This window comes from Marinimicrobium sp. LS-A18 (assembly GCF_000463525.1).
Classification (GTDB): domain Bacteria; phylum Pseudomonadota; class Gammaproteobacteria; order Pseudomonadales; family Cellvibrionaceae; genus Marinimicrobium; species Marinimicrobium koreense.
The window spans coordinates 458,541-516,211 of the sequence record NZ_AWEP01000005.1; the positions used below are offsets into that span (position 1 = coordinate 458,541).

Here is a 57,671-nt window from a genome sequence, read left to right on the forward strand (position 1 = left end):
GTCCTGAATCACCCGCATGCGGGCCAGCAACTCTTCGCGTTTCTCGCGCAGCTCCCGGATCTCGGCCACCGCCGCTTCCAGAGCCGAAATTTCGGTCTTGAGCAGTCGGTTGCGGGCTTCCTGATCAGAAATTGAGGACTGGATGCTCGATACCCACAAGTAGGCCACCAGGCCCGCGAGAATCAGCACACCCACCAGGATGCCGATAAACTCTTTTTTCTTCTCCTGGCGGTAGGCTTCCCGCCAGGGCAATAAGTTGATTCTTGCCATCAGTCGAAACTCCTCAGCGCCAGACCGGCCGCGATCATCATCGAGGGGGCGTCATTGGCCAACGCGACCGCATTCACTTTCGAGGACACCGACATATTGGCAAAGGGGTTGGCCACCAGGGTCTGGGTGCCGAGCTTCTCTTCAATCAGCCCGACCAGCCCCTCCATGGACGCTACACCACCGGCGAGCACGATGTAGTCCACATCGTTGTACTGGCTGGCGGAAAAGAAAAACTGCAACGAGCGGGTCACCTGCTGGACCACCGCCTCTTTGAAGGGGCCGAGCACTTCTGACTCGTAATCATCCGGCAGACCGCCCTGCTTCTTGGCCAGCCCGGCTTCTTCCATTGACAGTCCATAGCGCCGCTGGATTTCCTCGGTCAGTTGCTTGCCACCGAACAGTTGCTCTCGGGTATAAACCGTCCGGCCATCCACCAGAACGCTCAGCGTGGTCATGGTCGCCCCGATGTCGATTACCGCGACTACCTGGCCGTCCTGGTCTTCTAGCTGCTCTGCAACCAAGCCGTAGGACCGCTCCATTGAGTAGGCTTCCACATCGACCACTTCTTCCTGAAGATCGGCCAACTGCAGAACGTTGACCCGCAGATCGATATTCTCCCGCCGACAGGCCGCCAGCAGGACTTCCACCTGCTCGGGGTTACGGGGCGACTCGCCCTGCACCTCGAAATCGATGGCCACTTCTTCCAGAGGGAACGGAATGTATTGATCGGCCTCTATAGAGATCTGAGTCTCCATGGCGTCGTCGCTGAGCCCCGCCGGCATGTCGATCATTTTGGTGATCACGGCAGAGCCGGCAACCGCCACGGCCGCGTGTTTGAGCTTGGTTTTGGATTGCTTGACCACCGTTCGGACCACATCGGCGACCGCTTCGGGGTCGTTGATGTTTTTCTCGACCACCGCCCCAGGGGGCAGCGGGCGTACGGCATAGGTCTCCACCCGGTAGCGGTCACCGTGTCGGCTGAGCTCCAGAAGCTTGACCGACGTTGAACTGATGTCCAACCCCAAGACCGGCTTCGCCCTTTTTTCCAGGAAGCTTAGAATGCCCATTTTTCTATCTATATCCGTAACTTAGAGGAAGTTTATGTTATAGGACTTTAAGTTAAGCCTGCAACAAGACCGCGCATATGTAAACAGGCAAAAAGCCCGTATAATGCGGCGACTTGCCGCCATTTTCGCTAACTTATTAATTCTCATAGAAAAAATGCCTATCAAAAAGTCTTACCTGAACCTGCTTTTCTGGTTGTTTATCGCCGGAACTGGCGCCTCCCTCACCGTTTTGGCGGGGTTGTACCTCTATCTGAGCCCCAAACTGCCCCCCGTGGAGAGCCTCAGGCAAGTTCAATTACAGACCCCTCTGAGGGTTTATTCAAGCGACGGCAAGCTGATTGGCGAGTTTGGTGAACAGCGTCGCACACCGGTTTCGTTCGAAGAGCTGCCTGACCTTTACATTAAAGCGTTATTATCCGCCGAAGATGCGGAATTTTACGACCATCCGGGCGTATCTATTCGCGGACTTTTGCGAGCCGCGTCACAATTATTGAAAACAGGTGAGATTCAATCGGGGGGAAGCACTCTCACGATGCAGTTGGCCAGGGATTTTTTCCTCAGCCGGAAACAGGTTTTTTCCCGTAAATTCAATGAGATCCTGCTGGCTCTTCAGATTGAGAACGAGCTCACAAAACAGGAAATTCTTGAGCTGTTCAGCAACAAAATGTTCTTCGGCAATCGCGCCTACGGTATTCATGCGGCGGCCCAGATTTACTACGGCAAGGACATTGACGAGCTTAAGCTTCACCAATGGGCCATGATTGTGGGCGTTCTCAAAGCCCCCTCGGCCTACAACCCCCTGGCCAACCTCGAACGGGCCATGATCCGGCGCAACTGGATTCTAGGCCGCATGCTGGAACTGGGGCATATTGATCAGGCCACCTATGACGTCGCCGTGAACACGCCTGACGATGCCCGCTACCACGGCGCCACCCTGGAGCTCTATGCACCCTATGTTGCCGAGCTGGCCCGACGCGAGGCCGTTGACCGGTTTGGCGAGAACGCCTACAACGCCGGCTACAAAGTCTACACAACGATTCACAGCGACTATCAGGCAGCAGCCCAGCAGGCGGTAATTGACGGGTTGCTGACCTACGATTGGCGCCACGGCTATCGCGGTCCCGAACAACAGCTCGGTGAGCGCCCGGAAGACCTGTCCAGTTGGCGCGAACTGCTTTCGGACATCCCGGTTTACGGCGATCTGCTCCCCGGCCTGGTGCTATCACTGGAAAAGCGCTCAGCCGAGATTCTGCTGGCCAATGGTGACACCATTGAACTGGGATGGGATCAGAGCCTGTCCACCGCGCGCCGCTATCTCAACCAAAACGCTCGCGGCCCACTCCCCGAGAGTGCAAGCGATGTCCTGGCGGTCGGCGACCTGATACGCCTGCGCCAGATCGGCGGCGTATGGCACCTGCGCCAGCTCCCCCAGGCCCAGGCCGCGCTGGTCAGCCTCGACCCTCGTGACGGTGCCGTGCGCGCGCTGGTGGGAGGGTTTGACTTCCGCCAGAGCAATTTCAATCGGGCCCTGCAGGCGGCCCGCCAACCCGGCTCCAGCTTCAAGCCATTTGTGTACACCGCTGCGCTGGAGAATGGCTTCACCCCGGCGACCATCGTCAACGACTCCCCCATTGTCATCGAAGATGCCAGCCTGGAAGGCGCCTGGCGTCCGGAGAACGACGGCGGCACCTTTCTCGGGCCGACTCGTCTGAGGGAAGCATTGTATCGCTCCCGCAACCTGGTCTCGATCCGGGTGCTACGCAGCATCGGGCTACCGGCGCTCCTCGACACGCTTGATAAGTTTGGCTTTGACCGCGACGCCCTGCCGCGCAACCTGTCCCTGGCACTGGGGAGTCACGCCCTGACGCCCATGGATATGGCGCGCGGTTACGCCATCTTCGCCAACGGCGGCTTCCGCATTGCGCCCTATCTGGTTGAGCGCATTGAAGATGATCGCGGTGAGGCGGTGCATGTTGCCCGCCCCGCCACTGTCTGCGAAAACTGTGAGCACGAGCAGGAAGAAGAGGAAGAGCCGGTCAGCCTGCTCGCTGACATCTACGCCAGCGAGCCCGAACGCGCTGCCGAGACGGGCCCGGACGACCGCCTGGCACCGGAGCAACCCGCCCAACTGGCGCTGTTGGATGAAGACGAAGCGACCCTGGAGCCACTCCCCATTGCCCCGCGAGTGCTGGATGAACGCACTGCGTTCATCATCGACTCGATGCTGCGTGACGTTGTGGCCCGGGGTACCGGCCGTCGAGCCAGAGTGCTGGACCGGGCAGACCTCGCCGGTAAAACCGGTACCACCAACGGCCCACGCGATGCCTGGTTCGCCGGGTACAACCCCGACTTGGTCACCGTCGCCTGGCTGGGCTTCGACCAGAACACGCCACTGGGTCGAGGGGAGTATGGCGGCACGGCTGCACTGCCGATCTGGATTGATTACATGCGGAGCGCACTAGCCGGCAAGCCGGACCGTCCGGCACCGCAGCCCGAAGGCATCGTGACCGTGCGCATTGATCCAGAGAATGGCCAGCGGGCGCAGCCCGGGGACCCGGACGCGATCTTTGAGATTTTCCGTGCCGAAGAGGTGCCGCCGTACAACGATAACGGCAACGGCAATGGCAGCAGTGACAGCGAGCGACTGCCGGAAGAGCTGTTTTAGGGGCCGTTCGCGGCCCGTCGCTCGATGGCAAAGCCGGACGGTATGGACATGACCAGCGGCTTGAATCTGCGACGAACCGCTCGGCTTCCGGCGCGACTGGTCACCCAGCCCCGAACTTCGATTCTCTGACCGGGTGCCAGAACAGGGCCGGACGCCCACACGGAGTCGGGTACCTTCAGCACGAGGGGCCCGTCGAGCTCCAGCCAGACCGAGCCACCGCCTCGACTGACATCCGTGATCGTTCCACGGATTCGCTGGAAACCGGTGTCCTGCAAGGTCAGGCCGCTCGCCTCAAGGGCCGGCCACTGATTGCCGGCCCACACCCCACGGGACGCCGCCCGCGCCTCTCTTTCCGCCTCAGACAGGCAGGCGGCCAGGGTCATGTTCGGCGGTATCGCGATATGAAAACCCAGCCCCTGACGCAACAGGGCAGCTTCCAGGCTCTTCCCCTCCAGCGTGAACAGGTGCCCCAGGGTGCGGCCGTAGTGGTCGCGTCGCTCCCGATCCTGGACCAGCAGCACCTCACTCTGAGCGAGCTGTCTTTTTAATTCCTCTCGCGCCGCTTTTGCCAGCGGCTCTGCGGGTCGCCCGTCGCGTGCCAACTCCGGCGCGTTGATGCCAATCAGGCGCACCCGGCGCCCATCGGCCAGGCGTACGCTGTCGCCGTCATGAACCCCAGCCACCTGTACCGACTCGCGCTCAAGCCCCTCCGGCAAGGGGCAGGCAGCGCCGGGAAGCGCGCCCAGGGCCAGCAGGGCACCAAAAAAAACGCCGAGGGCTCTCGCCCCCGGCGCTTTCATGTCGCTTATCAGCAAGGGCCCAAGGGCCATGCCAATCGCCTTATTTGGCGGCGATGCGGCTGCCGAAACGCTTCTTGAAGCGATCGATACGGCCGCCAGTGTCTACCACTTTCTGCTTACCGGTGTAGAAGGGGTGACATTCTGAACAAACGTCAACCAGGAAATCTTGACCCAGAGTGGAGCGGGTCTTGATGATGTTGCCGCAGCTGCAGGTCGCAGTTACGTCTTCGTATTTGGGGTGCAAATCAGCTTTCATGGTGAATGCCTTTCATCTTTGTGCCGCCACTCAGTCGACCTGGGCCCACCTGGAACGCAGGATTTTGCCGAGCACCGCACAACGGTTAATGGATACGGCTGGTTTTGAGAGCTGGGCATACTACCAGAAACACCCGGCAACGCAAGGACTTTAGGGCATTTTTCGTACAGGCAAGGGCGCTGCCAAAGCGGCCGTCAATCGGTTATTCTGGGCGCCTTTTGGATGCAACCACGCGACGGGAGTACATGGCCGCCCCTACTGTTCTGGAAATCGCCCTGCCCACACCGCTGCGCCGCCGGTTCGACTACCTGCCGCCAGAGGGGGTAGACACCGCCCTACTGAAGCCGGGGCAGCGGGTACGGGTGCCCTTCGGCAACCAGCGTCTGATCGGGCTCATTCTCCGGGTAAAAAGTGAGTCATCACTCCCGCTGCAGAACCTGCGCCCGGCCGAGGCCCTGCTCGACACCGCGCCACTGTTGCCGGACGAGCTGTGGCGCCTGTGTCTCTGGGCGGCCGACTACTATCAGCACCCCATTGGCGACGCCCTGCACACGGCCCTACCAGTGCTGCTGCGCCAGGGCGAACCCGACCGGGAAAAAGGCGAGCCCTACTGGCAACTGACCACCGAGGGCAAAGGCCTGCCCGAGGGCGCCCTGAAGCGGGCCCCTCGCCAGGCGGAGCTGCTCGCCGCCCTGCAACAACGAGGGGCGCTGAATCGAGCAGACCTGGCGGCCTTGGGCGTCGCCCGCAGCCACGTCAAGACACTGGAGGACAAGGGGCTGGTTTACAGCCGTGAGCAAGTGCTCACACCCCCGCCGGAACCCAAAATTCTGAGAGATACCCCGCTAAGCCTGAGCGATGAGCAGGCCACTGCCCTGGCCCGGATTCCAGAGAACGGCTTCCACATCAGCCTGCTCGACGGCACCACCGGCAGCGGCAAAACCGAAATCTACCTACAGGCCATCGCCCGCACCCTGACACAGGGTCGGCAGGCCCTGGTACTTGTGCCGGAAATTGGCCTGACGCCCCAGACTCTGGCCCGCTTTCAGCGCCGCTTCGCCCAACCCGTGGTGGCCCTGCATTCGGGCATGAACGACCGGGAGCGGCTCGATGCCTGGCTGCAGGCCCGGGACGGTCGAGCCCGGATCGTGATCGGCACCCGGTCCGCCATTTTTACCCCCATGGCCAACCTGGGCATTCTCATTGTGGACGAAGAGCACGACAGCTCCTTCAAACAGCAGGACGGTTTTCGCTACTCGGCCCGTGACCTGGCCGCCCTGCGCGCCCATCGCCTGGGTATTCCTCTGATCCTCGGCAGTGCCACGCCGTCGCTGGAAAGCCTGCACAACGCCCGCACCGGTCGCTACGACTACCTGCGCCTGACCCAACGAGCAGGCAATGCACGGCCTCCGGAGTTGCTGACTCAGGACATTCGACGTCAAACGCTGGACGAAGGGTTCAGTCCGGAAACCCTGGAACGAATTCGCGCCACGCTGGAGTCGGGCAATCAGGTTCTGGTGTTTCTCAACCGACGCGGCTACGCACCCACACTGGAATGCCCGGACTGCGGCTGGCTGGCCGAGTGCCGCCACTGCGACACCCGCCTGACCCTGCACCAGACGCCGCGCCATCTGCACTGCCACCACTGCGACCATCAGCGCGCGGTGCCCCGGAGCTGCCCCTCCTGCAAGAGCACCCGCCTGCAGCCGCTCGGCCAGGGCACCGAACGCAGTGAAGAAGCCCTGCAGCGACACTTCCCCGACACCCGGGTGCTGCGGGTCGACCGGGACTCCACTCGCCAGAAAAACGCATTCCGCGATCTGGTTGAGGAAGTCCATCGGGGCGACCCCTGTATTCTGGTGGGCACCCAGATGCTGGCCAAGGGCCATCACTTTGCCGACGTGACGCTGGTGGTCATTCTCGACTCGGATGCCGGCCTGTTCAGTACCGACTTTCGCGGCCCCGAGCGCATGGGCCAGTTACTGCTCCAGGTCGCCGGGCGGGCCGGGCGCGCGGACAAACCGGGGCAGGTCATCATTCAGACCCACCACGCCGAGCACCCTCTGGTGCGCACCCTGCTCGAGCGGGGCTATCACGCCTTTGCCGAGCTGATTCTGAGTGAACGACGCCTGACAGGGCTGCCCCCGTTCCGGCACATGGCGCTGATCCGTGCCGAGTCCAAACGACCGGAAAATGCGGTCGCCTTTCTCAAACAGGTTCGAGCCCTGGCCGAACAGCGTCACCCACCCGGTCACGAGCTGGGCTATCTGGGGCCTTTGCCCGCCATGCTGGAAAAGCGCGGCGACCGGTTCCGCTACCAGCTGCAAGTCAATGCGGCAAACCGGGGAGCACTGCAGAAGCTGTTGAGCCAGTTGGCACCGGAAATGGAGCAACACGCCCTGGCCAAGCGCAATCGCTGGTCCATTGATGTCGACCCACAGGATATGGGCTAGTGTACCCACAGACCACTGGCCGGGCGGGTCGGCGATGGGTACAATTGCCGCGCTGTGACCACTGGAAACCAACGCGATCATGACCCGAGACTACGCCAAGAAAAATCGCCCCGCCCCCCGCCGCAACCGGCCCAAGAGCCAGGTGCCCGGCTGGGTGTGGCTGTTTACCGGGGCGGTGCTCGGGGGCTTTATCGTGTTCCTGATGCGCCTGACCGACGTCGAGGTCCCGGATACCGACACGGCGGACACCCCGACCCAAGAAACCCAGACCGCGCAGCCGGTGGAGCCCCAGGCCGAGCCCAGCAACCCCAAACCGCGCTTCGACTTCTACAAGCTGCTGCGTGAGAGCGAAGTGATCGTGCCGGCGACCGAGCCGAGCGAGAGCCAGGCAAATGCCGAGCAAAACGACACCGCCAACCGGGACGAATTCATCCTGCAGGTGGGTTCCTTCCGCAAGGCCACCGAAGCGGACAGCCTGCGTGCCCAGTTGCTGCTACTGAACCTGGACGCCTACACCGAGCAGGTCACCCTGAACAACAACGAGACCTGGCACCGGGTGCTGGTGGGGCCATTCAGCAACCAGTCCCGCCTGGCCAGCGCCCGCTCTACCCTGGTGTCCAACGACTACCACGCGCTGGTGCTCAAGCGGAAGAAACAATAACCGCCCGTCCGCCTCCCTTGCTTGAAATCCCGGGGCCCAGCCCCCACTTCTGCCATTCAGACTTCATACTTATTGCATTGATAAAGGATGGCTTGTGGAACAATACCGAGGAACCACGATTCTCTCCGTGCGCCGCAACGGCCAGGTCGCCATTGGCGGCGACGGGCAGGTGTCGCTGGGCAACACCATCATGAAAGGCAACGCCCGCAAGGTTCGCCGCCTGTACAAGGACCAGGTGATCGCGGGCTTCGCCGGCGGCACTGCCGATGCTTTCACCCTGTTCGAGCGCTTTGAAGCCAAGCTTGAAGCCCACAACGGCCAACTGACCCGGGCCGCCGTGGAGCTGGCCAAAGACTGGCGCACCGACCGGGCCCTGCGTCGCCTGGAAGCCCTGCTGGCAGTGGCCAACGCCGAAGCGTCCCTGATCATTACCGGCAACGGCGATGTCATTCAACCGGAAGATGACCTGATCGCCATTGGCTCCGGTGGCGCCTTCGCCCAGTCTGCCGCCCGCGCCCTGCTCGATAACACCGAACTGGATGCCCAGAGTATCGTCGAAAAAGGACTGACCATCGCCGGCGACATCTGCATCTACACCAATCACAACCAGACCATCGAGACCCTCGACTACTGAGCCTCGCTGGCCTGACGAACTGACGAGTCCGTTATGTCCAACATGACCCCCCGGGAAATTGTCCACGAACTGGACAAACACATCATCGGCCAGAACGAAGCCAAGCGCGCCGTGGCCATTGCCCTGCGCAACCGCTGGCGCCGGATGCAGGTGGATGAAAACCTGCGCGCCGAAATCACCCCCAAGAACATCCTGATGATTGGCCCCACCGGGGTCGGTAAAACCGAAATTGCCCGCCGCCTGGCCAAACTGGCCCACGCACCCTTCATCAAGGTGGAGGCGACCAAATTCACCGAGGTCGGCTACGTCGGTCGTGACGTGGAATCCATCATTCGCGACCTGGTGGACATCTCCATCAAGATGCACCGCGAACAGGCCATGAAAACCGTCCAGCACCGCGCCGCCGAAGCCGCCGAGGAGCGCATCCTGGACGTACTGCTGCCCCCGGCCCGTGGCGGCGACACCGAAAACACCGGCGAATCCGGTACCCGCCAGATCTTCCGCAAAAAACTGCGCGAGGGCGAGCTGGACGAGAAAGAAATCGAAATCGAGGTCGCCAGCCACCCCATGGGCGTGGAAATCATGACACCTCCGGGCATGGAGGACATGACCAGCCAGCTGCAGAACATGTTTTCTTCCCTGTCCAAGGACAAGAAAAAAACCACCAAAATGACCGTCAAACAGGCCTTCAAACAGCTTCAGGAAGAAGAAGCCGCACGCCTGATCAACGACGAAGAAGTCAAAGCCGACGCCATCAAAGCGGCCGAGCAGAACGGCATCGTCTTTATCGATGAAATCGACAAAGTCGCCAAAAAGGGTGAAACCAGCGGCGCCGACGTCTCCCGCGAAGGCGTCCAGCGCGACCTGCTGCCGCTGATCGAAGGCTGCACCGTGAGCACCAAACACGGAATGATCAAAACAGACCACATCCTGTTCATCTCCTCGGGCGCCTTCCACCTGAGCAAGCCTTCAGACCTGATTCCGGAGCTGCAGGGCCGACTGCCCATCCGCGTCGAACTGAACGCCCTGACCCCGGATGACTTCGAACGCATCCTCACCGAACCCAGCGCCTCCCTGACCGAACAACACCAAGCGTTGCTCAAAACCGAAGGCGTCGAAGTGGTCTTCAAACCCGACGGCATCCGCCGCATCGCCGAGACCGCCTTCGAAGTCAACGAAAGCACCGAAAACATTGGCGCCCGCCGCCTCCACACCCTGCTCGAACGCCTCCTCGAAGACGTCTCCTTCGACTCCGGCAACCAGCAGACCAACGTGGAAATCGACGCCGATTACGTGCAGAAGCAGTTGGGTGAACTGGCGAAGGATGAGGATTTGAGTCGGTATATTCTCTAAAGTGGAAGTTTGAACCCCGCTCGTGCCAAGGGGCGATTTGCGGGTCACTGTTCCGGGACCGTGGAGCGGGGGACCCGCGATGCGAGCCCCCAGGGATGGGTTCACGGCGTGTCCCGGAACAGTGACCCGCGAAGCGGCCCGACGCTAGAGGCACCTAAATCTGGAGCCCTCCGAAATGACGCCCAACAAAATCCTGCTCCACAAGAAATCCCGCCAATTGGAACTCACTTACGGCGATCAGAACTATCGCCTGGACGCCGAGTACCTGCGCGTCCACTCGCCAAGCGCCGAAGTGCGCGGCCATCACGGTCAGGGCGGACAACTCCCGTTCGGCAAAAAACAGGTCGCCATTACCCACATCGAAGCGGCCGGCAACTACGCCCTGCACATCGTTTTTGACGACGGCCACGATTCTGGCATCTACACTTGGGATTATCTGCACGATTTGTGTGTCAATAAAGAAACCCATTGGCAGAAATACCTAGACGATTTACACCAACAGGGTAAATCCCGGGATCCCGACACACAGGTGGTAAAATTGATGTAGTAGCGGTAGGTCGGATTAGCGAAGCGTAATCCGACACTTTACCGACGGCCTTGAAGACAAGTGACAAGGCAATCCTTCGTTCAACCTACGATACTAAAGGGTAGTCCGGCGTCTGCAGGGTCTATCGTTCAGAGACCCGCCGTGAATACATCCCTGTAGGCTTCTCGTCGACATCCATGTCTCCGAGAGTCTCTGAACGATAGACCCTGCAGCCACCTCAGTGCCATTAGCGCACGTAGATGGAAGAGTGTGAACCTACCCATGAGGCCACGGTGTCGGCCGGAGCTTCTACCAGCACGCAGCCAGAACAGGACTCAACAATGAATCGCTTGACTAGACTATCTTTCGTTTTCATCTTGCTGGCCGCCGTCACCGCCTGCGCCGGCCCCAAGGTCTCACAGGACTACAACGAAGACACCGAATTTGATCCCGGCTGGGGCCGCTATGAATGGCGCGGTGGCACGTCGCAGATCGACGGGGTGTCCCACAGTCGGCTGCAGCGCATCACCGAGCAGGCGATGGTGCAACGCGGCTACCGGCTTGATCCCGACAACCCCCAGTTTTATGTCAGCGTCAGCGGCACCACGCGGGCCGCGGTGGGTGGCGGCAAGTCGGTGGGCATTTCCATCGGGTTGCCCGTGGGCAATAGCGGCAGTATCGGGCTCGGGGGTAGCAAGAGCCTGGAAGACCGCAAGCAGGAGGGAGTGATTATTGTGGATATCACGGATGCCGAGAATAATGAACTGGTCTGGCGTGGTAGCGCGGAAGGGATTGCCTTGCGGGATTTTGAGTTGGCGCGAGAGCAGCAGTTACGAAAAGTCATTGATCGGTTATTGGCGCAGTTTCCGCCGGAATAACGTTGAGCCGTTCGGCTTCGGTACTTCGGAGTATACGGCTGCAGTAGAAGAGTACACCCTGGGGTTACGGCGGATGCGCGCTTTGCGCTCCGAGGCGTCGGACCGATCCGCCCGACGCGTACCACGGTAGTTCCCGTAGCCGACCAAACCCAATCCAGATACACCCGCCGCACCCCGTAGGGTGGATAAGGCCGAAGGCCGCATCCGCCGTTAAAGTTCGTCGCGGAACTGCATGGAGTGCAGGCGGGCGTACTGGCCGCCGGCGGCGAGGAGTTCGGTGTGGCTGCCGACTTCCAGAATTCGGCCCTCTCCCATGACCACAATCCGGTCCGCCCGCTCGATGGTGGACAAGCGGTGCGCTACCACGAACGTGGTGCGGTTTTTCATCACCTGCTCCAGCGCCGCCTGAATATGACGCTCTGACTCCGTATCCAGGGCCGAAGTGGCCTCATCCAGAATCAGGATGGGGGCGTCTTTGAGAATGGCGCGGGCGATGGCCAGACGCTGACGCTGGCCGCCGGACAGACGTGCGCCGCTCTCACCGATCAGGGTGTCGTAGCCCTGGGGTAACTGCTCGATAAACTCGTGCGCATGAGCCGCTTTGGCCGCTTCGCGCACTTTCTCCGGGTCCGTGGCCGCCAGCGCGCCGTAAGCGATGTTGCCCGATACCGAATCATTGAACAGCACCACGTTCTGATTGACCAACGCCACCTGCTCGCGCAGGTTATCCAACCGGTAGTCTTCCAACGGGTGGCCGTCCAGCAGAATGCGGCCTTCACCCGGATCGTAAAAACGGGTCAGCAGGCTCACCAGGGTGGATTTGCCGCTGCCGGAGCGGCCCACCAGGGCAATGACTTCACCCGGTTTCACATCCAGATCAATGTGTTGCAGAACCCAGTCGTCACTGCTGTCGTAACGGAAGCTGACATCCTCAAAACGCACCGCGCCCTGGGCTCGCTTGACTGTGCGATCACCGGTATCCTTTTCCGTCGGTTCATCCAACAACTGAAAAATACTGTCCGCCGCCGCGACGCCTTTCTGGATGGTGGGAACAACTTCACTCAGTTGGCGTAGCGGTTTCAACACCAGGCCCGCGGCCGTGAAATACGCAATAAAAGCACCCGGATCATTGATCTCCATCACCGTCAGGGCGACATAGAGCATCAGCCCCATTGAGAGCGCGACCAACATTTGCATGATGGGAGTGTTGAGAGAAGAGGTGAACACGATTTTCATGTTCTGCAGATAGTTGCGCCAGCTGGCTTGATTGAAGCGACGCTTTTCATACTCTTCACCGCCAAAGCTGCGCATGACCCGATAGCCATGAATCATCTCGGAAGACACCTGAGTAATGTCGCCCATACTGTGCTGCACCTTGGCGCTCAAGCGACGCAGGCGTTTACCGACATACCCGACAATGCCTGCGATCAGCGGCGCCACCAGAAGTAACAACAATGTCAACTTCCAGTCTTTGTAGAGCAGGAAGCTCATCAGCGCGAGTACGGTAGCGCCTTCGCGAATCAGTATTTTCAGGGCATCGGTTGCCGCCGTCGTCACCCCATTGACGTTATAGGTGATCACCGACATCAGGTGCCCGGAACTGTGCCGATCAAAGTACTGACCGGGAAGCAGGGCCATATGATCAAACAGACTGACCCGCAGTTTGTGCACGATGCGAAAGGCCAACTGCGAAATGAAATAATTCCCGAGGAAGGCCCCGACACTGCGAAAGAAAACAATGCCCACAATAATGAGCGAGGGCATATAGGCCGGACCGCGCCCATCGAGCGTGGTGGCAGAAGCGTCTGCTGAGGCCTGGCCACCTGCAAAGGGGTTCGCCAAGTAGGCAGGCTCACTGGTTTTCTCGGCGCCAATAAAGTCCAGCAGGTATTCCATGAACTGGGCCATGGCCGGCTGGGAGGCGGAGTAGATCACAAAACCAAAGACACTGATGGCAAATAACACCCAGTAGGGTTTGATATAGGCCAGTAAGCGAAGATATACCTTGAGGGAAGCGGTATCGGTCTGCCGCAGCGTGTCTCGGGAATGAAGGTCGTGAGAGAGCGGCGTGCCTTTATCGCTCATGATGCAGGGGGTCCTCCTGAAGCGCGCCCTCCGGAGAGGGCGCGTTTTGGATCAGCGGTTCAGCCAGCCACCGGTGCCAGCCATTCGGTGTGGCCGGACAACTTGCCCTTGACCGCATCGAAGTAGAGTGACTGCAGCTGGGTGGTGATCGGGCCGCGACGACCCTCGCCAATCACCCGACCGTCCAGCTCACGAATGGGCAGAACCTCGGCCGCGGTACCGGTAAAGAAGGCTTCATCGGCAATGTAGACTTCATCCCGGGTGATGCGCTTTTCCCGGACTTCGTAACCGCAATCCGCCGCCAACTGGAAAATGGTGTTGCGGGTAATGCCGTCCAGACAGGAGGTCAGCTCCGGCGTGTAAAGGACGCCATCACGCACCAGGAACACATTCTCGCCGCTGCCCTCGGCCACATAGCCTTCATTGTCCAGCAGCAGGGCCTCTTCACAGCCGCTGTCCAGCGCCTCGCGCAGGGCCAGCATCGAGTTGATGTAGTTGCCGTTGGCCTTGGCCTTGCACATGGTGATGTTCACATGGTGACGGGTATAGCTGGAGGTTCGCACTTTGATGCCCATGTCCCGCGCTTCCGGGGACATGTAGGACGGCCAGTGCCAGGCGGCGACCATCACGTGCACCTTCAGGTTATCGGCGCGCAGGCCCATGCCCTCGGAACCGAGAAACGCCATGGGACGCAGGTAGCTTTCATGCAGGCCGTTTTCCCGCACCACCAGTTTCTGAGCTTCGTTCAGCTCATCTTTGCTGTAGGGCAGGTCCATCCGCATGATATGGGCGGAACGGAACAGCCGGTCGGTGTGCTCCTTCAGGCGGAAAATACAGGTGCCCCGGTCGCTGCTTTCGTAGGCGCGCACGCCCTCGAACACGCCCATGCCGTAATGCAGGGTGTGGGTCAGTACGTGAACCCGGGCATCCCGCCAGGGCACCAGTTCGCCATCCAGCCAAATAACGCCGTCGCGATCGGCAAATGACATAACCAACTCCTAAATATGAAATTCGTGGGGCCGTGGTCGACGCTCGGCAGGACCGATCATTGATGGGATTCCAGCAGTTGCCGCCACAGGCCAGTTACTCGGCGCCGCTCCTCGGCAAAGGGCGCGCCATCCTCCAAGACTGCCTCCTGGCGCTGTAGCGCGAGGCGGTGGCCGGTGGACCGATAGGCCTTGTAGGCATCAATCAACTGGGCGACGGCTTCTGCGCCCAACCGGCCGGATTGTTCCAGCGCACCGAGTATGCGGATGTTGTCGGTATACTCGGTGAGCCCAGGCTCACTCTCGGCCCAAGCTAAAACCGCATATTGAACCATAAATTCAATATCGACGATACCTCCAGCGTCCTGCTTGAGATGAAAAGGCGTCTTTTCATCATCGCCCTGAGCGCCCGGCTTGGGGCGGGTTCCGAGGTGCTCGCGCATTTTCTGGCGCATCTTGATCACCTCCTCACGCAGCGCCGCCAGGTCCCGCGACTGACACAGCACCTGTTGCCGGACCTGCGCAAAGGCCTCGGCCAGCTCGGCATCGCCGGCCACCACGCGGGCCCGCACCAGCGCCTGATGCTCCCAGGTCCAGGCTTCCTGTTGCTGATACTTCTCAAACGCCGGTAAGGAAGTGACCAGCATGCCCGCATCGCCATTGGGGCGCAGGCGCATGTCCACCTCGTACAGGGTGCCCGAGGGCATCCGGGTATTCAGGATGTGGATGATCCGCTGACCCAGGCGGGTGTAGAACACGTTGTTGTCCACCGACTTTTCGCCATCGGTTTTGCCTTCCGGGTCGCTGTTGTGAATAAACACCAGGTCGAGATCCGAGCCATGGGCCAGCTCGATCCCGCCCAGCTTGCCATAGCCGACGATCACAAAGTTGGGGTGTTGCTCCGGTTCGCCCTGGGCATTGCTCGGGCGACCGTGGCGCGGAATCAACTGCTCCCAGGCCAGCTCCAGAACGTGCTCCAGAATCACTTCGGCCAGATCGGTCAGGTAGTCACTGACCTTCATCAGCGGCAGGGCCCCGGTCACCTCGCTGGCCGCCACCCGCAACGCATGAGCGGAACGGAAATAGCGCAGCGCTTCCATATGCCCCTCGAGGTCATCCCAGGCGGTGCGCAGCAGCTCACGGCGCAATTCATCGCGCAGCTCGTCTTTACCCGGCGGCGCGTAGAGGCTCTCCGGGGTGAGCAGCTCATCCAGCAACGCCGGGAACCGGGCCAGCTCATCGGCGATCCAGGGGCTTGCCGCACAGAGCCGGACCAGTTGCTCCAGCGCCACGGGGTTTTCCACCAGCAACACCAGATAGGCACTGCGGCGCACAATCGACACCACCAGCGGCTGAATCCGCGCCAGGGTATCGCCCACCGACTCGCCCTCGCCGAGCATGGCGAGCAAGCGGGGCATAAAAGCATCCAGGCGATCCCGGCTGCTGGCCTGCATGGCCACCACCTGCCGGTGCGAGCGGATGTCCGCCAACACCGACAAGACCCGCTCGGCCTGATCAAAACCCTGCCCGGCAAGCCAGTCCACGGCTTCGTCACCCTCCAGGCTGCCCTCCCAGAGTGACACCCAGTCCTGCAGATTCTCGGGCTCCTGCCCCTGATCGGCATCCGGGTCGGCGATCACCTCCTGGAACTCGCGATTGACCCGCGCGCGGTGTTCGGCAAGGGTGTCGGAAAAGGCATCCCAGTTCTCAAAGCCCAACACCCAAGCCATCCGGCACTGTCCATCGGGGTCGGACGGCAGAGCCTGGGTCTGCCGATCCTGATAGCCCTGGATCGCATGCTCGGTGTTGCGCAGAAACTCATAGGCATCCAGCAAAGCCTGACCACTGCCCTCGGGCAGATAGCCCTCCGCCTCCAGCAGGGGCAGCAGCTCACACACCTGTCGCTCACGAAGGCGCGGGTCCCGCCCACCGCGAATCAGTTGGAACACCTGGACCACAAACTCGATTTCCCGAATACCGCCCTCACCAAGCTTCACATCCTCGCTCATGCCCCGGCGTTGCACCTGGCGGCTGATCAGTCCTTTCATGGCCCGCAGGGATTCAATCACGCTGAAATCGATGTACTGGCGATAGGTGAACGGCCGCAGCAACTCCACCAACTCCTCCGCCGCCGGCTTGGCCCCCTCACCGCTGGCCGCCACCGGACGGGCCTTGATCATGGCATAGCGCTCCCAATCCCGGCCCTGACTCTGGTAGTACTCCTCCATGGCATCGAAATTCGACACCAGCGCCCCGCTCTGACCATAAGGGCGCAGGCGCATATCCACCCGGAACACAAAACCTTCAGCGGTGGGCGCATCCAGGCTTTTGATCAACCGCTGCCCCAGTCGGGTGAAAAACTCCTGATTGCCCAGCGAGCGCGACCCACCCTGGGTTTCCCCCGCCTCCGGGTAGGCGAAGATCAAGTCAATGTCCGAAGACACATTCAGCTCCCGGGCCCCCAACTTGCCCATGCCAAGCACAATCAACGGCTGCGGCTTGCCGCTGTGCTTACCGGTCGGCACCCCCCAACGGGGTTTGAGCTGCTCAAAATGGTAATCCAGCGTGCACTGAATCGCCGCCTCGGCGAAGCGGGACAACTCATCGGTAATCTCCCGCATGGAACCCAGACGATTCAGATCCCGCCAGATGATGCGCACCATGGCCCGGTGACGCTCCCGACGCAGCACCTTATCCAACGCCCCATCATCCTCACAGGCCGCCACGGCCTCGACCAGATCGGGAAAAGAGCCGTCCTCCAGCGGCGCAAACAACGCCCCGGAACGCACCAACTCCAACAACAGCTCCGGTCGGGTCGTAGCGGTTTTCGCGATGTATTCGCTGGCGGCGAACGCAGTGTTCATCTGTTCGCGGAACGCCGCTTCCGACACCCCTTTGGGCAAGAGTGACTCCGGACGATCCAGCTCCCTCTGCTCGATGACCTCGTAAAAGTCATCGAAGCGTTTGCGGGTGGCTTCGTGGAGTTCGGCGGGGACCTGGTTTGGGTCGAACATAAATTTGGGAGCTCCGTTGTTTGTTTTGTTGGGGCTTATAGTTGGGTTACGGCGGATGCGGGCTTCGCATTCCGGGGCGTCGGGCCGATCCGCCTTAGCCAAACGTTAACTTTGGGTTACGGCGGATGCGCTTTGCTTATCCGCCCTACGCGAACTTTGGCACTGAGGGCTGTTGAGGGGTATAGCCTTTGGAGACTCTCGGAGGCAGGGAGCCGACGAGAAGCCCCCAGGGAAGGGTTTACGGCGGGTCTCCAAAGGCTATACCCCTCAACAGACCGGACCCCCATAGAACCACCCACAATCATCAGCGTTCTTTTTCGGGAGGTGGAGCGACGCGCATGACTTCTTCTACGGTGGTCAGGCCGGCGGCGACCTTCTGGGCGCCGGATAAGCGAAGCGTGCGCATCCCCTCGCGCATCGCCTGCTTGCGCAACTCCCCCAGACTCGTCTCAGTCCCGATCCGATCCTTCACCGACTCCGACAACAGCAGAATCTCATACAACCCCTGACGCCCCAGATACCCCGTATTGCGACACTCAAGACAACCCACCGGCCGATAAATCCGCTGCGGCACCGACACCTTCCAGGGCGTCACCAACTGCTGCCAGTCCTCCGAACTGATCTCCCCCTCCTCCTTACAGTGCGGACACAACGTGCGTACCAGACGCTGCGCCATCACTCCCAAGAGAGTCGCATTGATCAGATAGGGCGGAATGCCCAGGTCCAGAAGACGCGCCACCGTCGCCGGCGCATCATTGGTATGCACCGTGGACAACACCAGATGTCCAGTCAAGGCCGCCTGCACGGCCATCTGCGCCGTCTCCAGGTCGCGGATCTCCCCCACCATGATGATATCCGGGTCCTGACGCATCAGAGTGCGAATGCCCGCCGCGAAATCCAGCCCGATCTTGTGATGCACCTGCGTCTGATTGAAGTGCTCCTCCACCATCTCGATCGGGTCTTCAATGGTGCTGACATTCACCTCCTCCGTGGCAATCTGGCGCAGAGAGGAGTACAGCGTGGTGGTTTTCCCCGAGCCTGTGGGGCCGGTCACCAGGACAATGCCGTTGGGCCGCTCGAGCATGCCCCGCCAGCGTTCGTAATCTTCGCCCACCAGCCCCAAATCGGCAAAGCTGCGCAGCAGCACATCCGGGTCGAAAATCCGCAGTACCAGCTTTTCGCCAAAGGCGGTGGGCAGAGTGGACAGGCGCAGCTCTACTTCGCTGTCATCGCTGCGTCGGGTCTTGATCCGGCCGTCCTGGGGCTTGCGCTTCTCGGCGATGTTCATCCGGGCCAGCACCTTGAACCGGCTGGTGACCGCGTTGGCGACATTGGCGGGCAGCTCGTACACCGGGTGGAGCACCCCGTCGATGCGAAACCGCACCCGGCCCACCTCCCGGCGCGGCTCGATATGAATGTCACTGGCACGCTGGTCGTAGGCGTACTGCAGCAGCCAGTCGACGATCTTCACCACATGCTGATCGTTGGCCTCCGGGTCATCGCTGAAGCTGCCCAGGTCCACCAACTGCTCGAAGTTACCCGCACCGCTGGCGCCGGGGCCGCCGCTGGCCCGATTCACCGAGCGGGCCAGGGTATAGAACTCCACCAGATGCCGGTCAATATCCGCCGGGTTGGCGAACACCCGTTTGACGCTGCGCCGCGCCACGTGCTCCAACTGGGGCTCCCAGCCGGTGATAAAGGGCTGGGTGCAAGCCACCACCACGGTTTCCTGGGTCACTTCCACGCAGAGGATGCCGTGGCGCTTGGCGAAGGCGTAGGACATCACATCCGTCACCTTGGGCACGTCGATCTTGAGCGGGTCGATGTGATAGACCGGCAGCTCGGCCTTTTCGGCCAGCCAGGCGGTCAGGGTATCGCCATCGAGCACCTTGCCCGGGCGGGCCAGATCCTCCAGCCCCTGGGAGGCAATATAGGCCAGGGGGTGCATCATCGCCTGCTCGCGGGTCCGGACGGCACCCAGCAGGCGATTGGCGTCTTCCTGTCCCAGGCGCTCGTCCTTGACCAGATCATCCACCAGGCGGCGTAAATCGAGGCTATGCTGTGCAGTAGCAACTGAGGCCATAAGGCGCATTCCCGTTCTTTAATCAATGCGCCCGATTGTAGCCTGTCTGATCCGCGGACAACACCAAGGAAAGGCGCTTCGCCCCGAACGAACCATACACGGCAGGGGTATGACCAGGGATTCTGTCATAAAAATGTCAAATTCAAGGGTGACCTGCCGGGCATAAGTTTTTATACTGCCCGCACTTTCGCAAGGGGGAACTACCGCTATGGCTATCAACAACCCTTTCTCGAACCTGTTTGGGCGCTCTCCGATCAAGCCCATGCAGGAGCACATGGCCGTGGCCATCCGCGCCACCGGCGAGCTGCAGCGCTTCTTTGAGTGCGTGATCGCCGACGATTGGGAGCAGGTCGAAACCGTTCAACAGCGTATTGTCGAGCTGGAGCGAGAGGCCGATGCCCTGAAGAAGCAGCTCCGCCTGCACCTGCCCAAGAGCCTTTTCCTGCCTGTCCCGCGCACCGACCTGCTGGAACTGCTGAGCATGCAGGACCGCATTGCCAACCGCGCCAAAGACATTGCCGGCATCATGCTCGGCCGCAAGATGACCATTCCCGCCACCATGCAGGACATGACCCTGGAGTATGTGGGCGCCGCGGTGAAAGCCGCCGAGCAGGCGCTGGTGGCCATCAACGAGCTGGATGAACTGCTGGAAACCGGCTTCAGTGGTCGGGAACTGGGCATTGTGGAAAAAATGATTCAGGAGCTAGATGCCCTGGAACGCAAGACCGACCAACTGGAAGTGGAAATGCGCGCCACCCTGTACAGCCTGGAGGCCGACCTTCCGCCGGTGGACGTGATGTTTCTTTACAAGGTGATCGACTGGATCGGTGACCTCGCCAATCGCGCTCAGGATGTCGGCGGCCGTCTCGAACTGCTGCTCGCGCGTTAATTCAATCCTGTCACATAATATTGGGGTAACCACATGACCGTGATCGCAGAATACGGCCAGACGCTGCTCATCCTCGCCTGCATCTTTGGCGTCTTTATGGCCTGGGGGGTTGGCGCCAACGACGTCGCCAACGCCATGGGCACCTCGGTGGGCTCGCGAGCACTGACCATCAAACAGGCCATTCTGGTGGCCATGGTGTTCGAGTTCCTCGGCGCCTACCTCGCTGGTGGCGAAGTGACCTCCACCATCCGCAAGGGAATTGTCGATCCCGCCATCATGACGGAAAACCCGGATCTTCTGGTTTTCGGGATGCTATCGGCCTTGCTGGCCGCCGGCACCTGGCTGTTGATCGCCAGCATTCTCGGCTGGCCGGTCTCCACCACCCACTCCATCGTGGGCGCCATTGTCGGTTTCGCCGCTGTGGGCATCTCCATGGACGCGGTGGACTGGGACAAGGTCGGAACTATCGTCGCAAGCTGGGTCGTATCACCCCTGTTGGCAGGGACCATTTCGTTCTGGCTGTTCCGCTCGGTGCAGAAACTGATCCTCAATACCGAGGACCCCTTCAGCAACGCCAAGCGCTATATCCCCCTGTACATGTTCGCCGTGGGCTTCCTGATTGCCATGGTCACCCTGGTGAAAGGCCTCAAACACGTATTGAGTGACTCGGCTTTTCAGCCCAACTTTTTCGAGAGTATGGGAATATCCGCCGTGATCGGCGTTCTGGTCGCGCTCCTCGGCATACGCATGATGCGTAGCATCAAGCGGGATAACGAAGCCGACTCTGTTCACCGCTTCACCAGTGTCGAACGCGTATTCGGCATTCTGATGATTTTCACCGCCTGTGCCATGGCCTTCGCCCACGGCTCCAACGATGTGGCGAACGCGGTTGGCCCTCTCGCGGCGGTGGTCAGTGTAGTCACGACCCAGTCCGTCAGCGCCGAGGCCGCCATCCCGGCCTGGGTTCTGCTCATCGGGGCAGGAGGGATCGTCATTGGTCTGGCTACCTACGGCTGGAAAGTGATTGCCACCATCGGCAAGAAAATCACCGAACTGACCCCGAGCCGAGGGTTTGCGGCTGAACTGGGCGCGGCCGGTACCGTCGTGCTCGCCTCGGGTACCGGCCTTCCGGTATCGACCACCCAGACCCTTGTGGGTGCGGTCTTAGGCGTGGGCCTGGCCCGGGGTATCGGCGCCCTGAACCTGCGGGTCATCGGCACCATTTTCATGTCCTGGGTCATTACCCTGCCGGCCGGGGCCGGGTTGGCCATTCTGTTTTTCTTCTTCTTCAAAGGCGTGTTTGGGTAATCGACAACGGCCACACCGCTCCATCCGTAGGTCGGCTTAGGCTGAAGGCCGTAAGCCGACAACCCATGCCTCGCGCCAAACGTCGGGTTACGCCTTCGGCTAACCCGACCTACCCGGGTTTGTTGGCGTGCCCTACCGATGATTTCCGTCCTGTATTACACTGCCGATATAATTCCTCTGAATCCGGCCGTGTATGACTTTCGATCTCAAACTGTATTCTGACCAGCTGGCCCAGTTGGTCGCCCAACCGTCGGTGAGCTGCTCCGCCCCCCAATGGGATATGGGCAACCGCAAGGTGCTCGACCTGCTGGCCGACTGGCTCGAAGCTCGCGGCTTCCAGTGCGAGCTTCTGGCGGTACCGGGCAAGAGTGGCAAGTACAACCTGATTGCCACCAAGGGCTCGGGCGCCGGTGGGTTGGTGCTGTCCGGCCACAGCGATACTGTGCCCTACGATCAGAACCGCTGGCAGAGCGACCCCTTTTCGCTCACGGAAAGAGACGGCAAGCTCTACGGTCTGGGCGCCACCGACATGAAAGGTTTTTTCCCGGCGGTGCTCGCGGCCATCGATGCGGTTGCTGATCAACCTCTGGCGCAACCCCTGATCGTCATCGCCACCGCCGATGAAGAGAGCAGCATGAGCGGCGCCCGGGCGCTGGTGGAGCTGGGGCGCCCCAAGGCGCGCTACGCGGTGATTGGGGAACCGACCGAGCTGCGCCCGGTGCGCATGCACAAGGGCATCATGATGGAGTCGATTCGGGTGCGAGGCGCCAGCGGGCACTCCTCGAACCCGGCGCTGGGCAAGAACGCTCTGGAAACCATGCACGGGGTCATCTCCGAGCTGCTCACGTACCGGAGCGAACTGCAGACCCGCTATCGCAACCCCGGTTTTCAGGTGGATGTGCCTACCATGAACCTCGGCTGCATCCATGGCGGCGACAACCCCAACCGGATTTGCGCCGAGTGCGAATTACATTTCGACCTGCGGGCGCTGCCCGGGATGGACAACGACGAGCTGCGCGCGGCCATCGACCGGCGCCTGCGCCCCATTGCCGAGCGCTCGGGTACCGACATTGTGTTATCGGAACTGTTTGCCGGCGTGGAGCCCTTCGAGCAGGACGAGCACTCCGCCCTGGTAAAGGCCTGTGAGCGTCTCACGGGCCACACCAGTGAGGCGGTGGCCTTCGCCACTGAGGCCCCGTTTCTGCAATCTTTGGGCATGGAAACGCTGGTGCTCGGGCCCGGCTCGATCAACCAGGCCCATCAACCCGACGAGTTCATCGACATTCAACAGCTGGCACCGGCGGTGGACATTCTCAGCGGGCTGATTGATCGCTTCTGCATCCAGCCCGACACGGCGGCGTCCGAACCCCCTGTGTCTGACAAAAGGAACTAACGCTTTGACCGGTTCAACCCAAGACTACGTCAAATGGTTCAGGCACTCCTCGCCCTACATCAATGCACACCGGGGTAAAACCTTTGTGTTGATGTTACCCGGCGAGGCCCTGGTGCACCCCAACTACGGCAACATCATCTACGACATCGCCCTGCTCAGCAGCCTGGGTGTGCGACTGGTGGTGGTGCACGGTGCACGCCCGCAGATCGACGCCCGACTGGCCGAGTCCGGCATCGAGAGCCAGTTTCACCGCAACCTGCGAGTGACCGACGCCGCCAACCTGGAACAGGTCACCCAGGCCATTGGCCAGGCCCGCATCCAGATGGAAGCCGCCCTATCCACCGGGGTGCCCAACTCCCCCATGCACGGCGCTCGCATGCAGGTGATCAGCGGCAACTTTGTGGTGGCCATGCCCCACGGCGTGCTCGACGGGGTCGATCTGCAGCACACCGGTAAGGTCCGCCGGATCAACACCCGCTCTCTCAATACCGTACTCGACTCCGGTGCCATCGCCCTGCTCTCGCCACTCGGCTATTCCACCACCGGTGAAGCCTTCAATCTTTCGTTCACTGATGTTGCCACTCAAGTGGCCTCGGCGTTGAAAGCGGACAAGCTGTTGGCGTTTATAGAAGCCGAAGGTGTCAGCGATGCCAACGGAGAACTGGTCAGGCAGTTGGCGGTGCAGGAGTGCCGGGACTTTCTGGAACAACAGGGCGAACAGATCAGCGGCGATATCCGTCAGGCACTCTCGGCCTGTTATCTGGCCTGCCTGCAGGGCGTGCCCCGCGCCCAACTGTTCAGTTACGCCGCCGACGGCGCCATGCTCAGCGAACTGTTCACCCGAGACGGTATGGGGACCATGGTGCACTCGGACAGTTACGAACAGCTACGCCGGGCCACGATTGATGATGTCGGCGGGATTCTGGAGCTGATCGCACCGCTGGAGAATGAGGGCATTCTGGTGCGCCGCTCCCGGGAGCTGCTGGAGACGGAGATCGACCGGTTCCATGTGCTGGAAAAAGACGGCACCATCATCGCCTGTGCGGCCATGTATCCCTTTGAGGAGAGTGCGGAGCTGGCCTGTGTGGTCACCCATCCGGAATACCGCAAAGGCGGCCGGGCGTCGACACTGCTCACTCAGATGGAGAAAATGGCGCGGCGTCAGGGCATCAAGCAGTTGTTTCTGCTGACCACCCAGACGGCTCATTGGTTTATCGAGCAGGGGTTTGTTCAGGCGCAGATTGATGACCTCCCTGTTGCGCGGCGGCGGTTGTATAACTATCAGCGGAATTCGAAGATTTTTATTAAAAACCTGTAGTCCGAGGCGGCTTCACGTCCGGTCCGCTGCGGAGTGTACAGTTTCAAGATAAGCGGTAAATACCAAAGCGCTTCGTATTGGAACGCTACGGTTGGGTAACCCTGTGTGAGACACGCCGTAAACCCATCCATGGGGGCTCATCACCCGCCGTCCAGGCGGGTGACGGTCTCACACAGGGTTACCCAACCTCCGCCGTGCCAACGTACAGTTCAGGGAACTAGCGGATTCTCAGTGAGTAGGTCGGATTAGCGTAAGCGTAATCCGACAAATTCGTGGTCTTGGGCCTCTGTCGGATTACGGTCTACCCAACGACGGCGGATGCGCTTTCGCTTATCCGCCCTACAAACACCCAAGTCATTGAATGGCACTGAGGACCGGAGCGGGGTATACCGTTTCAAGACCGTGGAGCGGGGGACCCGCGATGCGAGCCCCCATGGATGGGTTTACGGCGTGTCTTGAAAGGCTGTACCCCACAGCGGCCCGGTCCCTCCGACCACAACAAGCCCGACGCGACGCCACTTGAAAGGTTTTCTGCTATTATTGGCGCCTTTTTTATGACGTCAGACGAAGAGTAGAACCATGCCCGTTTATCGCTCCAAGACCACCACCGCTGGCCGGAACATGGCTGGTGCTCGCGCCCTGTGGCGTGCCACCGGGATGAAAGACGAAGACTTTCATAAACCCATTATCGCCGTCGCCAACTCCTTTACCCAGTTTGTGCCCGGCCATGTTCACCTCAAGGACATGGGCCAACTGGTTGCGCGGGAAATCGAAAAAGCCGGTGGTGTGGCCAAAGAGTTCAACACCATTGCGGTCGACGATGGCATCGCCATGGGCCACGACGGCATGCTCTACAGTCTGCCGTCGCGGGACATCATCGCCGACTCCGTCGAATACATGGTCAATGCCCACTGTGCCGACGCCCTGGTGTGCATCTCCAACTGCGACAAAATCACCCCCGGAATGCTGATGGCCGCCATGCGGTTGAACATTCCTGTAATTTTTGTCTCCGGCGGCCCCATGGAAGCGGGTAAAACCAAGCTCGCGGACCACAATCTGGACCTGATTGACGCCATGGTCATTGCCGCTGACGACTCGGTGGACGACGAAACGGTAGCTGAGTACGAGCGCTCCGCCTGCCCGACCTGTGGCTCCTGCTCCGGCATGTTTACCGCCAACTCCATGAACTGCCTGACCGAGGCACTCGGCCTGTCGCTTCCCGGTAACGGCACCATGTTGGCCACTCACGCCGACCGGGAAGAGCTGTTCCTGGAAGCGGCCCGACGTATCGTGGACATTACCAAGCGCTACTACGAAGAAGACGATGAACGGGTGTTGCCGCGCTCTATCGCCAACTTCAAAGCCTTTGAGAACGCCATAGCCCTGGATATTGCCATGGGCGGCTCCACCAATACCATTCTGCACCTGCTGGCGGCCGCGCAGGAGGGCGAAGTCGATTTCACCATGTTCGATATCGACCGCCTGTCCCGCGAGATTCCTCAGCTGTGTAAAGTCGCGCCCAACACTCAGCTCTATCACATTGAAGACGTACACCGCGCCGGTGGGGTCATGAGTATTCTAGCCGAACTCAACCGGGCCGGCCTGCTCCATGCCGACCTGCCCACCGTTCACAGCAACACCTTCCAGGAAGCGCTGGATCACTGGGATATTACGACGACCACCTCCAATGAGGTGCGCACCTTTTACAAGGCCGGTCCGGCGGGCATCCCGACCCAACAGGCGTTCAGTCAGGCCACTCGCTGGCCCAGCCTCGATGACGACCGAGCCAACGGCTGTATCCGCTCACTGGAGCACGCCTTTACCCGCGAAGGAGGTCTGGCGGTCCTGAAGGGCAATATCGCCCTGGACGGCTGTGTGGTGAAAACCTCAGGTGTCGACGAGAGCTGCTGGGTGTTTGAAGGGCCCGCGCGCGTTGTGGAAAGTCAGGACGAAGCCGTGGATGCGATTCTCAGCGGAAAAGTCAAAGCCGGTGAAGTGGTGATTGTCCGGTACGAAGGGCCTCGCGGTGGTCCCGGCATGCAGGAAATGCTGTACCCCACCAGCTACCTGAAATCCAAGGGGCTGGGTAAGGAGTGCGCGCTGCTGACAGACGGCCGCTTCTCCGGCGGAACCTCCGGCCTGTCGATCGGACACGTATCGCCGGAAGCGGCGGCGGGTGGCGCCATTGGTCTGGTCGAGGACGGCGATACCATTCTGATCGATATCCCCAACCGCAAGATCGAAGTGCGCCTGAGCGACGAACAATTGCAGGCGCGCCGCGACGCCATGAATGCGCGGGGCGAGCGGGCGTGGAAACCCCGAGAAGCCCGTCCGCGCAAAGTCAGTACCGCCTTGAAAGCCTACGCCATGCTGGCCACCAGTGCCGACAAAGGCGCCGTACGGGATCTGAGTAAGCTAGACTGAGCCCGCCTCCTTACGGGCACTTGGCAGGGACGCCAAGCGCGCTGCATTCAATGTTTTCCCGATACAAAAAAACCGGCTCGAAGCCGGTTTTTTTGTGCGTTGAGAGCAGGGGTTTAAGCGCCTGGCAATACCAGACCATCTTCCTCTTCCCACTTACGCTTGCGCTCTTGATAACGCTCTTCATCACGACGAGCTTTTTCTTCACGCGCCTTTTCGTCTTCCGCATAGCCAATCCACTGCTTTGCAGCCTCTTCGCTACGCTTGTCCTTGGCGGCCTCTTTCAACACTTCTATGGCGTCGTCATACCGCTCCAGATTCACCAGGGCTGTACCCATACGGAGGTAGACCTGATCGGCACGATCCACGCCCTTATCCAGTGCTTCTCGAGCAGCCTCCACTGAATCCTCGTAACGATCATTCAGCATGTAGATGGCAGACAGGCGAGCAAACAGATCACCTTCATCAGACTTCTCGGCGGCCTTTTCCATTTCAACCATGGATTTTTCGACTTCCTGAGCCATGCTCCAGGCGTTGGCCAAGAGTTCCAGGTTGCGGGAGGTGGGCTCAATGATCTCATCTTCGTAGATACCTTTCTCAAGAACCTTGGCGGCCTTGTAAGGAATATCACGATCGAGATACATGGAAGCCATGGACACCAGGATGTTTTCCTTGTCCAAGCCATCCAGCAGATACACCACTTCCAGAGAGTGCAGACGATTGTCGAACTCTTCCAGTAAGCTGTACATGTCAGACAACTGGCGCCAAGTAGACACCTTCGGGTAATCCCGGACCATTTTCTTCAACACATTCAGCGTGTTTCTGTAGTCTTCTTTTTCGAAGTACAGCAGACGCTGCATGGCATACCAGTTCTCCTCTGGAATCTCACCATTCTGTTCAGCCATCTCAACCGCTTCGTTGACATGAACCAGCGCGCGATCTGCATCGCCCATCTGGTAGAACAGCAGAGAGAAAATGTAGTACTCGTCAGCATCGATACTGGTGACCATATTGGTCCAGTTCTCGAAGGCATCCAGTGCTGCATCAAAGTTCTCTTCCTGCATATGCAGCTTGCCCAGTACCTGCCAGGTCGACGTCTCCAGGCCAGATGGGATCTGTGGGGAGCGAGCTACGACCTGTTCAAAGGCATCAATGGTGCGATCAATGTTGTCCATCTGGAAATGGACATTGGCGATGAAGTTATAAATCTGAGCCTGCTCGTAAGCGTTATACTCAGAGATATTGCTCTCCATTTCCTGCAGCAGACGCAGGGCCTCGTTCAGATCGGGTTCGCGACCAGAGTCCTCTTCAGGATCAATAAAACTCTGAACTTCGGAGAGCTCTTCATTCAACCGCTGACTAATACCGGGAATCCGTCGTGTTTCCGGTGGCGTGCTGGACGGCTGAATCAGCTCTTGAGCCAACACAGACCCCTGCAGCCAACCAGCAGCACCCGGAGCCACCTCATTCACAACCACAGTGGAGACGGCAGGAGCGGTGAACAGCGCCGCCGCCAACAGGCTGCGATTCAGCGTACCGGCAAAAAATGCTTGTAGTTTATTCACTGTCATAACCCCCAACCTACTCGTCCGCCAGTTCAAAGACGAAACGATAGCTAACACCGGCTACTTCCACCGGCTCGCCGTCTACGACCCGCGGACGGAATTTGAAACGCTCTGCAGCGCGAATCGCTGAGCGGTTGAAGATGCTGGTTTCACGGCCTTCGGTGTCCACAGCATCCACCACCATTACGTCGCGGGTAGAACCATTGGCTGTCACGGTAAAGCTCACCGTCACAAAGCCTTCGATTCCACGCTGAGCCGCTCGACGCGGGTATTCAGGCGCCACGGCCACGATGGGCATATATTCACCGTCACCGGAGAAGTTGCCACCCGTACCCATGTTCATGTCTAGCCCCATATTTGGAGCTGCCATGTTCAAAGCACTGGCATCAACGTCCGGAGAATCGAACTCGGGCTCCGGAATATCCGGCGGAGGCTCATTGGGGTCCTCCGGCTTCTGTGGCTTAGCCGCCTCGTACTGAGTTTCAATCTCCGTATCCGGCATATGGATATCGGCGATCTTACGATCTTCCTGCTTCTCGTCCTGACCAAGGTCAGCATTGATCAAGGACTGCATCAAAAACAGCAGGGCCACCGTCACGACGACCGACAACCCCCCCGCGATACCTACTCTTGCAAAATTCATAGCAGCCTAGTTCTCTTCAGTGGAGACAGCGACGTTGGTAATACCCAGCTCGCGTGCGGACTCTGTAATGGCGATAACAAACTCCATATCCGCACCCTCATCCGCCTGGATAACCACTGTCCCATTCGGGTTTTCGGCCTGCAAACGCTCAATTTGAGCCCGGACACCACGTTTGTCCACTTGCTGTTTGTCAATCCAGATTTCGTTATTTGCGTTAACGGCAATCAGGATCGCAGCTTCTTCCTTCGGATCCGCAGTGGTCGCTTCAGGACGATTGACTTCAACCCCCGTCTCTTTAATGAATGTAGCAGTCACGATGAAGAAGATCAGCATGATGAACACCACATCGAGCATGGGCGTCAAGTCAATGGCCTGAGCTTCTTCTTCGGCTTTCTGATTGTTCCTGCTCATGGGATATCTCTTAAATACCGGGTTTAAACTGGGTGCTCGCCTTAGTGATCCATCGTCAGGTGATCGGCAAACAGGTGATTTTCGCGATCGGCAATCCGCTCAAGGTAAGTGTTGGCAAACAGGCCGGAAAGGGCCGCCACCATACCTGCCATGGTCGGAATTGTTGCCCGCGATACGCCGCCGGCCATCTGTTTGGCGTCGCCGCCGCCCGTCATCGCCAGAACGTTAAACACCTCGATCATACCGGTCACGGTACCGAGCAGACCCAACAGAGGGCACAGACTTACCATGGTGGCAATCATGTCCATGTTGGTGTTGATCTTCTCGGAGATCCGGGAAATCATCGCCTCACGAATTTGGTGGGCATTCCACGATTTCCGCTCACTACGGCTTTCCCACTGATCCAGTGCCGCCTGGACATCGCTTTTCAGACCACCTTTGAAGTACCAGACCCTCTCAAAGATGAGGGTCCACATCAGGAAGGTTAGGATGGCGATGAGCACAAGCACACCGCCCCCTTGATCCAAAAAGGCTTTAATGGCTGCAAACGCTTCCATTATTGCCGTCATGGTCTATCTCCTACTTATTGCGCTCGGAGTTCTCGGCAACGATGCCGGTAGTCTGCTCATCCAGAATGTGGATGATACGCTTGGCGCGACCGTTAACAATGGTGTGCAGCAATACAGTCGGAATTGCCACAACCAGACCCAGAACGGTGGTGATCAGAGCGGAGGAGATACCGCCTGCCATGTTCTTCGGATCGCCGGCGCCAAAGATGGTGATCGCCTGGAAGGTCAGAATCATACCGACCACCGTACCCAGCAGACCCATCAGCGGCGCAACGGCAGCGATGATTTTCAGCAGGGCCAGACCACTTTCGATCTTCGGACGCTCTTTCAGAACGGCTTCTTCAAGCTTCAGCTCCAGAGTCTCGGGATCAACCCCTTTGTTGTCCTCAGCCACTTGCAGCACGCGACCCAGCGGGTTGTTAGCGCTCGGAGTGCTGGACTTCAACTGAGAGCTCACTTTGGCACTGACCGCGCTCAGTACGATGATCCGCCAGATACCCAGCAGGAAGCCGAAGATACCCACGGCGGTGATGACGTAGCCTACGCCACCGCCCTGGTGCCAGCGCTCACCCCAGGTGGGGCTGTCAATCAGCGCAGTCAGCAGTGAACCGCCGGTCGGGCCAGTGGGGTCGATACCCACACGAACCAGGCCAGAATCGGCCGCTTGCAGGTTGGCTGCCGCGTCCTGAATGTTGCCGGCAGGCTGGCGAGCCAGCTCTTCCATCTTGGCACCATCCGGAATGAAGGCCAGGTACTTACCTTCGGAAACCAGGTTGTAGGAACCGATACGGACGACTTCCTGCTCTACCTTGTCGCCATTGGGCTTGATCACTTCACCGTTAAAGGTAACGATACGACCGCTTTCGACCATCTGACGCTGCACTTCGTACCACAGACGCTCGATTTCCTCGATGCTGGGCAGGCGAGTGTTGCTGTTCATCTTGTCGATCAGGCCCGCCAGAAATTCACCGCGATCAGGGTACTGAGCACTGATGATGGAGGTGTTGATCGTAGAGCGCAGGTCGCCTGCGGTTGAGGTCAGGTGACCAAACAGCTCGCGCAGAGAACCCAGACGCTCGTTCAACTGGTTGCGCTTGGCATCCACTTCGAGCTCTTGCTCGTCGTAGCGGGCTTCCAGGGTCTCAGAGCGGTTTTCTTCTTCCGCACGAGTCTGGCGAGCCTGCTCCAGCAACTGCTGTTGCTGGCCGCGCTCCTGTCGGAACTCAGCTTCGCGCTGACGATGTTCCTCGGATTCGTTGATGCGTGATTCACGCACCATCTCCAGCAGCTCGTCGAGCGAACCGGCCTGGTCATCGTCTTGGGCCAGAGCGACATTGGCGCTCAGCAGACCCGCTGTCAGGGCAACCAGAGAGCCCTTCAAAAACGTCATCTTCATTGTGCTGCCTCCGGAGCCTGAACGGGTAACATCATGATGTCCTGGCTTGCCTGGTCACGGGCAATGCGCAGACCCTTGAGAATGTGATTCCGGTAAGAATCGTCGAGCGGAACCCAGGCTTCCTGTTCTTTATCCCAGGCGCCCTGCTGCTCGGTATCTGTGGTCTGATACATGAGGGAAATACGACCCACGCGCAGAATGTTCACTTCACGCTCTTGGCCATCCACTTCCAGCGTATCGCGGTAAGTGTCGAGGAAGCGGCCGTATTCGGATTCGATGCGATAGGCTTCCAGCACCTGACGGAATTTTTCGGCCACGGAGATATCGGCGCGATCCTGATTGTCACGCAACATCTGCAGGCGGGCACGACGCTCTTCCAAGTGGAAGGGCATGTCCAGCTCCACGAACTGTTCCAGGGCATCCAGCATATCCATGACCAGCGGCTGAATCTGACGCTCGATCACGGTGACCTGTTCGATGGACTGATCCAGATCGCGCAGTACACGCAGTTGCGCTTCGATTTGGCGCTCCAGCTGGAGATTGTAGGTACGCAGACCTTCAATTTCCTTGTTTACCACCTTGAACTGCTGCAGCAGATCGTCGGTTTCCTGGGCCAGGCGGTCAATCCGCTGTTGAGATTCCTGGGCCATTGCGGTTTTGGCCTCACCGACCTGGAGAATCTGCTCCAGGGTTTCATCTGCCACGGCAACGCTACCCATTAGCGCGCCGGCAGAAAGCGCGGTGGTCAGAGCCACGGCTTTCAATCGCTGCTTTTTCATATTTCCCCCAACTCGGGTGCTTGCATCAGATGAGTTTGCGACAGGCAGCTGCCACACAACACGTTATCCACACAGTGCCTTCAAAAGGCTGGCAAAAACCTCTACGAGGCAGCCAAGAACGCAGCATTGTAATAAGAGGCTTACTTCACATTCAATGCTTTAAGGAAACCGTTTCCCAAGTGAGTAGATAAGTATCACTCAGGTAACAAATTGTCCCACTGACTGTCTGCTTAAAGTAACACCTGCTTAAAAATTGACCAATGCATTTGCGCTGTCATCAAACGGTAATACGATCATACCGCTGAAAGACGTGCCCCACCGAAGCGTTATCCGCTCCGGGCTGCTCGTCGGTGAGGTGCCACTCTTCGCCGCTGAGTGGCGGAAAGTGAGCATCTCCTTCCACCTCCAGGTCGATCCGGGTCAGATAGACCCGATCGGCCAGAGGTAAACTCTGGCAGTAAATCTCTTCACCGCCCATAACCATGATTTCCTCAGCGTCCGGCTGTTCCCGACGAGCCAAGGCAATCGCGGCCTCGATACTGGTTACCCAGCGCAGGTTCGGATCCTGCGCCACTCGCGACTGTCGGCTCACCACAATGTTGAGCCGTCCGGGCAGCGGGCGCCCGATGGATTCATGGGTCTTGCGCCCCATGATGACCGGCTTGCCAAGGGTCACCGATTTGAAATACTTCAGGTCACCGGGCAGATGCCACGGCAGCTCATTATTTCGGCCAATGACTCCATTGCGGGCAGCCGCCACTATTAAGGCCACAGTCATACGTCAAGGTTCCCCTTTTCTGTGACGAGCTTCACACCGCGATCGGCGCCTTGATTCTCGGGTGGGGGTCGTACCCCTCAAACCGGAAATCTTCCAGCTGATAATCAAATACCGAGTCCGGTCGGCGCCCGATCACCAGCTTTGGGAGCGAGCGGGGCTCGCGGCGCAATTGCTCGTAGACAATATCGTCGGTCAGGTGATTGTGGTACAGGTGGCAATCACCGAAGGTGTGCACAAAGTCCCCCACTTCCAGATCGCACTGCTGGGCAATCATATGGGTCAGCAGCGCATAGCTGGCGATGTTGAAGGGCACCCCCAGAAACAGGTCAGCGCTGCGCTGGTAGAGCTGGCAGGACAATTTCCCGTCCGCCACATAAAACTGAAACAGAGTATGGCAGGCCGCCAGAGCCATCCGCCCCTGCTCAGCATTCTGCTGGGGGCTCAGGGACTCGTCCGGCAGGTCCGCCGGATTCCAGGCGCTAACAATCAGGCGTCGGGAGTTGGGGTTGGTGCGAATCTGCTCGATCACCTCGCTGATCTGATCGATGGTGCGGCCATCGGGGCAGGCCCAACTGCGCCACTGCTTGCCGTACACCGGGCCCAGATCGCCCTCCGCCGTGGCCCATTCGTTCCAGATTTTACAGCCGCGCTCCTGCAGCCAGGTGACGTCCGTGCGCCCCTGAAGAAACCACAAGAGCTCGACAATCACACTTTTCAAGTGCACGGTTTTGGTGGTGACCAACGGAAAGCCGTCGGACAGGTCAAATCGAAGCTGCCGCCCGAATACCGACCGGGTGCCGGTTCCCGTCCGATCCCCGCGATCCAGTCCGTTGTCGATGACATCGCGCATCAGCGCTAAATACTGTTGCATGTTGAATTACCTGATCCCCAATAGGTTCGAACTCAGCGTCCCGACTGACGGCGCGTGACCTGCTGCTGCCAGCTCCACACCAGCAGCCCAATACCGAGAATGAACATCGGCAACGAAAGCAACTGACCCCGGGTGACCCAGCCAAACAGATCAAAACTGATGTGCTGATCCGGCTCGCGGAAAAATTCGGCAAAAATCCGGAAACAGGCGTAAAGCACCAAAAACAGCCCGGCTACCGTGCCCCTGGGACGAGGTTTGGATGAATACCAGTACAGCACAGCAAAGAGCACCAGTCCTTCCAGGGTGGCCTGATAAAGCTGCGAGGGATGCCGTGCAATGCCCTCGGGGTCCTTGGGAAATACCATGGCCCAGGGCACATCGGCCGCACGCCCCCACAGCTCCTGACCGATAAAGTTGCCCAGGCGCCCAAGTCCGAGACCAATAGGGACGAGTGGCGCAACAAAATCCGTCAGTGCCAGGAATGACACTTTGGTCCGCCAGGCGAACAGGGAGAGCGCCACGATGACCCCAAGCAGCCCACCGTGGAAGGACATTCCCCCTTCCCAGACCCGAAACAACCAGATTGGGTCGCTCAGCCAATAATTGAAATGGTAGAAGAAGACATAACCAAAGCGCCCCCCCAGAATCACCCCGAACGCCACGTAGGTCGTGAGATTTTCTACCTGGGAGCGCTGGACCACCGAATGCGGAAAACCCGCCCGGCGCAGCGCCAGAAGCCAGGCGCCGGCAAAGCCGAGCAGGTACATCAGGCCATACCAGTGAATATCCAGCGGACCATAGGACTGGCCAGCAAACTCAAACGGGCCAATACTCACGGCCACCGGGTCAATTTCGGGGTATTTCATAAGCCTTGCTTATCGCAGTCAGTGAACGGTGGGACAAATCAATGCGGCGGAATACTACCACTGTTGGATGACGAACACAGTGCCTTCGCCCGACTGGCACTCAATCGGTGGAACTGGCGGGGCGAATCAGACGGGTCGCGCCGAGATCACGCAGGGTGTCGTCGACGCGCTGGCGGATCTGATCGGCGTCAGGTAATGTCATCACCTCAGAGAGCAACCCTCGCGCCTGCTCCAGACTGATACTGCGAATCACCGACTTGACCTTGGGCAGGTTGGTGGCGTTCATCGACAGCACGTCATAGCCCATGGCCATCAGCAGGATGGCCGCCCCCGGGTCACCGGCCAATTCACCACAGATCCCCACGCTGACGCCCTCGGCGTGACCGTCGTCGACCACGCTGCGCAGCGCCCGCAGCACCGCCGGATGGTACGCCTGATAGACATCGGCGACCCGGGCGTTATTTCGGTCCACCGCCAGCAGGTATTGGGTCAGATCGTTGCTGCCCACCGACAGGAAGTCCACCCGGGCCGAGAGCTCTCGGGCCTGATAGACCGCCGAGGGCACTTCGATCATTACCCCGAGCGGCGGCAGCTTGACCGAGTGGCCCTCTTCCAGCAATTCGTTGAAGGCCCGATAGATCAGTACCTTGGCCGCCTCCAGCTCGGGCACGCTGGTAATCATCGGCAGTAGAATTCGCAGGTTATCCAGGCCCTCACTGGCCTTGATCATGGCGCGAATCTGGGCCAGAAAAATCTCCGGATGGTCCAGGGTGACGCGGATGCCGCGCCACCCCAGGAAGGGGTTTGCCTCTTCGATGGGGAAGTAGGGCAACGCCTTGTCCCCGCCGATATCCAGGGTCCGCATGGTCACGGTGTGAGGCGCGAACGCCGAGAGCTGCTCCTGATAAATGGAGCGCTGTTCCTCCTCACTGGGAAAGCGATCGCGCAGCAGAAAAGGGACTTCAGTGCGGTACAAGCCGACCCCTTCGGCGCCGCGCTCCAGGGAGCGGACCACATCGGTCATCAGACCGGTGTTCACCCATAGCGGCAGCCGGTAGTGATCGGTGGTCTCACAGGGCAGGTCCTTTAACGCTTCCAGGCCCTTGACCAGCTCCTGCTCTTCGAGATAAATCGCCTTGTAGTGCTTGCGCAGCTCCGGGCCCGGGTCGGTGTACACCGTGCCCTTGTAGCCGTCGACGATCAGGGTCCGCCCATCGACCTGGGTGTAGGGCAGGTCCACGGCCGCCATCACCGTGGGGATATCCATGGCCCGGGCGAGAATGGCCACGTGGGAGTTGCTCGAGCCCTGCACCGACACCAGGCCGGCGAGCTTGTCTTTGGGAATTTCGCCGAGCATGGAGGCGGTCAGCTCTTCTCCCACCAGAATGGTCTGATCGGGATAAATGCGGCATTTCTGGTTGGACTCCTGCAGGTAAGCGAGTACTCGCCGACCCAGATCTCTCAGGTCCGTCGCCCGCTCCCGGAGGTAGGCGTCATTCATGCTGCTGAAGGTGCGTTCGTGCTCCAGAATCACATCGGCCCAGGCCGATGGCGCGGCAGTCCCCTGGCGAATCCGTTCCGTGACTTCTTTCCCCAGCGACGCATCATTGAGCATCGCCAGATAGGCATCAAAGAGCGCCTGCTCCTCCCGGTTCAGCCGGGTTTTGAGCTGCTCGCCCAGACCTTTGATATCTTCCCGCACCGCCTGCAGGCACTTCTGGAAAAAGGCGAGCTCCGCCTCCACATCGGTGCAGGTTTTATAGGGTACCGAGCGCAGATCGGCCGGCGGAGTGATCACCACCGCCTCGCCCATGGCAATCCCGGAGGCTCCGGACACACCGGCAAATTTGGCCTGCGCCGCCTTTTCGCCAATGGCCACCATCACTCCGGTCGCTTCGGCGTGGGCGATCACCCCCGCCAGCTGGGCCGACATGGTGACCAGAAACGCTTCATCGCCCTCATCGAACCGGCGCCGTTCCACCTGCTGGACCACCAGCACCCCCAGCACTTTACGGTGGTGGATAATGGGAACGCCGAGGAACGAGCTGAAGCGCTCCTCACCGGTTTCGGGGAAGTATTGGTAACTGGGGTGGGTTTCAGCCTGCTCGAGGTTGATGGGCTCTTCCCGGGTGACGACCCGGCCGACCAGGCCTTCACCGTCTTTCAGCCGCACCCGACCGACCGCGTCGGCGTTGAGGCCCTCGGTCGCCATCAGTACGTAGTCGCCCTCGGGGCCGCGCAGATACACCGAGCACACCTCGGTTTTCATGGCAGTTTTGACCCGGGAGACAATGATCGCCAGCGCGGTCTTCAGGTCCCGCGCGGCGTTAACCTCCTGGACGATGGAACGCAGGGAGTTCAGCATGTGCGACTCGCCGGTGCACGGGCCGGGTCAAACCAGGCGGCCTCGAGTTGGCAGTGATAGGGAGAGAGCTCCTTGAGCGCCCGGCGGTAGACCTCGCGCTTGAAGGCGACCACTTTCGCCAGCGGATACCAGTAGCTGACCCAGCTCCAGTCATCGAACTCGGCGCGACCGCCGTTTTCCAGGCAGATCCGGCTCTCGGGAGATTTCATACGCAGCAGAAACCACTTCTGCTTCTGACCCAGGCAGAGCGGCTGGGAATTGTGACGCACCAGCCGACTGGGCAGGCGATAGCGCAGCCAGCCCCGGGTGCAGGCCAGCATCTCCACATCCGCCCGGGTCAGCCCTATCTCTTCCTGCAGCTCCCGGTACAGCGCCTGCTCCGGGGACTCGCCTTCATGAATACCACCCTGCGGGAACTGCCAGGCATCCTGCCCCCCAACGCGCCGCGCCCAGAGCAACTGGCCCTGGTCATTGGTCAATACAATACCCACATTGGGGCGAAAACCTTCGGCGTCTATCACGGGACTCAGCCAATCCTTATTTCAGTCGTTATAAAAGTACTCCGGCCTATTGTTCCATAAAGTCATTGCGCTCAGCAATTGGCGCAGTTGAGCCCGGCCTGAGGAGCCGCTATGCTTAGCGGCTTTGGCCAAGCAACCGCAGGTACCCCGTGAGTCTCGCAATCTTTGACCTGGACAACACCCTGATCGCCGGTGACAGCGACCACCGCTGGGGCGAATTCCTGATCCACAAGGCGCTAGTCGATCCCGGGGAGTACAAATCCCGCAACGACGACTTCTACCGCGCTTATCAGGACGGCAGCCTGGACATTCACGAGTACTTGGGGTTCTCCCTTGCGCCCTTTGCCTCCCTGAGCGACCAGCAGGTGGTCGAGCTGCAGCGCGAGTTTCTGTCCGAGTGGATTGAGCCCTTGATGCTGGACAAGGCACAGGCGCTGATTCAGCGCCACCGAGACCAAGGGCATCAACTGCTGATCATCACCGCCACAAATGATGTGGTCACCACCCCCATCGCCAAGCGCCTGGGCATTCCCCATTTGCTGGCCAGTGAGGCCGAACGCGGCCCCGATGGTTACACCGGACGCCCCACCGGCACGCCCTGCTTCCAGGGCGGCAAGGTCACCCGCCTGAAGGAGTGGCTGAAAGAGCACCCCCACGCCCTGGAGCACGCCCACTTCTACAGCGATTCGGCCAACGACCTGCCGCTGCTGGAGTCGGTGGGTTACCCGACCGCCGTTGACCCGGACCCGCGCCTGGCCGAGGCCGCGCAGGCACATCAATGGCCGATCATCAGCCTGAGGGACTGACCATGCGGTTCGCCTATCCCCTTTCGTTGCTGACCGCCCTGCTGTTGCTCGGCTGCGACCCGGGTCCGGAGTCCCCTGGCCCCGGCGAATCGCCCAGCGAGACACAGAGCATTGCCGCCCCCGACCCAGCTCTGACTGACAGCACCCTGGCGGCCTGGCGGCAGGGAGAGCAGTGGCTCAGCGGGGCGCGCACGGCCTGTGCTGAAATGCATGAGCGTCTCGACGCTTTCCTGGCTCAGCCGGCGCAGGGCAGCCTCGCGGCCACCCGCGAGGCCTGGCATCAGTGCCACACCCGCTGGCACCATCTCGAGCCGCTGCTGACTCTGGGTGAAAGCAGTCCCGGCCTGTTTGGCGACCTGCGGGAAATCGCCTTTCAGGTGGACGCGCACCCCATCCAGCCCGGGTACCTGGATGGCCTGGAGAACTATCCCTACAGCGGCATCGTCAACGACATCACCCTCTCCATCAACGCGCAGACCCTGCGCGAACAGCACGGTCTGACCGATGAGGCCGACGTGGCTCTGGGCCTGCACGCGCTGGAATTCCTGCTCTGGGATGAGCAGGGCGACCGGCCGGTGAGCGACTTCGAGCCCCGCACCTCCGCCGGGGACGACCCGATGAACGCCGAACGGACCGTCGATCAACTGCCCAATAACCGCCGCCGTGCCCTGGTGCGCCTGATCAGCCAGTTGCTGCAGGACGACCTGGCACGGCTCGAGCAACACTGGCAGTCCACCAGCGGGCGACTTCCCGCCACCTACCGACAACTCAGCCCGGCCAGCCGACTGCCCCTGTTGAGCGACGCGCTCCGAACACTGTTGCAGGAGCGCCTGCCCCGGGAGCTGGCGCAACTCGACGAACCCGAACAGGCCCACAACGCCTTTGCGGGACAATCCCTGAGTGTGGTGGTCAGTGCCCTGGCCGGCGCCGACCAGTTACTCAACGCCGGAGACCCAGCGGTCGTGCAGTGGTTGATCCCCGAGTCGACACGCACGGATTGGCAGACTCAATGGCAGACACTGAGCCGGAATCTGAATGAAGCGGACGAGATTGATCCCCAGGGCTTGAGCGAGCAACTTCAGTCGCTCGGACAGGCGCTGAGCACGCCGACGCCCGAACTGCCACCGGCGCCGTAGACCCGACAACCTGACAACCCGGACCTCACGGAAAGGAGGGGCCTGATGACCAGACGCCACTGGCTGCTGAGTCTGTCACTGCTGTTTTCGCTGTTCGCATCGCCCGCCTGGGGCAATGATCCGCACGCGTCCCACACCCTGAACATCACCCCGGGGCAGGACACCTACGACCTGACCGGCAGGGCGCTTATCCTCGAGCAACCCGAGGGGCGCAACCTCTCGCCCTCAGAGCTGTTGGCCGATACGACCAGAGCCTGGCAACCCCTGTCATCTTCCGCCCCCAACTTCAGCTTCAGCGACCGTGCCTACTGGCTCCGGCTGGATATCACCAATACCGACACCCGCACCCGGCGGCTGATTCTGGATATTGCCCAACCCCTGCAGGATTACATTGACGCCTGGTGGATGACCGACGGCGGCATTGCCCGCGAGTGGCACACCGGCGACCGCCGACCGTTGAGTGATCGGCCCTTCCGCTACCGGGCCTTTGCGCTGTCATTACCGCTGACACCCGATCAGAGCGGAACCCTGCTGATTCGCTTCAGCAGTCACGATGGCCTCTACGATGCCCTGCCGCTGACCCTCAGTAGCGACGCCGCGTTTTTCAAACGCAATGATGCCGAGTCCCTCGGGTTCGGCTTTTATTACGGCGCCATCACCATCCTGCTGCTCTACAACCTGATCGTCGGCCTGGTCACCCGCGAGCGGAACTTTGTGCTCTACAGCGTCTACCTGTTCTTTTTTCTCAGTTGGAATCTGGCGTTCCGCGGCTACCTGGGCATCAGCCTGCTGGCCGACCACCCCACCCTCAACAATATGGCGGTCGCGGTACTGTCCTGTGGGCTGTTTTTCTCCCTGGTGGCGTTTACCCAGGGCTTTCTCAACCTCAGACAGACTCTCCCACTCACCGGCCGGTTGCTCTGGGGGCTCAGCGCCCTTTTGCTGATCCCCACAGGGCTGGCGGTCATGGACGTTTACGCAACCACGTTTGCGGTGCTGATTCCGATCGCCGTTGTGATTCTTCTGACGGTGCTTTACGCCGGAGCCCGCGCGTCGCTGCGAGGATCGGTCTCCGCCCGTATCTTTCTGCTCGCCTGGACGCTGTTGATTGGCGCAGTGTTTGCCTACTACGCCCGGGTATTCGGTTTGTTGCCCTCAAGCTGGTTATTGGAGAATGCCCTCAACCTCGGCTCACTGATCGAAATTCTCGTGCTGTCACTGGCCCTGGCCTACCGTATCAACGAACTCAAACAGAAAGACCTGATCAGCCAACAACAACTGATCGATCAGAAAGAACAATTGAATACCGAACTGCAACAGCGGGTGGAGACCAAAACCCGCGAGCTGCAGAACCTGGCAGACAAGCTGGAGCGGGAGTCGATCACCGACGCCCTGACCGGCCTGCTCAACCGGCGCACTTTTTACCCGAAACTGGAAAGCGAACTGCGCCGACTGCAACGTGAACCCACCCAGACCCTCTGTCTGACGCTGCTGGACCTGGATCACTTCAAGGCGCTGAATGACCACTACGGACACCCGGCCGGGGACCAGCTATTGAAAGCCGTAGGCGACCTGCTGCAACTGCACTGGAAGCGCTCGGGAGATGCGGTGTTTCGCCTGGGAGGCGAGGAATTTGCGATATTGTTTTATACCCGGAACCTGCACACCGTCTCAGAGCGCCTGGAGGCTTTCCGGCAGGCGCTGAAAACCATTCCCCTGCCGACCGCGCCACCACCGGCTGACGGCGTCCCGACGCAGTTGACCGCCTCACTGGGGGTCGGGCTGGTCAGCGCCCTCTACAGCCTGAGCCCGGATGAGCTGTACGCGATGGCCGACCGGGCGCTCTACTCGGGCAAGGATCGCGGGCGGGACTGCATTCATTACTGCTCTGCCACCGATCGCACTCCACGACCCCGGTTGGAACACCACTGAACTCAGTCGCCCTGCGCGGCCCAGAACGCCGGAGCATGAAAGGCGATCGCCGCTTCCGCCTCGGCCAGACCGCACACGGCGGGCTCCGGCACCTCGCCCCCGGCCATGACTTTCAGTACCGAGTGCACGCCATGGGAGAGCGACTCCAGGTTATAACCGCCCTCCAGGACCATGACCAACCGCCCCTGGCAATGCTCATCCGCCAGAGTTTGCAGGACTCCGGTCATCGCGGCAAAGCCTTCGTACGACACGTTCAGCGCGAGATCATACCCGTGGGCATCAAACCCCGCCGACACCAGGATGAGGTCCGGTTTGAAACTCGCCACCACCGGGGCCAGCAGTTCGCGCAGAATTTTCAGGTAGACCCGATCCCCGGTCCCCGCCGGAACCGGCACGTTCACGGTCGTCCCCTCCCCCAACCCGGCACCGACTTCCTCGAGCGCTCCCGACCCTGGATAAAACGGGGCAGCTCTATGAATGTCAAAAAACAACACATCCGGATCGGCATAAAAAATGTCCTGGGTGCCATTGCCATGGTGGGCATCCCAATCCAGAATCAACACCCGCTCACAGCCCAGCGCCGACTGGGCGTGAGCCGCCGCCACAGCAACATTATTGAACAGGCAGAAGCCCCGCGCCCGCACCGGCTCAGCGTGATGGCCCGGGGGGCGAACCAGTGCAAAGGCCCGCTCGGCCTTTCCGGTAAGCACCGCTTCCACCGCAACGATGGCCGTACCCGCCGCCACCTCGGCCGCTTCGATACTGCCCGGAGACACGGCCGTGGTATCCAGATCCAGCCAGGCACTCTTGCCCCGCAAGGCATAGATGTCCTGCAGATAAGCACGGGTATGTACCCGCGACAACTCTTCAGAGGTGGCCGCACGTCCTCCGGTCAGGCGGACGCCCTCGATCGGCTCACGCGCCAACAGGTCAAGAATGGCCGTCACTCTCCCCGGGTGCTCGGGGTAGCGCCACTGTACGTTCAACCCGGAGAGCACCTGTCGCACCCGTTTATCCAGTCGGCTGGGTAAAAACGCCGCGTTGGTATCCGGCTCATGGGCCAATACCCGCTCGTCGTAGCAAACCAACACTTCCTTCTCGCCGGCCATTCCTACCCCCCTTCGGTCCGCCCGTGGTCTCTTGAGCATATACCAGCCAACCCGGTTTCGCTGTGTCCTAAAAAACACCACCCGCCAGTGCGTTTGCCCCAAAAAGGTGCGACGACACCCGCTCCGAGTCGTATCCGTCCGTCGGCGAATCCTGTCACCATCGAAAAAAGCCAGACAGATCAACCACGTATGCCCCTGCCTTCGTGATTGGTACGGATTCTGCAGATTCACCCACAGGACCGTTTGATCTCCAGCGATCAGACACGGACCGGGACGTCCGCCTTCATCATTGAGCGATGCCATGACCCCGGGACGACCCGGACGGCCGAGGAGGGCCGGCTTACCATCTGGACGACCAGATACCTTGAGCACAAACCGAGAGGTAATCCAGATGACACCCGGCAAAGTTTCAGACAATCCACACACTGCCTTTCAGACGCTGCCGGTGGTCGATGTGTCGGGCCTGGGGTCGAGCGACCCGAGCCAGCGCCAGGCCGCCGCCGAGCAGCTGGGTCAGGCGGCCCGCGATGCCGGCTTTCTGTACGTGGTCGGTCACGGTATCCCCTCCGACTACACCGAGCGGCTGATCGCCCGGACCAGAGCGTATTTCGCCCTGCCCCACGCCGAAAAAATGCGTCAGTACATTGGCCACTCGGTCAATCACAGCGGCTACGTCCCGGAAGGGGAGGAACGCTTTTACGGCGCCAAGAGCGTCGACAAAAAAGAGGCCTACGACATCGGCTACGATATGCTCGAGCCGGCACATCGCCGCCCGATGCTGGGCCCCAACCAATGGCCGGACATGCCCGGTTTCAAAGAAGACATACTGCCCTACTACCAATCGGTGCTCGCCCTCGGGCACCAATTGTTTCGCGGTTTTGCGCTGGCGCTCGGCCTGGCCGAAGACACTTTCACCCAACACATCCGTCGCCCGCCCAGTCAGTTGCGGCTGATTCACTACCCGTACAATCCGGACCTGCCGCCGGACACCCCGGGGATTGGTGCCCACACCGACTATGAGTGCTTCACCATTTTGAAGCCCACGGCGCCCGGACTCGAAGTGCTCAACGGCGCAGGCGAGTGGATTGATGTTCCACTGCAGGATGATGCCTTTGTGATCAACATCGGTGACATGATGGAAGCACTCAGCAACGGTGCCTTCGTGGCTACCTCTCACCGGGTCCGTAAAGTGGCCGAGGAGCGCTACTCCTTCCCGATGTTCTGCAATCTCGATTACGACACGGTAATTGAACCGCTGCCCGAGTTGGTCAGCGACGATCAGCCACCGCGCTACGAACCCCTGATCGCCGGGGAGCACCTGTACGCCCAGACCATTCAGACGTTCGAATACCTGAAACAGCGCCTGGCCCGAGGCGAACTGGAGCTGCCAGAGGGCGCCAAAGGTCTGTCCTCGTTCGGCCAAAAGGCCGGGGGCGCGGTATGACCCTGCAGGAATTACTGGAACGTCACGCTCGACCGGCCACCGCCGGCGTGCCCGACTGGATGCTGGGCTGCTTCCGTCGCCGCTGCATCAGTTTCGCCAGTGGCGAGTCCGACAACCAGACCATCGTGTACTGGTTCCAGAGCCGCAATACCACCATCGATCTGCGACTGCCGGTTGCAGAGCAGCAGGTGCCCGCCAAGGCACTGAATGAATACAGCCCCGCGGAACTGCGCCGCCTCGCCGACTACGAAGGCTGGGAAGCGCGATCGCAATGGGATGGCGAACTAATGAGCTGGTTTGACGAGACCGCGCTGCAGACCCACAACCGCTGGCCGGAGCCGGCCGAGCTCAAGCGCATCGGCAACTGCATGATCGAGTTCGCACCGAGCGGCGCCTACGTAGAGGATTGGCGAGCGCAGCCTTCCGAGGCCGGCCCCCTGATTGGATTGCGGATGATCGAGCAACGCAACCTGGAGAGCGGTGAATGTGTTCACCGCGGCGGCGGGCTGATCATCGCAGGCGATCATGCGGCACTGGTGCTCGGTCGCCCGGAGCCGTTGTCGAACGATGCAACTCTCCAGAAGCAACTTGAGTCGGCCAGTCCGGACACGATACAGCGCCTGTTCGATTTTGAAACCTCTGTAGCTCAGGGCTCGCTAACCAAAGGCTATACCATTCACCACACCACCCGACCCGCCCGACTCGGCCAGCCCCTTTTGCCAGACGCGAGGTCCGACTGGTTCATTGAAGACCAGGAGGTGCGCCACCGATTTGAAATTGAGGGAGTCACCCACGAGCGCCGCTACCTGATCGACACCCTGGAGGCGCATTGCCCGTTCGATCTGCACACACCCTGGAGCTCAGAGGCCAAAGCCTGGTTCGGCCGGGAAGCCGCCACCCTGACCCGCTACACCCAAGTTCTCAATTAAAAGCCACCGGAGAAACATCATGACCCTTCGCATTCTGAAAACCCTGACCCTGACCGCGCTGCTGTCGCTGTCCGCCGTTTTTGCCCACGCCCAGGAGGAACCGAAGAAATTCACCTTGGCCTGGTCGATCTACGTCGGCTGGATGCCCTGGTACTACATCAACGAAACCGGCCTGATGGACAAGTGGGCCGACAAGTACGGCATTGAAGTCGAGCTGGTACAGATCAACGACTACATTGAGCCGATCAATATGTACACCGCCGGGCGCTTCGATGGCGCCACCATGACCAACATGGACCTGCTGACCATTCCCGCCGCCTCCGGTGTCGACACCACGGCATTGATCACCGGCGACTACTCCAATGGCAACGACGCCGTGGTGCTCAAGGATCGGGACAGCCTGGAAGACATCAAGGGCATGGATGTGTACCTGCTGGAGCTGTCGGTGTCCCACTATGCGCTGGCGCGCGCCCTGGATTCAGTGGGCCTGACCGAGCGCGACATCAATGTCATCAACACCTCCGATGCGGATATCGCCAGCGCCTTCAATGACCCGGCGGTGCAGGCCAGTACCCTGTGGAACCCGCAACTGGCCGAAGTGATGAAGCACCCGAAAGCCAACAAGGTGTTTGACTCGACCCAGATTCCCGGTGAAATTCTGGACATCATGGCGGTCCGCACCGAAACCCTGGAAGCCAACCCCGAGTTGGGCAAAGCGGTCACCGGTGCCTGGTTTGAAGCCATGGCGATCATGAATTCCGATACGCCGGAAGGTCGCGCCGCCAAGCAGATGATGGCCGAAGCATCCGGTACTGATCTGGCGGGTTATCAGCTGCAACTCGATGCCACCGAGCTGTTCTACACCCCGCAGCAGAAGCTGGCGTTTGCCACCAGCGAGCAATTGGCCGAAACCATGTCGTTCGTGACCGAGTTTTCCTTCCGCCACGGGCTGTTGGGCGCTGGCGCCCCGTCCGCCGATTACATCGGCATTGAGTTGCCCAATGGCGATATCTGGGGTAATGAGAACAATGTGAAAATGCGTTTCAACAACGAGTTTGTCGAGATGGCGGCGGAAGGGAAACTGTAAAAGATAGACGCTAAAGGATGAACCCCAAGACGGCACTGGCCCGGGAGGTCAGTGCCGTACCCGATAACCATCGAGCAGCGTATTCACATCTTCGAGCAGCGGCTCCAGCGTCTGATCGTCCACATGCCGCTGGGCAAAAGTACGCAAGCCCATGATCTGTACCTGAAGTAAACGCGCCAGCCGCTCGCAATCGACATCCGCGCGCAGTTCGCCCTCTCGCTGGGCGCGCTTGAGCAAGTCCTCGAAGATCTCCTCAATGTCGGTCAACAGCTCATTGACCCGGGTTCCCAACGGTTCATCCTCCTCGGTCACCTCCAGCAGCGTTTTCACAATCATGCAGGCACGCGCGGGCGGTTCAGACGCCGGAGAGTCCCCGATGACCATGTGGCGCAAAAACGCCTGCAGGGCATTCATGGGGGATTGGGCCGCCTTGAGCTGCTCGTCCAACTGTTTCAGTAGGTCCGAGGCGTAGACATCCAGCGCCTCAAGGAACAGGGACTGCTTGCTGCCAAAGGCGGCATAGAGACTCCCGGGGCGCATATCCAGCGCCAGCTCCAACTGCTTGAGCGAGGTACCGTGGTAGCCCCGGGCCCAGAACAGCGATACCGCTTTGTCGAGAGCGGTCTTGCGGTCATATTTGGCGGCTCTTGGCATGGTGCTTACCTCGGGTCTTCAGGGGCGTGGTCAGTGGCGTGAGCACCATTTGACCACAGTTCAGGCCGCTTCTCAAAAGTAAAACCCGGGTCAGGGGTAAAACCCGAACATCTGGGATACACTGGCTCCATGAGCACCTCTATTCCCGCAACGCGCTATTCATCGAGCCCCCTACGCCACCTCGCCTGGCTGCTGAGCGCACCACCGCTCTGGCAGGAGGCCTGGCGCTGGCACTTGTCACCTCACGAACAGGACCGCATCCGCATGACGCTGGACCATTGGGCCGCCCGTCCCGAAGCAGGCCCGGCGTTCCTCAGGGACACACCGCCGGCGCGCCTGGGGTTGTACTTTGAACGCCTGTACGACTGCCTGATGACCGAGCTGTTGGGGTGGGAAAAAGTGATCAACAATCTGCCGATTCGGGGACAGGGACGAACCCTGGGCGAGCTGGATTTTATTTTTCGCAACCCCGATACCGGCGAGCTTGAGCACCACGAAATTGCCGTGAAGTTCTACCTGGGCCATCCGGCCCCCGATGGCATTGAGCCACTCTGGTACGGTCCCAACGCCCGGGACCGACTGGACCTGAAAACCCGCCACCTGCGCGAGCACCAGAGCCGATTGACCCGCCGCCCGGAAACCACAGAAGCCCTGCGGGCGCTCGGCATCGACACGCCCCGCACCGCCCGGGTCATCATGCCCGGCTACCTGTTCTATCCCTGGCAGGAGGACTACCCCGCGCCGGTCCAGGCCCCACCAGATCATTTGCGCGGGCACTGGTTGTATCTGGAAGACATCGAACAGGTGGACACCCGTCACTGGGTGCCACTGAAAAAGCCCCACTGGCTCGGGCCCTGGATGCAGACCTCAACTCCCAACGTCGAGGCCACACAGGCCACACTCGCGCAGATTCACGAGAGAGCAACTCCGCGCCTGTTTTCCGCCTTGGCACCGGACCCGGAGTCCGGCTACTGGGTCGAGCGCGACCGCTTTTTTGTCATGCCCGGCGCTTGGCCCGACAGCGCCTGAAATCTCTCAATCACGGCTCGTGCATAAACCGCAGAAATTCCCGGTAGTCATTGACCTCATGGGTTGACCCTGGCGTAAACCGGATCAACTGACCCGGCTGGCGCTGGGCCAGTGCAAAGGCATCCAGCGGGTGAACCGTACCCAGTTTGGGATAGCCACCGATGGTCTGACGGTCTTTGAGCAAAACGATGGGCTGACCACTGGGAGGGACCTGAATGGCGCCGAAGGGAATGCCTTCTGAGACAATCCCTCCTTCGGTCGGATGCAGCCCCGGCCCATTCAGGCGAACGCCCATACGATCGCTTTGGGTGGATACCCGATATTCGCTGGCGTAAAACCGGTTCATCTGCGCGTCGTCAAACAGGGCCCGCTGCTGGCCTTCCAGCACCCGCAGGGTCAACGGTTCGGTGTAGTCGGGAATAAAACGCGGCGGCACTCGGCGCAACATTCCGTGCTCACTGGCGGCACAGGGCAAACAGTCACCCTCCTGCAACGGGCGCCCCCGGCCGTCGAGCCCACCCACCTGCTCGCGCACAACGGTCGCCACCGATCCGAACGCGGGCGCAACCACAATCCCACCGGCCACCGCCAGGTAGGCCCGCACACCACTGCGGGGAAAGCCGAACTGCAGCCGATCGCCGGCTTTGACGTTATGGGTCTGCCAATGGGCCAATGCCACACCATTACAGCTTGCCTGCAGATCAGCACCGGTCAGGGCAATGCGGATGGCTTTCTCTACTCTTAATTCCAGCCCGCCCAATGTAATTTCCAGGGCGGCACTGTTGGGTGAATTATCCAGGAGCTTGTTGGCCCAGAGAAACGCCTGCTCATCCGCGGCCCCTCCGGGGGTCAGCCCCAGGCGCTGATAGCCAAACCGCCCCAGGTCCTGCAGCAGCGTCAACATCCCGGGCTTGATCACGGTCAGTCCGGGGGTAGGACAATCAGTCATCCAGTCGTCCTCCCTGCGCGAGAAACTCGTCCCGGCTGATGGACACAAAGTGCACCCGGTCCCCCGGCGCGACCGGGCACAAGGTGTCCCGGTCCGGGTCGAACAGGGTGAGCGCCGTGCGCCCCAGAAGATTCCAGCCGCCCGGAGTGCTGACCGGGTACACCGCCGTCTGCCGGTCCGCCAGCGCCACGGAACCGACCGGCACGCTCGGCCGGGGGCTGTCCAGCCGCGGCGTGGCCAAATCGTCCGCCACCTCCCCCAGATAGGCGAAGCCCGGCGCAAAGCCGATGGTATACACCCTGTATTCCCGGGCGATATGCCGGCGAACGACTTCGTCGATCGTAATTTGATGGTGGGCGGCCACTCGCTCCAGATCCGGCCCCACCGAGGGGTGGTAGTACACCGGAATCTGCACCAGACGCCCCGCGCTGGAGGACCCCGCGGGCAGCCTGCTCAGTAACGATTCAATGGCGGGAGATAGGCTATCAAAGGATTCGTAGCGCGGATCAAAACCGACCAGCAAGGTGGTGTAGGAAGGCACCAGATCCCGCACGCGGCCAGTCAGTCGACTGGCCAGACAATCCGTAGCCGCGCGAATCTGCGGTACCAGAGCGGGGTCAATGCGACCACCAAAACGCAGCAGGAGGCAGTCGGCTCCGGCGGGCTCTAACGTCCAGTCCGACAAGGGTCAGCCCCCCTGATACCAGCCATCCAGGGCGTCACGGATACGCCGCACCGACTGCACCGATTCGTCATTATCGCCATGCACACACAGTGTGGTGGCATCGAGCGTCAGCGTTTTGCCCTCCAGCGTCTGCACCTGACCACTGGTGGCCAGGCTGATCGCCTGTGCCACAATCGTTTCCGGATTTTTGTGTACGGCGCCCGGCACGGACCGAGGCACCAAAAATCCCCGTTCATCGTAGGCCCGGTCCGCAAACGCCTCAAACCACAGCCGCACCCCGAATTCATCGGCCACCTTCCCCACCGCTTCGTTATCAGCCGTGGCCAATACCATCAATGGTAAGGAAGCATCGTAGGTCGCCACCGCTTCCAATACCGCACGCAGTACCGACTCATGGTGCATCATATCGTTGTACAGGGCGCCGTGGGGTTTGACATGGGAGAGCGCCATTCCGTGCACTTTGGCAATACCGGCAAGCGCGCCGATCTGATAGTGCACCAGGGCCACAATCTCCAAGGGGTTGCACTGCATACTGCGCCGCCCAAAGCCCTGGAGATCGGGGTAACTCGGGTGCGCGCCAATGCTCACCCCGGCCTGCTTGGCCAACAGCACTGTGCGGGTCATGGTGACCGGATCCGAGGCGTGAAAACCGCAGGCGATATTGGCCAGGTCCACGAGTGGCATGACGTCTTCATCCCGTCCCATGGTCCAGGGGCCAAAGCTTTCGCCCATATCGCCGTTGAGCAGTAGCCGGTTGAGCGGCTGGCCGAATGTCATAAAGGCCTCTCCAAACATCAGTAGTTGCACGAGTTTACCCTAATGACCGGAATCGGTTCGAGGGCGTGTTGGGGAGAGGAGCGCCGGGGGCTCCTACCGCCACCACGTATATCGAATTGTCCTACAATAAGTGCTAGCATTCTTGCTGCGTAAAAACGGCATAAACAATAAAACGAGAGAATGGAGAACAACCGCATGAGATTCCTTGCGCGCGCCCTATCGCTATGCACATTACTGCTGGCCGCTGGCTGTCAGCATACGGCGGAACCCCGCTCCCCGGAGCTCACATCCGAATCGGTCAAAAACCTGACCCAAAAAGTGGCCGACTGGCAGATCGAGCATTTCGAGGAGCAGGGCAAGTACCGCGCCCTGCCTCAGGACCCACCGGACTGGGCCAACCGGGAGCAATACCACGACCTGGAGTGGCACAACGGCGCGCTCTACGCGGGCATGAACCAGTGGCGCAAAATCGCCGACGATCCCAAGTATACCGAATGGTTGAAGATGATCGGCGAGCGCAACGACTGGGCCCTGCACCGGCGCCCCTACCATGCCGATGACCACGTGGTGGGCCAGTTCTACCTCGCCCTGTACGAAGACTTCAATGACCCGGCCATGCTGAACCCGGTGCGGTCCCAGTTTGACTGGATACTGGAAAACCCGAAAACCGGTACCCTGGACTGGAATGCCGAAAACACCCACGCACACGAGCGCTGGGGCTGGTGTGATGCTCTGTTTATGGCGCCCCCGGTGTGGGCCCGGCTGGCGAAAGTCACTGGAGAGGAAAAGTACCTGGATTTCATGCACCAGGAATACCTCGCCACCTATGACCTGCTCTGGAGTGAAGAGGATCAGCTGTTCTTTCGGGACTCCAGTTTCTTCGATCAGCGCGAGAAAAACGGCGAAAACATTTACTGGTCCAGAGGCAATGGCTGGGTATTCGCCGGCCTGGCGCTGATGATTCCCGATCTGCCTAGAGACTGGGAGCACCGGGATTTCTATCTCGAACTCTATAAAAAAATGGCTCGCAAGATCCGCTCCGTCCAGCGAGACGATGGTACCTGGTCCATGGGGCTGCTCGGCGACCCCGCGCAGTATCCGATCAAGGAAACCAGTGGCACGGCGTTTTTCACCTTTGGCCTGGCCTGGGGCATCAACGAGGGCATTCTGGATCGAGACACCTATGAACCAGTGGTACTGAACGCCTGGCAGGCGCTGGCCGATGCGGTGACCGATGAAGGCCTGTTGGGGCATGTGCAACCGGTCGGCGCCGCACCGGGGGAGTCCTTCCCAGATTACACCGAAGTCTATGGCGTCGGTGCCTTTCTGGCCGCAGGCTCGGAAGTCTACAAGCTGCTTGAGTCACAGGAAACGGCCAACGATCAAGCCGCCAAGCCCACCGTTCAGACCTTCATGCACAACAGCGGCTGGTGCTGGTTTCAGGACCCGCGCGCCATCATTCACGACGGGCAGTTGATCATCGGCGGTGTGGCCGGCAACGGCATTGGCGATGCGGCGGTGGGGGTATACGACCTGGAAAATCGGGTCATTCTGGGCAGAACCAGCCTGCACAAGCACTTTGACCATGACGATCACAATACCCCGGCGTTTTTTGCCCGCCCGGACGACAGCCTGCTGGCGGTGTACGCCCGTCACAGCACCGAGAACAAGCACTATTACCGCTTCTCCGATAGCGACGACTACCTGAGCTGGGGCGAAGAGCACACGCTGGAGAGCGGCGAGCCGGTTACCTATATGAACCTGTACGCTCTGGCCGCCGAAGACACTCTGTACAACTTCTACCGGGGCATTGAATGGAACCCCACCTTCGTCACCTCCAATGATGAAGGCGCCAGTTGGGGCGACCCCGTTCACTTCATCAAAAGTGAGGTGGAAGGGCGCAACCGACCCTACCCCCGCTACGCCAGCAACGGACAGGACACCATCGCCGTTTCCTTTACCGACGCTCATCCACGAGTGCACGGCACCAGTATTTACTACGCCGAATTCCGGAATGGCAGTTTCTACAAGGCTGATGGTAGCTTCATCAAAAACCTGAAGAAGGATGGGCCGCTGAAGCCATCAGAGGCCGAACGGATTTTCCAGGGCGGCGGTGGCGGTTTCCGGGGCCACGAACTCAGTGCTCACAACAGCGCCTGGACCAGCTCGATCGTACTGGACGAGCAGGGTCATCCCCATATCGGCTACTCGCTCTACCTGAGCAATGACGACCAGCGCTACCGCCTGGCGTCCTGGGATGGAGCGCAGTGGATCGATCGCGAAGTGGCCCACGCCGGCAGCCGACTGTACGAGCGCGAAGCGAGCTATACCGGACTGATCACGCTCGACCCGTCAGACCCGAACCACTTGGTGATTTCGACGGATGTTCACCCAAAAACCGGGGAAGCATTGGGCGGCAAACATCAGATTTTTCGCGCGCATATTGGCGAGGGCCAGCAAACCGCTGACATTCAGTGGGAACAGGTGACCGATGACCCGGCGCGCCACAACATCCGCCCCATGATCATTCCGCAGGAATCCCATAGCGTCATAGCCTGGCAGCGCGGGCAATACACTACCTACACCGATTATTACCTGGATACCGTGGGGATCGTTTACTGATCAGCGGGTTTTCCACATGTTGGCCACGGCCTTGTCGCTTCCGAGAAGGCCCACCACCGCACAGACAATACTGCCCGACAGAAAAACCACGGCAGGGATCAGGCCGCCCAACACAGAAAACTTGACGGCCGCAAACAGGGAGCCCGACGCTATGACCAGGAACAGAACCGCCACCACAATCAAAATGGTGCGGTGCAAGGGCTTGTAAGCATAGCGCGCTTCGCCCTTTTCGAAGTGATTGAGAATCGGCGAAAACAGCTTTTTCATAGACCCCCCGCAAAGATTCACGATTATAGAGCCATAGTCTCCGCTATTACCACCGCCAGCCCGGTCAATCCAAATTATTCCTCAGCGCACACGTTGGGCGGCGCGCTTTACCCAGAGGATGGCAACACCGCCCCGCAATTGCTCAGTACCGAGGACGCGCAGATGTCCTCGTCCCAGTATGGGCATCAATCATCCAGCTCAAAGACTCCGTTCAGGAACGCAATCATATCGCTGACCGTCGGTTCCGAGAGTTCCTCAAAGCAGCCCTGGGTGTAGTCGTTGCAACCACTGTCCAGAAATCCGTGACCCCTGCCTTCGTAAATCTTCAGGGTGGCGGGCTGGCCCAAGGCCTTCAGCGCATCCACATAAGCGCGCGCACTGGCCGGCGTCGTCAGCTGGTCTTCCGACCCGACGTGAACAAACTGGGGCGGCAAGGGGTACTCCTCGGCACTGACCAGGTACTGGTCCGGTGATACCGCCTGATAGTACTCAGGATGGTCCTCGACATTGATACCGTCACCAAACATGCCGCGCGCCTCGGCACCGCCCCAGGCCCAGAACGGATTGCTGTCCTGCTCGAAACCACCTTTGGCCGATTCGTACAGGCTGAACGCCGCATAGCTCAGAATGGCAGCCTGCACCCGCAATCCATCCTCGCGGGCCACGGCCTCGGCGGTCATTCCCTCAGGCAAGTAGGTCGGGGTGAAACCCAGCGGTTTGGAATCAAAGCCGTCATTGCTCAGCGTGCGCCCCGCCAGCGTCACCATGGCCGACAGATGCCCGCCCGCGCTATCGCCGGTCACGGCAATTCGGTCCGGGTCGCCACCGTAGCGCTGGATGTTGTCTTTCACCCAGAGCACCGCGCCCATGGCATCCTCCACGATTTCATCCATGGTAGTGGTGTTATCCAGATCCCCCAGCAGACGGTAGTTGATGTTCACCGTCACCAGGTCGGCACGTCGGGCGATGGTGTCCGCCAGGTCCGTCATGATGGACTGGTCGTTCACCAGCCAACCGCCACCGTGAATGATCACCAGAACGGGCCGGGCCTGAGTGTCGGTTTGCGGCACCGCAATATCCAGGGTCAGATCAAACCCTTCCGGGCTGGCCCAGACGATGTCGCGATGATGGTTGATTTCGTGCTCCACGGGTACGCTGGAACATGCCGACACGGCGAGTGCGATACACACAGCGCCGAGTATCTTTGTCACGAATCTCATATCCAATACCTTTGCCAGGAATGACGTTATTGTGGATCATCGACCTTAATGGTCGGATGCACTTTAACAGTATTCCGGCAAAAGCTCAGCCCCAACTAATTAACGGTTCGAACTCTCGGCGACAGGGCTTTCAAGGTGGTAAAACCCGCCCGTATCCGTGCGGCGGTGGTGATCCAGCACATCACAGCGAAGAGGCCCGCCAGCCAGGGGAAGTATTGCGGGAACAGACAGAACAGCACCAGCGCCACGATGGTCTCGGTGCCCTCGGCCAAACCGCCCATGTAGTAGAGGGATTTCTGCGGGTAGTCCGGGCTGTCGAGTTGGTATTTGTTGGCCATAATCGCGAAGGCGAGAAAGGTGGTACCGGTGCCGACGAAAGAGAGCATCAGCAGCGCGGAGCAGAACGCGTTCTGCTCCGGGTTGGCGAGCAGAAAACCGAAGGGAACGGCATTGTAGAAAATGAAATCCAGCACGATATCCAGAAACCCGCCGGAATCGCTCAGCCCCTGAATTCGGGCCAGGGCGCCATCGAGCCCATCGCTCAGGCGGTTGAGCAAAATCACCACCAGTGCGGCGGCATACCATTCCAGCGCGAGCAGCGGAATACTCAACATTCCGATGGCGAAACCACCGACGGTCACCTGGTCGGCGGTGATGCCCAGGCGGTCCAGTCGTGCGGCAAGCCAGCGCAGCGGCGGACGGGTCAGAGGAATCAGACGGGTATCGAGCATTGAGCGACTCCGGGAAGGTTAACGCGGCGCGAAGCGATAGCGCGCCCGTCGGTTCAACAGGGCGGCGGATAGTAACAATATCAGGGGCAACACGAGTTGCCAGAACGTATACAGGCCCAGCAGACGGCGGTCCCCACCGCTGCCAATATTGACCGCTTCGGTGGTGACGGTCACCACCCGGCCGGCCCCCAACAGTTGGGTGGGCAGGTACTGGGCGACACTGACCGAAAAGGCGATCACCCAAGCATAGAGTATCGGCTGCTTCAGAATCGGCAACAGGATCCGAAACCAGCACGCCGGCGCTGAGTAGCCAAGGCTCTGGCCCACCAGCAGCCAGCGTCGATTGAACCGGCGGTAATCACCGGAAAGCATCAGGTAGGCATAGGGAAAGGTGAACACACAGTGGGCCCAGAGCACCCAATACCCGTGCGGATCGAGACGCAGCGCGCTCAGGCCGAACTGCCACCCCATCACCAGCGGCAGTTGCGGTACCAGCAGTCCCAGCAGCAATACCCACTGGGGCCAGAAGCGCTCGCGCCGGGCCTGCCATTCCAGGCACACCAGCGCCCCGACCAACCCGACACTGGCGCTGACCAGCGCAAGCCCCGCCGTCTGCCAGAGCAGCGGCGCCAGAAACGGCCATTCGCTTTGCCAGGTGGAGAGGCTGAACGTGCCGGGCAAAAGATCCGGATAGAACCAGCTTTGCGCCAGCGACCAGACCACCAGTGCCGCCATGACACCTATGGAAAGCATCGCCATCAAAGGCAACCACAGGCGCGGGATGGAGTGCATCAACGAGCCCAGACCGCTGAGCCAGGGCAACACAGTGACATTCGCCCGCCGGCACCCGCGCACCAACCCGGCATAAAGACGTTCGTGCTGCCGGTTCAGCCACAGTAGAAGAACTGCCAATACACTCAGCACCAGGCTGCCCAGCAGTGCCGAGTGAGCCGCCTGAGCCGAAAAGTCCTGCTGCCACTGAAACACCTGCTGAGCCCATACGCCCGGCAGATTGGGGCCGATCAACAGGGGCACATCCACCACCGACAGGGTGTAGATGACCACCGCCGCCATGGGCAGGCGTAGCCTAGTCAGCAGTTCGGGCACCACCAGTTGCCACCAACTGGCTAGCCGGGAGTGGCCCAGAGTCTGTCCCGCCTGCAGGTAGCGCTCCGCCGGGATCTGGGTCAGGGCACTCTGGATCATCAGGAGCAGAAAGGGGATTTCCTTCAGCAGCAGCACCCAGAACAGAGTAAACAGGGACCGATCCGCCAACAGGGCCGACGCCGGCGGTGACTCAAAACCGCCAAACAGACTGTGCCAGCCACGCACCAACCAGCCGGTGGGACTGAATAAAAACAGCACCCCCACCGCAAAGGCCAGATGGGGAATGGAGAGCAACGGGGCGAGCCAGCCGAGCAGGCGCGGTGATGGCCGCGCGCTGAAGGCCAGTGCCACATAGCAGGCCAGCAAAGGCGCCAGAGTCGCCAACACCAGTGAATAGCCGATGGCCACCATCAGCCCCGGCGCCCGCACAAACTCACTGACCGCGTCGGCACTGAGCCCGGACAGTTGACCGACGTAGGGCCATACCGCGACCGTCAGGGGAAGGCCCAGCAGTAAAGCCAGACACAGCCCGGCCGTCGTGCTCAGGATCGGGCTTACTGGTAGCGCGCGAGCCAATGTGCCTCCAGCCGTTCCTGCCAGCCGGCGTGCAGCTCCTCAGCGGTGGGCAACAGCGCCTCCGCCTCATCCAGCCTGACCACCGCCGGATCGCCCCAATAACGCGGGTCCGCCTTGCGCGCCTGGGCACTGCGAGAAATCAGAAAGTTGATCACCACTTTCGCCGCCGCCTTATGGGAGGCGTTGTCCGGCACCGCCAGGTAATGGCTGTTGGTGATTGCGCCCTGGGCAAAATAGTGCTGGGTTACCGTCTCCGGCAACCGGCCATTGCCGACTTTGCTGTCCATTTCCTGAGGGTTGAAGCTGAACGCCGCATGCAGCTGCCCATCGGCCAACCACTGCAGTTGTTGCGCCGAGTCTTTGGGAAACGCCTGACCTTGCTTCCAAAGCAACGGATGCAATTGGTCCAGGTAATTCCACAGCACCGGCAACAGCGCCTGCTCGGCACGACGATTGGGTTCGCGGTAAAGCCGCTCGTCGTTGTCCGTCAACGCCTGCAACAGAGACTTCAGCAGCGTGGTGCCGATAAAATCCGGTGGTTTGGGATAGCTGAGCCGGCCGGGGTTCTGTTCGGCATAGGCCAGAAGCTGCTCCGGGGTGATGGCTGGTTCCGCAAAGCTGCCGTCGCGGGCGATGATATTGAACTGACCCATGCCCCAGGGCACTTCGAAGCCGTCCACCGGCACCCCAAAGTCCGTCAACAACGGCAACTCGTCCGTGAGCAGATGAACGTGATTGGGAATCGCGCTCAGCAGCTCCGGCTCCAGCAGCTTACTCTCTTTCAGTG

49 protein-coding genes (2 of these 49 cut by a window edge) are annotated in these 57,671 nt (G+C 60.4%); 20 read left to right on the forward strand and 29 right to left on the reverse strand.

Features of this window, described 5'->3' with window-relative positions:
- Positions 1–270, reverse strand: partial view of a PilN domain-containing protein gene (locus tag N645_RS0109890; protein WP_024461350.1) — the beginning only. Its footprint begins 306 nt before the window's first position; the window shows 270 of its 576 coding nt (coding positions 1–270); the start codon lies at positions 268–270; its stop codon lies beyond the left edge, outside the window.
- Positions 270–1,337 carry a pilus assembly protein PilM gene (locus tag N645_RS0109895; RefSeq protein ID WP_024461351.1) on the reverse strand — a complete coding sequence of 356 codons (1,068 nt, stop codon included), beginning with the start codon at positions 1,335–1,337 and terminating at the stop codon, positions 270–272. Before N645_RS0109895 ends, N645_RS0109890 begins: the two co-directional genes overlap by 1 nt.
- Before the next feature lie 154 nt (positions 1,338–1,491).
- Here N645_RS0109895 and N645_RS0109900 point away from each other — a divergent pair, with 154 nt between their 5' ends.
- On the forward strand, positions 1,492–4,002 hold the full coding sequence (locus N645_RS0109900) for a penicillin-binding protein 1A (RefSeq protein ID WP_051174402.1): 2,511 nt from the start codon (positions 1,492–1,494) through the stop codon (positions 4,000–4,002).
- Here N645_RS0109900 and N645_RS0109905 read toward each other — a convergent pair.
- Both N645_RS0109905 and rpmE read right to left on the reverse strand, forming a co-directional pair.
- Positions 3,999–4,832 carry a thermonuclease family protein gene (locus N645_RS0109905; protein ID WP_024461353.1) on the reverse strand — a complete coding sequence of 278 codons (834 nt, stop codon included), beginning with the start codon at positions 4,830–4,832 and terminating at the stop codon, positions 3,999–4,001. The two genes, N645_RS0109900 and N645_RS0109905, sit on opposite strands and share 4 nt — an antisense overlap.
- Positions 4,833–4,842: 10 nt before the next feature.
- Positions 4,843–5,058, reverse strand: a complete 216-nt coding sequence (gene rpmE, locus N645_RS0109910) for a 50S ribosomal protein L31 (protein WP_024461354.1) — start codon at positions 5,056–5,058, stop codon at positions 4,843–4,845.
- 245 nt (positions 5,059–5,303) lie between these two features.
- On the opposite strand from rpmE, the gene N645_RS0109915 reads away from it, so the two are divergent.
- The 6 genes from N645_RS0109915 to N645_RS0109940 all read left to right on the forward strand — a co-directional run bounded on the left by N645_RS0109915 (position 5,304) and on the right by N645_RS0109940 (position 11,563).
- Complete coding sequence (locus N645_RS0109915; protein ID WP_024461355.1) at positions 5,304–7,511, forward strand: primosomal protein N'; 2,208 nt, start codon at positions 5,304–5,306, stop codon at positions 7,509–7,511.
- Between the two features lie 79 nt (positions 7,512–7,590).
- The gene (locus N645_RS0109920) at positions 7,591–8,172 is read left to right on the forward strand and encodes an SPOR domain-containing protein (RefSeq protein WP_024461356.1); all 582 of its coding nucleotides are present in this window, start codon (positions 7,591–7,593) and stop codon (positions 8,170–8,172) included.
- Positions 8,173–8,266: 94 nt separating this feature from the next.
- A complete protein-coding gene (gene hslV, locus N645_RS0109925; RefSeq protein WP_024461357.1) occupies positions 8,267–8,806 on the forward strand; it encodes an ATP-dependent protease subunit HslV in 540 nt (179 codons plus the stop codon).
- A 33-nt stretch (positions 8,807–8,839) separates the two neighbouring features.
- The gene (gene hslU / locus N645_RS0109930; protein ID WP_024461358.1) at positions 8,840–10,159 is read left to right on the forward strand and encodes an ATP-dependent protease ATPase subunit HslU; all 1,320 of its coding nucleotides are present in this window, start codon (positions 8,840–8,842) and stop codon (positions 10,157–10,159) included.
- Positions 10,160–10,334: 175 nt separating this feature from the next.
- Positions 10,335–10,706: a gamma-butyrobetaine hydroxylase-like domain-containing protein gene (locus N645_RS0109935; protein WP_024461359.1), complete on the forward strand. Its 372-nt coding sequence runs from the start codon at positions 10,335–10,337 to the stop codon at positions 10,704–10,706.
- A 320-nt stretch (positions 10,707–11,026) separates the two neighbouring features.
- Entirely contained in the window at positions 11,027–11,563 is a 537-nt protein-coding gene (locus N645_RS0109940; RefSeq protein ID WP_024461360.1) for a DUF4136 domain-containing protein, read from the forward strand.
- Positions 11,564–11,773: 210 nt separating this feature from the next.
- Here the strand turns inward: N645_RS0109940 and msbA are convergent, their stop codons facing one another.
- The 4 genes from msbA to N645_RS0109960 all read right to left on the reverse strand — a co-directional run bounded on the left by msbA (position 11,774) and on the right by N645_RS0109960 (position 19,731).
- Positions 11,774–13,648: a lipid A export permease/ATP-binding protein MsbA gene (gene msbA / locus N645_RS0109945; protein ID WP_024461361.1), complete on the reverse strand. Its 1,875-nt coding sequence runs from the start codon at positions 13,646–13,648 to the stop codon at positions 11,774–11,776.
- A 59-nt stretch (positions 13,649–13,707) separates the two neighbouring features.
- On the reverse strand, positions 13,708–14,637 hold the full coding sequence (locus N645_RS0109950; RefSeq protein ID WP_024461362.1) for a branched-chain amino acid transaminase: 930 nt from the start codon (positions 14,635–14,637) through the stop codon (positions 13,708–13,710).
- Positions 14,638–14,693: 56 nt separating this feature from the next.
- Positions 14,694–17,648, reverse strand: a complete 2,955-nt coding sequence (gene glnE, locus N645_RS0109955) for a bifunctional [glutamate--ammonia ligase]-adenylyl-L-tyrosine phosphorylase/[glutamate--ammonia-ligase] adenylyltransferase (protein WP_024461363.1) — start codon at positions 17,646–17,648, stop codon at positions 14,694–14,696.
- A 304-nt stretch (positions 17,649–17,952) separates the two neighbouring features.
- On the reverse strand, positions 17,953–19,731 hold the full coding sequence (locus N645_RS0109960; protein WP_024461364.1) for a GspE/PulE family protein: 1,779 nt from the start codon (positions 19,729–19,731) through the stop codon (positions 17,953–17,955).
- 208 nt (positions 19,732–19,939) lie between these two features.
- Between N645_RS0109960 and N645_RS0109965 the strand changes: the two genes are divergently transcribed.
- The 5 genes from N645_RS0109965 to ilvD all read left to right on the forward strand — a co-directional run bounded on the left by N645_RS0109965 (position 19,940) and on the right by ilvD (position 27,063).
- Positions 19,940–20,620 carry a TIGR00153 family protein gene (locus N645_RS0109965; protein ID WP_024461365.1) on the forward strand — a complete coding sequence of 227 codons (681 nt, stop codon included), beginning with the start codon at positions 19,940–19,942 and terminating at the stop codon, positions 20,618–20,620.
- A gap of 33 nt (positions 20,621–20,653) precedes the next feature.
- Positions 20,654–21,928, forward strand: coding sequence for an inorganic phosphate transporter (locus tag N645_RS0109970; protein ID WP_024461366.1), 1,275 nt, complete (start codon positions 20,654–20,656; stop codon positions 21,926–21,928).
- 193 nt (positions 21,929–22,121) lie between these two features.
- Positions 22,122–23,321: an acetylornithine deacetylase gene (argE, locus tag N645_RS0109975; protein ID WP_024461367.1), complete on the forward strand. Its 1,200-nt coding sequence runs from the start codon at positions 22,122–22,124 to the stop codon at positions 23,319–23,321.
- A gap of 4 nt (positions 23,322–23,325) precedes the next feature.
- On the forward strand, positions 23,326–24,639 hold the full coding sequence (gene argA / locus N645_RS0109980) for an amino-acid N-acetyltransferase (protein WP_024461368.1): 1,314 nt from the start codon (positions 23,326–23,328) through the stop codon (positions 24,637–24,639).
- Positions 24,640–25,218: 579 nt separating this feature from the next.
- On the forward strand, positions 25,219–27,063 hold the full coding sequence (gene ilvD / locus N645_RS0109985; RefSeq protein WP_024461369.1) for a dihydroxy-acid dehydratase: 1,845 nt from the start codon (positions 25,219–25,221) through the stop codon (positions 27,061–27,063).
- 113 nt (positions 27,064–27,176) lie between these two features.
- Here the strand turns inward: ilvD and N645_RS0109990 are convergent, their stop codons facing one another.
- The 11 genes from N645_RS0109990 to N645_RS0110040 form a co-directional block, all read right to left on the reverse strand.
- Entirely contained in the window at positions 27,177–28,625 is a 1,449-nt protein-coding gene (locus N645_RS0109990) for a tetratricopeptide repeat protein (protein ID WP_193744965.1), read from the reverse strand.
- Between the two features lie 16 nt (positions 28,626–28,641).
- Positions 28,642–29,268, reverse strand: coding sequence for an energy transducer TonB (locus N645_RS0109995; RefSeq protein ID WP_024461371.1), 627 nt, complete (start codon positions 29,266–29,268; stop codon positions 28,642–28,644).
- Positions 29,269–29,274: 6 nt separating this feature from the next.
- Complete coding sequence (locus N645_RS0110000) at positions 29,275–29,679, reverse strand: biopolymer transporter ExbD (protein WP_024461372.1); 405 nt, start codon at positions 29,677–29,679, stop codon at positions 29,275–29,277.
- Between the two features lie 41 nt (positions 29,680–29,720).
- Positions 29,721–30,248 carry a MotA/TolQ/ExbB proton channel family protein gene (locus N645_RS0110005; protein WP_024461373.1) on the reverse strand — a complete coding sequence of 176 codons (528 nt, stop codon included), beginning with the start codon at positions 30,246–30,248 and terminating at the stop codon, positions 29,721–29,723.
- A gap of 10 nt (positions 30,249–30,258) precedes the next feature.
- The gene (locus N645_RS0110010) at positions 30,259–31,644 is read right to left on the reverse strand and encodes a MotA/TolQ/ExbB proton channel family protein (RefSeq protein WP_024461374.1); all 1,386 of its coding nucleotides are present in this window, start codon (positions 31,642–31,644) and stop codon (positions 30,259–30,261) included.
- A complete protein-coding gene (locus N645_RS0110015) occupies positions 31,641–32,423 on the reverse strand; it encodes a DUF3450 domain-containing protein (RefSeq protein WP_024461375.1) in 783 nt (260 codons plus the stop codon). The genes N645_RS0110010 and N645_RS0110015 overlap by 4 nt, the downstream gene beginning before the upstream one ends.
- Before the next feature lie 277 nt (positions 32,424–32,700).
- On the reverse strand, positions 32,701–33,201 hold the full coding sequence (locus N645_RS0110020; RefSeq protein WP_024461376.1) for a dihydrofolate reductase: 501 nt from the start codon (positions 33,199–33,201) through the stop codon (positions 32,701–32,703).
- Positions 33,202–33,232: 31 nt separating this feature from the next.
- The gene (locus N645_RS0110025) at positions 33,233–34,072 is read right to left on the reverse strand and encodes a thymidylate synthase (protein WP_024461377.1); all 840 of its coding nucleotides are present in this window, start codon (positions 34,070–34,072) and stop codon (positions 33,233–33,235) included.
- 32 nt (positions 34,073–34,104) lie between these two features.
- On the reverse strand, positions 34,105–34,938 hold the full coding sequence (gene lgt, locus N645_RS0110030) for a prolipoprotein diacylglyceryl transferase (protein WP_024461378.1): 834 nt from the start codon (positions 34,936–34,938) through the stop codon (positions 34,105–34,107).
- Positions 34,939–35,038: 100 nt separating this feature from the next.
- Complete coding sequence (gene ptsP, locus N645_RS0110035) at positions 35,039–37,303, reverse strand: phosphoenolpyruvate--protein phosphotransferase (protein ID WP_024461379.1); 2,265 nt, start codon at positions 37,301–37,303, stop codon at positions 35,039–35,041.
- Positions 37,297–37,824 (reverse strand): RNA pyrophosphohydrolase, encoded by a 528-nt coding sequence (locus N645_RS0110040; RefSeq protein WP_024461380.1) that lies wholly within the window; start codon positions 37,822–37,824, stop codon positions 37,297–37,299. The genes ptsP and N645_RS0110040 overlap by 7 nt, the downstream gene beginning before the upstream one ends.
- A 149-nt stretch (positions 37,825–37,973) precedes the next feature.
- Here N645_RS0110040 and N645_RS0110045 point away from each other — a divergent pair, with 149 nt between their 5' ends.
- Genes N645_RS0110045 through N645_RS0110055 form a run of 3 tightly spaced genes read left to right on the forward strand, consistent with a single transcriptional unit; the run spans position 37,974 to position 41,698 of the window.
- Entirely contained in the window at positions 37,974–38,630 is a 657-nt protein-coding gene (locus N645_RS0110045) for an HAD family phosphatase (protein ID WP_024461381.1), read from the forward strand.
- Positions 38,603–39,766, forward strand: a complete 1,164-nt coding sequence (locus N645_RS0110050; protein WP_024461382.1) for an imelysin family protein — start codon at positions 38,603–38,605, stop codon at positions 39,764–39,766. Before N645_RS0110045 ends, N645_RS0110050 begins: the two co-directional genes overlap by 28 nt.
- A 45-nt stretch (positions 39,767–39,811) precedes the next feature.
- Complete coding sequence (locus N645_RS0110055; protein ID WP_024461383.1) at positions 39,812–41,698, forward strand: diguanylate cyclase; 1,887 nt, start codon at positions 39,812–39,814, stop codon at positions 41,696–41,698.
- Between the two features lie 2 nt (positions 41,699–41,700).
- Here the strand turns inward: N645_RS0110055 and N645_RS0110060 are convergent, their stop codons facing one another.
- Positions 41,701–42,807 (reverse strand): histone deacetylase, encoded by a 1,107-nt coding sequence (locus tag N645_RS0110060; RefSeq protein WP_024461384.1) that lies wholly within the window; start codon positions 42,805–42,807, stop codon positions 41,701–41,703.
- Positions 42,808–43,198: 391 nt separating this feature from the next.
- Here N645_RS0110060 and N645_RS0110065 point away from each other — a divergent pair, with 391 nt between their 5' ends.
- The 3 genes from N645_RS0110065 to N645_RS0110075 are packed head-to-tail and all read left to right on the forward strand — an operon-like array spanning position 43,199 to position 46,267.
- Positions 43,199–44,251 (forward strand): isopenicillin N synthase family oxygenase, encoded by a 1,053-nt coding sequence (locus tag N645_RS0110065; protein ID WP_024461385.1) that lies wholly within the window; start codon positions 43,199–43,201, stop codon positions 44,249–44,251.
- Positions 44,248–45,180, forward strand: a complete 933-nt coding sequence (locus tag N645_RS0110070) for a hypothetical protein (RefSeq protein WP_024461386.1) — start codon at positions 44,248–44,250, stop codon at positions 45,178–45,180. Before N645_RS0110065 ends, N645_RS0110070 begins: the two co-directional genes overlap by 4 nt.
- A 19-nt stretch (positions 45,181–45,199) precedes the next feature.
- On the forward strand, positions 45,200–46,267 hold the full coding sequence (locus N645_RS0110075) for a putative urea ABC transporter substrate-binding protein (RefSeq protein ID WP_024461387.1): 1,068 nt from the start codon (positions 45,200–45,202) through the stop codon (positions 46,265–46,267).
- A 48-nt stretch (positions 46,268–46,315) separates the two neighbouring features.
- Here N645_RS0110075 and N645_RS0110080 read toward each other — a convergent pair whose 3' ends face one another.
- A complete protein-coding gene (locus N645_RS0110080) occupies positions 46,316–46,921 on the reverse strand; it encodes a TetR/AcrR family transcriptional regulator (RefSeq protein ID WP_024461388.1) in 606 nt (201 codons plus the stop codon).
- A 129-nt stretch (positions 46,922–47,050) separates the two neighbouring features.
- Between N645_RS0110080 and N645_RS0110085 the strand changes: the two genes are divergently transcribed.
- Positions 47,051–47,950 carry a DUF1853 family protein gene (locus N645_RS0110085; RefSeq protein ID WP_036160812.1) on the forward strand — a complete coding sequence of 300 codons (900 nt, stop codon included), beginning with the start codon at positions 47,051–47,053 and terminating at the stop codon, positions 47,948–47,950.
- Positions 47,951–47,960: 10 nt separating this feature from the next.
- On the opposite strand, the gene N645_RS0110090 is transcribed toward N645_RS0110085, so the two are convergent.
- The 3 genes from N645_RS0110090 to N645_RS0110100 are packed head-to-tail and all read right to left on the reverse strand — an operon-like array spanning position 47,961 to position 50,391.
- Positions 47,961–48,899 carry a biotin-dependent carboxyltransferase family protein gene (locus N645_RS0110090; RefSeq protein WP_024461390.1) on the reverse strand — a complete coding sequence of 313 codons (939 nt, stop codon included), beginning with the start codon at positions 48,897–48,899 and terminating at the stop codon, positions 47,961–47,963.
- The gene (pxpB, locus tag N645_RS0110095) at positions 48,892–49,584 is read right to left on the reverse strand and encodes a 5-oxoprolinase subunit PxpB (protein ID WP_024461391.1); all 693 of its coding nucleotides are present in this window, start codon (positions 49,582–49,584) and stop codon (positions 48,892–48,894) included. The genes N645_RS0110090 and pxpB overlap by 8 nt, the downstream gene beginning before the upstream one ends.
- A gap of 3 nt (positions 49,585–49,587) precedes the next feature.
- Complete coding sequence (locus N645_RS0110100; protein ID WP_238559231.1) at positions 49,588–50,391, reverse strand: 5-oxoprolinase subunit PxpA; 804 nt, start codon at positions 50,389–50,391, stop codon at positions 49,588–49,590.
- A 165-nt stretch (positions 50,392–50,556) separates the two neighbouring features.
- Between N645_RS0110100 and N645_RS17480 the strand changes: the two genes are divergently transcribed.
- Positions 50,557–52,983: a glycoside hydrolase family 88 protein gene (locus N645_RS17480; RefSeq protein WP_051174448.1), complete on the forward strand. Its 2,427-nt coding sequence runs from the start codon at positions 50,557–50,559 to the stop codon at positions 52,981–52,983.
- On the opposite strand, the gene N645_RS0110115 is transcribed toward N645_RS17480, so the two are convergent.
- From N645_RS0110115 to N645_RS0110135, 5 genes are all read right to left on the reverse strand, one after another.
- Positions 52,984–53,250 (reverse strand): hypothetical protein, encoded by a 267-nt coding sequence (locus tag N645_RS0110115; RefSeq protein ID WP_024461393.1) that lies wholly within the window; start codon positions 53,248–53,250, stop codon positions 52,984–52,986.
- A 185-nt stretch (positions 53,251–53,435) separates the two neighbouring features.
- Complete coding sequence (locus N645_RS0110120) at positions 53,436–54,461, reverse strand: alpha/beta hydrolase (protein WP_202960785.1); 1,026 nt, start codon at positions 54,459–54,461, stop codon at positions 53,436–53,438.
- Positions 54,462–54,565: 104 nt separating this feature from the next.
- Positions 54,566–55,201, reverse strand: a complete 636-nt coding sequence (locus N645_RS0110125; RefSeq protein WP_024461395.1) for a CDP-alcohol phosphatidyltransferase family protein — start codon at positions 55,199–55,201, stop codon at positions 54,566–54,568.
- A gap of 18 nt (positions 55,202–55,219) precedes the next feature.
- Complete coding sequence (locus tag N645_RS0110130) at positions 55,220–56,884, reverse strand: ABC transporter permease (RefSeq protein ID WP_024461396.1); 1,665 nt, start codon at positions 56,882–56,884, stop codon at positions 55,220–55,222.
- Positions 56,863–57,671, reverse strand: partial view of an ABC transporter substrate-binding protein gene (locus N645_RS0110135; RefSeq protein ID WP_024461397.1) — the 3' portion only. Its footprint extends 352 nt past the window's final position; only the last 809 of its 1,161 coding nucleotides appear in the window; its start codon lies beyond the right edge, outside the window; the stop codon is at positions 56,863–56,865. The genes N645_RS0110130 and N645_RS0110135 overlap by 22 nt, the downstream gene beginning before the upstream one ends.

Bases quoted from the DNA above. Each gene is read 5' to 3' on its own strand.
- N645_RS0109895 (WP_024461351.1), bottom strand. From the start codon at position 1,337: ATGGGCATTCTAAGCTTCCTGGAAAAAAGGGCGAAGCCGGTCTTGGGG.
- N645_RS0109900 (WP_051174402.1), top strand. From the start codon at position 1,492: ATGCCTATCAAAAAGTCTTACCTGAACCTGCTTTTCTGGTTGTTTATC.
- N645_RS0109905 (WP_024461353.1), bottom strand. From the start codon at position 4,832: ATGGCCCTTGGGCCCTTGCTGATAAGCGACATGAAAGCGCCGGGGGCG.
- rpmE (WP_024461354.1), bottom strand. From the start codon at position 5,058: ATGAAAGCTGATTTGCACCCCAAATACGAAGACGTAACTGCGACCTGC.
- N645_RS0109915 (WP_024461355.1), top strand. From the start codon at position 5,304: ATGGCCGCCCCTACTGTTCTGGAAATCGCCCTGCCCACACCGCTGCGC.
- N645_RS0109920 (WP_024461356.1), top strand. From the start codon at position 7,591: ATGACCCGAGACTACGCCAAGAAAAATCGCCCCGCCCCCCGCCGCAAC.
- hslU (WP_024461358.1), top strand. From the start codon at position 8,840: ATGTCCAACATGACCCCCCGGGAAATTGTCCACGAACTGGACAAACAC.
- N645_RS0109935 (WP_024461359.1), top strand. From the start codon at position 10,335: ATGACGCCCAACAAAATCCTGCTCCACAAGAAATCCCGCCAATTGGAA.
- N645_RS0109940 (WP_024461360.1), top strand. From the start codon at position 11,027: ATGAATCGCTTGACTAGACTATCTTTCGTTTTCATCTTGCTGGCCGCC.
- msbA (WP_024461361.1), bottom strand. From the start codon at position 13,648: ATGAGCGATAAAGGCACGCCGCTCTCTCACGACCTTCATTCCCGAGAC.
- N645_RS0109950 (WP_024461362.1), bottom strand. From the start codon at position 14,637: ATGTCATTTGCCGATCGCGACGGCGTTATTTGGCTGGATGGCGAACTG.
- glnE (WP_024461363.1), bottom strand. From the start codon at position 17,648: ATGTTCGACCCAAACCAGGTCCCCGCCGAACTCCACGAAGCCACCCGC.
- N645_RS0109960 (WP_024461364.1), bottom strand. From the start codon at position 19,731: ATGGCCTCAGTTGCTACTGCACAGCATAGCCTCGATTTACGCCGCCTG.
- N645_RS0109965 (WP_024461365.1), top strand. From the start codon at position 19,940: ATGGCTATCAACAACCCTTTCTCGAACCTGTTTGGGCGCTCTCCGATC.
- N645_RS0109970 (WP_024461366.1), top strand. From the start codon at position 20,654: ATGACCGTGATCGCAGAATACGGCCAGACGCTGCTCATCCTCGCCTGC.
- argE (WP_024461367.1), top strand. From the start codon at position 22,122: ATGACTTTCGATCTCAAACTGTATTCTGACCAGCTGGCCCAGTTGGTC.
- ilvD (WP_024461369.1), top strand. From the start codon at position 25,219: ATGCCCGTTTATCGCTCCAAGACCACCACCGCTGGCCGGAACATGGCT.
- N645_RS0109995 (WP_024461371.1), bottom strand. From the start codon at position 29,268: ATGAATTTTGCAAGAGTAGGTATCGCGGGGGGGTTGTCGGTCGTCGTG.
- N645_RS0110000 (WP_024461372.1), bottom strand. From the start codon at position 29,679: ATGAGCAGGAACAATCAGAAAGCCGAAGAAGAAGCTCAGGCCATTGAC.
- N645_RS0110005 (WP_024461373.1), bottom strand. From the start codon at position 30,248: ATGACGGCAATAATGGAAGCGTTTGCAGCCATTAAAGCCTTTTTGGAT.
- N645_RS0110010 (WP_024461374.1), bottom strand. From the start codon at position 31,644: ATGAAGATGACGTTTTTGAAGGGCTCTCTGGTTGCCCTGACAGCGGGT.
- N645_RS0110015 (WP_024461375.1), bottom strand. From the start codon at position 32,423: ATGAAAAAGCAGCGATTGAAAGCCGTGGCTCTGACCACCGCGCTTTCT.
- N645_RS0110020 (WP_024461376.1), bottom strand. From the start codon at position 33,201: ATGACTGTGGCCTTAATAGTGGCGGCTGCCCGCAATGGAGTCATTGGC.
- N645_RS0110025 (WP_024461377.1), bottom strand. From the start codon at position 34,072: ATGCAACAGTATTTAGCGCTGATGCGCGATGTCATCGACAACGGACTG.
- lgt (WP_024461378.1), bottom strand. From the start codon at position 34,938: ATGAAATACCCCGAAATTGACCCGGTGGCCGTGAGTATTGGCCCGTTT.
- ptsP (WP_024461379.1), bottom strand. From the start codon at position 37,303: ATGCTGAACTCCCTGCGTTCCATCGTCCAGGAGGTTAACGCCGCGCGG.
- N645_RS0110050 (WP_024461382.1), top strand. From the start codon at position 38,603: ATGGCCGATCATCAGCCTGAGGGACTGACCATGCGGTTCGCCTATCCC.
- N645_RS0110055 (WP_024461383.1), top strand. From the start codon at position 39,812: ATGACCAGACGCCACTGGCTGCTGAGTCTGTCACTGCTGTTTTCGCTG.
- N645_RS0110060 (WP_024461384.1), bottom strand. From the start codon at position 42,807: ATGGCCGGCGAGAAGGAAGTGTTGGTTTGCTACGACGAGCGGGTATTG.
- N645_RS0110065 (WP_024461385.1), top strand. From the start codon at position 43,199: ATGACACCCGGCAAAGTTTCAGACAATCCACACACTGCCTTTCAGACG.
- N645_RS0110070 (WP_024461386.1), top strand. From the start codon at position 44,248: ATGACCCTGCAGGAATTACTGGAACGTCACGCTCGACCGGCCACCGCC.
- N645_RS0110075 (WP_024461387.1), top strand. From the start codon at position 45,200: ATGACCCTTCGCATTCTGAAAACCCTGACCCTGACCGCGCTGCTGTCG.
- N645_RS0110080 (WP_024461388.1), bottom strand. From the start codon at position 46,921: ATGCCAAGAGCCGCCAAATATGACCGCAAGACCGCTCTCGACAAAGCG.
- N645_RS0110085 (WP_036160812.1), top strand. From the start codon at position 47,051: ATGAGCACCTCTATTCCCGCAACGCGCTATTCATCGAGCCCCCTACGC.
- N645_RS0110090 (WP_024461390.1), bottom strand. From the start codon at position 48,899: ATGACTGATTGTCCTACCCCCGGACTGACCGTGATCAAGCCCGGGATG.
- N645_RS17480 (WP_051174448.1), top strand. From the start codon at position 50,557: ATGAGATTCCTTGCGCGCGCCCTATCGCTATGCACATTACTGCTGGCC.
- N645_RS0110115 (WP_024461393.1), bottom strand. From the start codon at position 53,250: ATGAAAAAGCTGTTTTCGCCGATTCTCAATCACTTCGAAAAGGGCGAA.
- N645_RS0110125 (WP_024461395.1), bottom strand. From the start codon at position 55,201: ATGCTCGATACCCGTCTGATTCCTCTGACCCGTCCGCCGCTGCGCTGG.